The organism is Flavobacterium branchiarum (assembly GCF_030409845.1).
GTDB lineage: Bacteria > Bacteroidota > Bacteroidia > Flavobacteriales > Flavobacteriaceae > Flavobacterium > Flavobacterium branchiarum.
Genome location: NZ_JAUFQQ010000003.1, coordinates 862,967 through 920,637 on the forward strand (window position 1 = coordinate 862,967; position 57,671 = coordinate 920,637).

The window sequence follows — 57,671 nt, forward strand, 5'->3', positions numbered from 1 at the left end:
AAGTGTTTTTATTCTTTTTACATACTCTGTATAGACTTTGTTCTGTATGTCTTGCGGACTTATCCCAGATGTTTTTCGGAGTAAATTGATTACTGAACCAATAACTGGAAGTGGGATTTTTTGCTCTAAAGGGAATAATTGTTTTTCTAAAGAAAATTGACCTCCATGTGTTCCATTACTCATTAAAGGATGGTGAATTGCCATCAGTACAGTTTTCTCTCTGTTTTTATTTAAAATGCTTTCCAATTCTTCAAAGAAACCTTCACGTGTTTTAATATCACAATTGTCATTCATAGTAGGATTTTCGTCCCAATCTTCCAGAAACCACTGGCTATCAATAGCGATTAATATGGTTTGTTTGTTGATTTTTAATTGTTCGATAGCGCAACTCTTTTGTGGTAAGAATGCTTTTTTATCTTTTAGGTATGTTGTAACAAATTTTGATTGACGTTCTATTCCTTCAATTCCGCTATACCAATCGTGATTACCTGGAATAAAAATGGTTTTTCCGTTAAATCCTTTAGTCAATTCTAACTGATTCGTTAGTTTTTTTTCTGCAAGTGCTGTAGCATCTTTATCTTTCGGGTTTGGAAAACCGTAAGGATAGATGTTGTCTCCTAAAAATAAAAGGGTAGCATTTTTATCCGAGTTTTGTAGTCTTTTGTGCAACAGTTCAAGGGTTTGTTGTGCTTGTTCTTCATCGGCATTTCCTGCATCCCCAAGTAAATACAAAGTGTGTGCAATTTTTGTTGTGTCTAATGCGTTTTGAGAAATAGGATTTTGAACTTCTTTTCCAAATTGAGCATGGTGTGTTGCACAAGATTGAATTAAAAAGAAACCTAAAAATCCAATAAAAAAAGTATTAATCTTATTTGTAAAATGATTTTCCGAAAACATTTTCATAATTTAGTCGTATAAAAAGAAGTTTATGAACCTATTAGAGCAGTCCGAAGATTTTGTTTATAACTTACTCAAAGATAAACTTTCTATTCTATATTCTTACCATAATTTTTTCCATACAACCAGTGTTGTTAATGCAGTTAAAGTATTATGTGATAATGAAAATATAGAAGGGGAAGATAGAGAGAAACTTTTGATAGCTGCATGGTTTCATGATACAGGGTATATTGAAGGTTTTGAAAATCATGAGAATGAGAGTATAAAAATTGTAACTGAATTTTTAAGGGATAAGAATAAGTCTGCAGAGTTTATTGAAATAATCTCTAGTTTAATTGCTGCGACAGTAAAAAGCTATGAGCCTCAGAATCATTTAGAAGAAATTATTAAAGATGCTGACTTTATACACATTGCTACTAGTGAGTATGTTGTAAGTTGCGAACGCTTAAGAATCGAGTTGAAACATACATTGAAGATGGAGTTTTCTGATGAGGAATGGGCTACAGAAAATTTAAATTTTTTAGAAAATTCACATCGTTTTTACACTAATTATGCTAAGGAAAATTGGCAGCCTTTAAAAGAAAAAAACATAAAAAAGATTCATAAAAAAATGGAAAAGATAGAGTCAAAAAGCACTAATGAATTTACTGAAGTAGGTAAAAAAAAGAAGGATAAGACTGAGAAGCCTGATCGTGGTATTGATACTTTATTTAGAGTGACATTAGGGAATCATACTCGATTAAGTGGTATTGCGGATAGTAAAGCTAATATTCTTTTGTCTGTAAATGCTATTATCATTTCGATTGCTCTTTCTACAATTATTCCAAAATTAGATAGTCCAAAGAATGCTCATTTAGTTATTCCAACATTTATAATGTTGATATCGAGTGTTATTACTATAATTTTTGCGATTCTTTCGACGAGACCAAAAGTTACTACAGGTATATTTACAAGAGAAGACATCGAAGCAAAGAAAATAAACTTATTGTTCTTTGGAAATTTTTATAAGATGCCTTTGCATGAGTATGAATGGGCTATGAACGAGATGATGAAAGACAAGGACTATTTATACGGTACCATGATTAAAGATTTATACTTTCTTGGTGTTGTTCTCGAAAGAAAATATAGATTATTGAGGGTTGCTTATAATCTTTTTATGGTTGGTATTATTGTAACAGTACTTGCTTTTATAATTGCATTTACAAACCTTTAGGACTAGTTTAATTCATCTAATAAATCCTGATATGTAATTTTTTTAGCTGCTTTAGTGTTGTTTATAACTTTTACACGGATAGCTTTTAATCCCGATACGCCTTGTAAATCTTCTACTTCAAATTGTTCCGTTTGAGGTTCTAGTATTTTCTTAAATTGTAAATATTTTATATATTTTAAATATTCGGCTTCTTCACTTACATGTGAATATACGATTGTAATTTTTTCTTTTTCTGTAATGCGTTCTGTAGTATTTTTGATATGTGCCTTATCGATACGTTTCTTTATTACTTCGTATCGTGCATTGTAAGTTCCGTCTACATCAAAGCGTTTTTCATCCATTCGGAAACGGATAGAAATAGGGGAGCTAAATACTAAAATTAGTGATGTTACATCAAGTTCGTATGGTAATGAGGCTTTTAGATGATGGTGTTCTAGTTCCATTTCGCATAATGTCTGTAACTGCCACAATCTTAAATTATGGAGGTACATTACGTCAAATGGTTTTGTTGGAGCAATAGAGGCCCCGATGTATAAATTATGTTCTATACCATCCGTTTTGAATCGTTCGTAATAATGAGGGTATATTTGTTGCGCTTCTATTTGTTTTTTATCAAGAATAATAGCAAGTTTTTTATTTATAATTGACATTGCATTGTCAAACTTCTTTCTTTCGTGATAAAATAAACCTGTTTTTTGGTCTAGACCTTCAAAGTATTTTTGTTCTAGATTTTCTGCTTCAGAATTGCTTTTTGTATTTTTTAAAATTGGATGAATTTCATTTTCAATATAGCGCTGTATTTGTTGTTCTGAATCTGCCTTTAGTGGAAAATCAAGTTCTTCAAGAAGCGATTGTAATTCAAATTTGCGTTGCTCAATCAGTATTAAGTTTGAATTTTCTTTTTGGCTTGTAAAAATTTGTAATAAGAGCTCTAACTGATTTTTTAAATCTTTTTTTACAGTTTCATTTCGATGTTCAGATGAGCCTTTAACATCAATTTGTCCATATAATGGAAAAACCTCTTTAAAGACAATTTCTTTAAAGATGAAGTCTTTTGCTTGATTGCTATTCTGAAAGTATTTTTCTGATTCTTCTCTAAATTTCCAATATACACTCGGATGAATTGTAGTATATTCTCTTTGAATTACTGCTTCTATCTGGTGTTGCATATCGGTATTGTATCTCTCTAATGTATCAACGAGATAGGGCAGAACGAGATCTAATTTTTGTGCATTTATGGTGTTCAGAGCTCTTGGTGTAGCCGAAACTAATTCGACAACCCCTAGCAGTTTGTCGTCTTTTATTACTGGAGCAAAAACGCAACTATAAATGTTTTGATTGCGCAAAAGTTCACCGAGTTTTATATTTTCATTATGTTGTATGAATTTTTCAACATTCGAAATTATAACTTGCTCTTTGTGTTCTAATAGCTTTTCAAAGGAACAACCAAAAAGGGCATTTTTACAATCCATTTCATGATTGTAAGGTAATAAAAAGCTAGAAATTTCACTGTTTTTATCTAGCTGAGGCGGTTTTATAAATTTCCCCTGTTCTGAGTTGTAAATTAAAAAACCGACTCTAAGATTTGGGATTTTAAAAATTGATCTAAATATGTCTTCAATGTTTTTGCTTGAAGTTATTTTTTTGGTATCTGATTTTAATAAATTGGTTTTTAAATTTGAAATAGCATTTTCTGTAGTAGCATCAAACAAAACTACAATACCAAATCCCTTTAGCGTCCAACTTCCAACAGGGAATTTCTCTTTCCATAGATCAATATCATCATAATTATCAATCAATAAGTCTATATCTTCTTGTGTTAGTTTTGGTGAATTGTTTGAAGGCAGTATTTCTAAAAAATCTGCATTATATAAAATACGGTAATGATTGATGATTCCATTTGAATCTGGAATGTCATAAAAAAAGGGTCTGTTAAAATCTATATTTTGTTTGTAGTAAGCGCTAAGTATTAAGCAACAATTGGCAATATAGAATTGTTCATCATTAAAATCGCGAATGGTTACATCAAAGTCAGTACCTGCATCGGTGAGTATTTTTTTGAATCTTTCGGTATAATTGAATGTGAAATTTTGAAACGGAACTGTAACTGCCTTAATTTCGTTATTTGTAAGTGCAGTAGGGAATAAATCTGCTAATAAATGATTGATTACAATTTCATGTTTTTTAATTAAAGAAAAATCTTCAATACCTTCATGAAATTCTGGAATGTTCTTTACCTCTTTTAATAGTGCTTTGGCATAATTAGATCTATAATCAACATCAGATTGTGCAATTTTCTCTAAAGCTTCAATGAGTTTATGAAAGGAAATTAGAGTTTTAAAAGGACTTTCTTGGAATAATTGATATTTCATGGCACCATAATTTATAGGGATACAAAATTACTAATATTCAATAATTTAAGTTCTATTTCTTGGTTTTATTTTACAAAAAAAAGCCTCAACTGCAATAGTTGAGGCCTTAATTTTAAGTAAAAGTGAAATTGAAAAGAATATAAACTAGCTTTTCTCTTCTTTGTTGAAGTAAACTAAATAATAATACATTTGTTTTTCTTCATCCCAACCTTTTTCTACAAATTTTTCAGCACTTTCAGGATTGATAAAATCCATTTTAATTTGTATATGTGTATCTAGGTTGATAACGTTTTTGATTGATTTTCTTGCGTCAGAAACTGCAGCGTTGGCAATAGGGAAGGTTGTAATATCTTCGATACTATATTTTTCACCTTTATCAACTTTGTAGTTTTTAAATTCTGGAATTAAATCAGGATTGTCTAATACTTCGTTTAGAAAGTTAGTTTCTTCGAATTGATCGTTCTTTGCAAAATAGTTTACAGAACGGTTCATAAACATTACTTCTTCTTTTTTGTCTTCAGCAGGTAATACCACATCTTTGGCGAAATTCTGACAGAATTTTAAGTATTTTTTGGTGATAAAGTTTTCATCTTCAAAAGCATCAACTGATAGGAAATGCTCTAACCAGTAACGTGCATCATAGCGGTTACTATCTACAGTTAAGATTTTGTATCCTTCTTCTTTTTTATAATTAAAGATTAAACATCCTTTGTCTAGTTTGTTAAGGTTGATACCTTGTTGCAAGATCATTTCAAGGTTGCTGTCTTTCTCTTCAAATTGTAAAAAGTCTGCTTGTAATTCGCTTTTAAAAATTCCAATTGCATCAACAACATTGTTGTCGATACTTAAGTTGGTTAAATACGTTACATAAACCTCTCCGTTTTTAATGTGTGGGTGGTTAGATTGCTCGTATAAATGTGTAGTAATTCTTTTTGAAACTTCCTGTAAATTTCCTGGATTGTCAAAAATCTCAGTAGCATATTTAAACATGTCGTTATAATCCAAATCGACTTCGTGTGCAAACTGATAATAGTTTTCCTCTTTCTCTCTAAAAGGCTTAAAAAAGTATTCTTTTATCAAAGGAACAATCTCATCATTTAAGTTAAAAGGTTGATCTGATAAAAAAATTGCTTCGTTTCTGCTCTTGTTTCCTACGCGGTGAATCGCAAGCGTGTCGATGTGGGTGTTGAAAAGGTTTATCATATAAATATTAAGGTGCTAAGTAACTAAGGTATTTTTAGATAGGAAGGAACAAAGGGACAAAGCTTTAGTTTCTTTGCTTTATTTTTCGAATAAATGAACTTAACATTCGTTCGATTTCCTTACTATCTTCATTTATTTTATTAAATTGAATTTCGTTTATGTATTTTAGATTGAATGAAATTTCAAGTTGAGTTTGCATTTCGAATAATGACGAAATCGAGATATTTAAAAAACGTAAATAATCATTATTCCCGTTTCTACCATATCCTTCAGCTATGTTGCTAGGTATTGATATTGAACTTCGTCTTATTTGTGAAGTTAATCCATAAACCTCTTCTTTGGGAAATGAATTTGTAACTTGATATATTTCGGTAACTAAGTTCATTGATTTTTGCCAAATCAAAAGCTGTCTAAAAGTATTCATATTTTATATTTAAAAACCATAAATATAAAGAAAGAATTTTCTTGTTTATTTAAAATCGTAAGATTTTAAATAAAATCCTCTGAACCTTTTTTTGCTATGTAGCTTTGAACCTATAAAATAACTAATTCCAATTCTCTTCAAATCCATAATCTTCGAAACTATCGTCTCCTTCGAACATGTCTAAATCGTCTTCGTCTAGATCATCTTCAAATTCGCCATAGATATCGTCATGCATATCTGCTTCGAAATTTTTCTCACCTGAATCGTCTGGCATTTCTCCATGAGAGAAAAGAGTTTCTGGATAAGTATTTCCAATAGCTTGATCTTCTATTGCAGCTAATTCAACTAAAAAGGTCCACATATGTATGAAATCGTAGACGTAAATAATTTTAGTATTCTCTTTATCTAGTATATCAGATAAAGTATAACTGCTCATTGTTTTTTGTTCACCAAGAACATCCCCAGTATCAAAAAGAGGAATTTCTTCTTCTTGATTCCAAGTTTCATCGCAGGTATAAAACGAAGCTACTTCCATCCCGTCAAAACCAAAAGAATTGAAGATGGCATTGTGTAAATCTTCTAAAGTGTCTTCTTCAAGAATTGCTATATCTCTAAAAATATCTTCTTCTGCATCTAGAATTACTCTAAATTTATAAACCATAACTTAACTATTTTTTTGTTTTTTATTGCTGTTGAAAAGCAAGTGCAAATATACTCGATAAATATTATTTCACAATGAAATAAATTTTTATTGTGTTTCAGATTACCGCTAAATTTTTATTATGGGAGTCGGATATTATTTTGTTTTTGTTCAATAATAACAGCATTTTTTTATTCGAAAACTGGTTTGTATAAATAAAAAACCATTGTGAAAGTTTCTTTCACAATGGTTTAAAATATAGGTTTAATCTGTTTATTAGATGGTTGCTATATTAGTGCATCGCATCTGCAGGATTAATTTTGTTTTTTCCTTTTTTGATTAAGAATATTATCGGAATACAGACTAAAAACATAATACCTAGATATAAAAAGATATCCATATATGCTAAAACTGTACTTTGTTTCATTATCGTAAAATCGAGTACTTGATGTGCTTTGGCTAATGCTTCATTGCTACTAAAACCTTTGGACATAAAACCTTTTTGAAGTAATTCAACTCTTTGTTGTACTTCTACTTTAGTGACATCTAGATGCGCTACTAAATCAACACGATGTTTCTGGCTGAATCTTGTAATGAAGGTAGTAATGATTGCAATACCAAATGAACCTCCTAATTGTCTCATCATTCCAGTAAAAGCAGCTCCTTCACCAATATTCTTACCTTGTAAGGTAGAAAGAGATAATGTTGTAATTGGTACAAATAGTAATCCTAAACCAATACCTCTTAAAATTAATGGCCAGAATAAATGTTCAACGCCAGTATCGGGCGTCATATTATTATACATCATTAAGGTAAAGAAAAAGAAGATCAAAAATCCAACTCCTACCATATACCCTTGTGGAACTCCTCGCTGAATTAATTTACCAATAATCGGCATCATAAAAGCGGTTGTTATAGATCCCGGAATAAGTAATAAACCTGCATCGGTAGCTGTCCATCCTAAGATAGATTGGGTGTAAATCGGAATGATTAATGTTGATCCATAAAGTCCGAAACCAAGAATGAAACACATTATAGTTCCGATACGTAAGTTACCATCTTTAAGAACACTTAGGTTTACAATCGGATGTTTATAGGTGAGTTCTCGCCATATAAATAGTACCAATCCCAAGACTGTTACGACACTTAATGTTACAATTAATGAATCATTAAACCAATCGTCTTGTTGTCCGTGTTCTAATACAAATTGTAATGAACCAATAAACGATGCTAGGAAAAAAATACCCCACCAATCAACTTGTTTGGCTTTTAGTTTCTCACCATATTTTGGACTTCTAACAAATGAGATAGCCAAAATTGTAGCGATAATACCAAGTGGAATATTGATATAAAAAATGTAAGGCCAAGAGTAATTATCTACTAAATATCCTCCTAAAGGCGGACCTAAAGTTGGACCTACAATAACCCCCATTCCGTAAATAGCTTGAGCCATTCCTCGTTTTGCAACGGGATAACTCTCTGTTATGATGGTTTGAGCTGTAACTAATAAGGCACCACCACCGAGTCCCTGAATAAATCTAAATGCGATAAGTTCCCATATGTTTGTGGCATTACCACATAAAAAAGAAGATATGGTGAAAATTATTATTGATGTTACAAAATAATTTCGTCTTCCAAATTGTTGTGACAACCAGCTTGTCATTGGTATTACTATAACATTTGCAATAGCATAAGCAGTAATTACCCATGCAACATCTGTTAATGTGGCACCAAGGCTTCCTCTCATGTCTGTCAATGCTACGTTTACGATAGTTGTATCTACAATTTCTAGCAAAGCACAAAGCACTGCTGTTATTGTAATTAAAACTCGTCTGTAGCCATATTCTACTAAATCATCTTGTGCTTGTACCATTTTGTTCTATTAGAATGCTTTTCAAAAATGAATGTGTAATTCTAGTTTTAGAGAAATAATCCCTAATTAGTGAGATTTTATTTTAAATGTACATCTACATCTACATTCATTCCTGGTCTTAATAATTTTATTTTTTCAACATCATTGCTTTCGTCCAAGTTAATTTTTACCGGTAATCTTTGAATTGTTTTTACAAAGTTTCCAGTTGCATTGTCAGGTGGAAGTAATGAAAAACGTGCTCCAGTTGCAGGTGAGAATGAGGTGATAGTTCCTTGAAAGTCATAGTTAGGATAAGCATCTACTTTAAGAGTTACCTTTTGACCAATAACCATTTTGTCAAGTTGCGTTTCTTTAAAATTTGCAACAACCCAAGCTTCTGAGTTATTGATGATGTAAAATAAAGATTGTCCTGGTTGTACCAATTGTCCTGGTTGAATATCAACTTTAGAAACCTGACCATCGATTGCAGCAGTAACTACTGTGTATGACAAGTTTAAATTTGCTACATCTAATAATGTTTTTGCTTTTTTGATGTTTGCTGCAGCTACTTCTGTTTGTTTGTCTGTAGCTTTAGATTTTGCCTGAATAACCGATTTTTGGTAAGAACTTGCTCTTTCTTGTTGTTGCAAAACGCGTACTTGACTTTCTGCTTCTTCTTTTGCAGTTAATGCTTTCTCGTATTGTTGTTTTGTAATTGTATGGCTTTTATACAAATTGTTGTAACGATTGTAATCATTCGTTATTTGTACTAATCTAATTTTTGCACTTTCTATGTTTCCACTTGCAGATCTTACATTTGCATCCGAAACCGAGATATTTGCAATCGCACTTCCAATATCAGCTTTAGCAGCTTCGTATGAACTTTCTGCGCCTAATAAAGCAGCATTGGCTTCATCAATTTTTAATTGATAATCTCTTTTATCTATTGTAAATAAAGTATCTCCTTTTTTTACAAAGTCATTATCTTTTACATAAACCTTACTAATATATCCTGAAACTCTTGGAATAATTGGGTTCATTTTTTTCTCTATTTGTGCATCATCCGTTTGTTCATGAGCAAGAGAATGTAAGTATTTGTAGATTCCGTAAGATCCACCAACCAGAACCAAAATAACTAGTATAATTGTAAATTTGGTATTTGTTTTTTTATTTTCCATGTGGGCTATCGATTATATTTTTGTAAGATTGAATGATTGTGATAATTGTCCTGTTGCCGAAAGCATTTCGTAATAGCTCTGTATTATATCGGCTTTAGATGTAGCAGTGTTTACTTTAGCACTAAGTTGTTCTACATCTGCCTCAAGTAAATCATTAGTGTCAGCAAGGCCATTGTCGAATTTATCTTTTAAGATTCTGTAATTTTCTGATGCTTGTTCTAATGCTAAATCATAAACTGAACTTTGTTTTAAAGCTAAATTATAATTTTCTATTGCTTGTTGCACTTCAATTTTAATGTAGTTTGTTAGAATTTCTTCTGAACTTTTTACCTCATCAGCTTTACTTTGAGCATGTTTTATATCAGCTCCTTTTTTTAATATTCCGCTAAGGTCGTATGAAACGCCAACTCCAAAATTCATTGCATTTTGTACCGTTAGTATGTTTCTAACATCAACAGCAGCATAACCACCTAATAAAGAAACAGTAGGGTAGTAAGCGCTTTTAGCCATTTTTATGCTAGATTCACTCGCTTTTTCTTGATAGCGTAATGCTTCTAAATCTTTACGATTCTGTAAAGCAGGTTGCTCATTCGATGGAATATTATCCGTTTTATAATTAATAAAATCATTCTCTCCAACAGTTATTTTAGCAGAAGAATCTAATTTTAGTAATGTTGTTAACTGGTAATTCAGAATGTTTAAATTTTTATTAGCCTGATCGATTGAGAGCTGTATTTTAGAAACTAACAATTGCGATTTCAATAAATCATTTCTCGGAATGATTCCGTTTTTCTCTAATTCGATAAAATCGGCTACACGCTGTTTTGCTTGTTTTTGATTTTCATTTAAAAGTTCAATTGTTTTTTGAGTTTTGTATAAATCAGAATAATTTTTCACAACTCTTAATGCAATGTCTTCTTTGGTTTTCAATGAATTTGCAACTTCAGCTTGGTATAAATTTTCAGACAATTTAATGCTGTTCTGAATTTTAAAACCTGCAAATACTGGTAAGCTTGCACTAAGCTGTCCTAGCATTAATTGATCGACATTTGGTGCTGACCCAGAACCATTATCTTGATTCATTTTTAAATTTACATCTGCACCAGCCAGTCTTTGAAATTGTCCTGAGGCTTTTAAATCAGGGTACTGGTTGTTTTTTGTAGATCTAAGTTCGTACTTTTTAGTGTTGACTTTTGTGTTTGCCAACGTGACTTCGTCACTCTTCTCCCAAGCCATTTTTACGGCATCATCTAGGGTAAGACTCGTTTTTTCTTGAGCTTCTAATGAGGATATTCCGATTAGGAAAACCCCAAAGAGCATAATTGGATTAATTTTCATAAACAAGTAAGGCTTTTATAGTTTGTTGAATGTGTTTTGTTAAATGTGTTTTTATGTAATCTGTATATAAAGCTTCAGTATTTAAGTCCAAGATATTCTCGAAGAAAACTTTGTTCATATGGAAATGAAAAAATGTTCCTAGAATGGTAGGAGTTATTAATGGGATGATCACATCTTTTCGGAAGACTCCTTTTTCTTGACCTTCTTTAATAATTGTTTCTAATGATTTAAGATTGCCTTTTTTTAATTCGGTAAAGTGAATTAATGTCTTTTCCCTTTTTTTAGATGTTAATTCAAAATGCATAATTCTGAAAATACCTCCATTACAATTGATCTTATTAATATAAAGCTCGATCAATTTATTTACTTTCTCAATAGGCTCTAAATTTTCTTGTAATAAGTTCTCTAATTGTAATTTTAGATCTGATGTTCTGTATATAATTAACGATTCGAGTAATCGTTCTTTAGAACCAAAATAATACGACACCATGGCAATGTTAATTTTTGCTTCTTTGGCTATGTTTCGTATCGAGGTTCCCTCAAATCCTTTATCAGAAAAAAGTTTTTCTGCTACCTTGAGAATTTGAATTTTTTTCTCGTTTAATTCAATGTTTGACATGACTGAGTTTCTAATCGGGTACAAAATTAAACAAGTGTTTAATTTAAACAGCTGTTTAGTTTTTATTTAACACAATATTAACTAAAATTTCGCTTTGTAAGTGAATGTTCGTTTTGTTATAGTTTGTTGATTTTTAGTTTTTTGTGTTGGTTATAACGATATAGTTTGTTTTGGTTTTAAGGTATTATTTGGTATTGAAATAAAATATTTTTTCACAAATTGTTCTTTTTGAAACCAATCATAATACATTAATTCGATGTTCTTTATTTCAAATTCTCCAAAGTTATAGCCACGGTATTTGTGCAGTTTTTTTAAGAATAAATCCGTGTTTTTTATTGGTTTTTAAACCGTACAATTGTTAAATGTGTAGTCGATAACGGATAGTGTTTGTCGATACTTTGTTCGAGTGTAGTTTGTTTAAATAATCTACGAAGAGTATCTCGTAAATTGTTTATGATTGCATCGCTTGGAAATCTTTGAATCATAACTGCCGAAGGAGAAGCAGTAATTCCTTGTAGATTAATTACTGATTTATTAAACCAGTAATGCATTTATCTATTACAGCAACATAATCTTGTAGTGAAATGTTGTTTATGTTGAAACCATCATAACAAGATATAATGAACATTACTGTAATGTGGATATCAGAGTTTGGGTAATAATATTAAGAAGCATCAACTTCTTTTAACTCATTTAAAAAAAGTTGATGCTATTTTTTGAATAGACCTAACTATATAATTATTTTATTGCTTTTACAAAATCGGCAATATGTTGTGTTCCTTTTTCAGATAAGTGTTTTATAAAAGCACTTCCAATAATGGCTCCTTTTGCAAATTTAGTAGCTTGATTGAATGTTTCTTTATTCGAAATTCCGAAACCAATAACCTGCGGACTTTTAAGATTCATTTTTGCAATTCTTTCAAAATAACTTTCCTCTGTATTACCAAAACCAGATTGAGAACCAGTTACGCTCGCAGAACTTACCATATAAATGAATCCGTTTGAAACACTATCAATAAACTGGATACGTTCATCAGATGTTTGTGGCGTAATCAAGAATACATTTATGATTCCGTATTTCTCAAAAATAGCTTTGTATTGTTCTGCGTAGACATCTACGGGAAGATCTGGAATAATTAACCCATCAATACCAATTGAAGCACATTTTTTGCAAAACTCTTCGACACCGTATTGTAATATAGGATTAAAGTAACCCATTATAATCAACGGAATTTTTACGCTTTCGCGGATATTCTCCAGTTGGTCAAATAAAACTTTAGTTGTCATTCCGTTATGCAACGCCTGAGTTGAACTAGCTTGAATAGTTGGTCCATCAGCCAAAGGATCACTAAATGGCAATCCAATTTCAATCATATCGATTCCATTTTTTTCTAAATCCTGAATGATTTGTACTGTGTCATTAAGATTTGGATATCCTGCAGAAAAATAGATAGAGAGTATCTTTTTGTCTTCCTGTAATTTTTGATTTATTCTGTTCATTGCTTTTTGTATTTTATTCCTATAAGTTTTAAAACTTTCTAGGTGTTTTTATTTAAGTTGTGTCTAATCAATTATAAGCTGGCTTGTCCAAGACTCATTTTCGTTTTTAACCAATAACAAACCAGAATCAGAGTCATTCATTTGAGCGATTAATTCCCCTTGCTTATTCCAAAATGCACTTTTTCCACCAGAAGGATATCCCCATGATTCTCCGCTAAAGTTAGCCATAAGTACATTCATGTTATGAATGCTAGCATATTTTTGTAATGCCTTATGAGCAACAGGTATCCCGTTTGGTGAAAAGAAAATACTTGCGATATAAATTGCAGTTTTGTTTTTGCTTGCATTTTCAGGATGCAAAGGGTTATCGATGTCAGCACAAATGGCAAACGAAATCTTTTTGTTTTCTATTTCAATAGTTGGGTTATAATCAAATGAAGATTGATAGTAAACATCTTCACCTTCATGAAGAAATTGTTTGGTGTAAATTGAAACGGAATTATCGGGTGCTATAATAAATTCACCAATGAATAATTGGTCTTTAATTTTTATTGGTGCTCCTGCAACGATGACAATTTTATTTTCTACAGCCAATTTCTTTAAAGAATCTAAACGAGAATCATTTTCTATGAAAACGAGGTTGTGAGCTTCTTCTCTTTCGTAACCCGTAATTGATAGCTCTGGAAACACAATTAGGTCAGCTCCGTTAGTTACTGCTAATTTTATAAGACGATAATGATCCAATAAATTTGAATTTATATCTCCTCGTTTTGGTTTTGTCTGTGCTGCTGCTAGAATCATTCTTGTTTTGTTGTCTTTCTTATTATAATTTGAAATAATCGATATAAGTATTTAGATCTTTATCTCCACGGCCTGATAAATTGATAACCACAATCTCGTCAGGACCAAATTTCTTTTGCTCTAGAACTGCAAATGCATGCGCACTTTCGATTGCTGGAATTATTCCTTCCGTTTTAGATAATTGTAAACCAAATTGCATTGCTTCATCGTCGGTAATCGAAATAAATTCGGCTCTACCAGAAGCAAATAAATGGGCGTGCATTGGACCAACTCCTGGGTAATCTAATCCTGCAGATATTGAATAAGGCTCGGTAATTTGACCGTCGGGAGTTTGCATTAATAATGTTTTACTACCGTGAATGATTCCTATTTTTCCTAATGCAGATGTTGCTGCACTTTCGCCAGAATTAACACCTAAACCAGCTGCTTCAACTGCAATGATGTTTACGTCTTTTTCGTCAAGGAAATGATAAAATGCTCCAGCAGCATTACTTCCTCCACCTACGCAAGCAATAACGTGATCTGGGTTTTCTCGACCTTCTTTTTCTAATAATTGTGCTTTTATTTCGGCAGAAATTACACTTTGAAAACGAGCTACCATATCAGGATAAGGATGTGGGCCAACTACTGAACCAATGATGTAATAGGTGTCAACAGGATTATTAATCCAATCACGAATGGCTTCGTTTGTAGCATCTTTTAAGGTTTTTGAACCAGAAAGTGCTGGACGAACTTCGGCTCCTAGCATTTTCATACGTGCCACATTTGGAGCCTGACGCTTAATGTCGATTTCTCCCATATACACGATACATTGCATTCCCATTAAAGCACAAACGGTAGCTGTTGCAACACCGTGCTGTCCTGCTCCAGTTTCGGCAATAATTCGGTTTTTACCCAAACGTTTTGCGAGTAAAATTTGTCCAATGGTATTGTTTACTTTATGCGCTCCTGTGTGGCATAAGTCTTCTCTTTTTAAATATATTTTGGTATTGTATTTTTCTGAAAGTCTTTTTGCAAAATACAATGGAGTAGGGCGACCTACGTAATCTTTTAGCAAAGCATCAAACTCAGCTTTAAAGCTTGGTTCTTCGGTTATTTTTAAATAATTCTGACGTAGTTCTTCTACATTAGGATATAGCATTTCGGGAATGTAAGCTCCACCAAATTCGCCGTAATAACCTTTTTCATTAACGTTGTATGACATGATTTATTTTTTTATGATGTTATGTGTTGAAACGCATCGCAATGCATCTACATTTTTTAATCCGGGTTCGATTTCAAACTTACTATTTACATCGATGGCATAAATGGGTAAATTGGTTTTCGAGATTTCTTTTATAGCTTCTAATTCTTCAATTCCAATACCGCCGCTAAGGAAGAATGGTTTTGTTGAATTGTATTTGTTTAATATTCTCCAATCGAAAGTGGTTCCGTTACCGCCGGGTAATTTTCCTTTAGTATCAAAAAGGAAATAATCACAAACCGATTCGTATGATTTTAATACTCCAAAATCAAAATTATCATCGGCAGAAAAGACTTTGATAAGTTCGATTTTAGGATCTATTTTATTTCTTAGCCCTTGGCAAAATTCAACCGATTCATGACCATGTAATTGTATGGCTTGCAAATCGTATTTCAAAATTTTACTGCTAATCTCTTCCTGACTTTGATTTACAAAAACCCCAACTTTTTTTATTGATTTTGGTAAATCAGGAAGGATTCCGTTAAAATACCGAGCTGATTTTTCCCAGAAGATAAATCCCATATAATCGGGTAGGAGCGAGCCTACTTCGATTATGTTTTCGGGATATTTCATACCGCAGATTTTTATCCCCACCCCAGCCCTCCCCAAAGGGAAGGGAGTTGATTCGTTAGTTGTATCTTCTTTTTTCATTTTATCCGATAGTTTATAATTCCCCCTTTGGTGGTTAGGACATTATAGTTGCTTTATAAATTCTTTTGCTGCTTGTCCAGCATTATCAGTTTTCATGAAATTCTCACCAATCAAGAATCCTTTGTAACCGTAAGGTTTTAATTCGGTAATGGCTTCGATAGATGAAATTCCGCTTTCTGAAACTTTTACAAATTCATCAGGAATCTGTGCAGCAAGTTGTTTACTGAAATCCAAGCTTACTTCAAATGTTTTTAGGTTTCTGTTATTAACCCCAATCATGTCTAATGTTGGCATGATTGATTTTTCTAGCTCTTCTTGATTGTGAACTTCTAGTAAAACTTCTAATCCTAATTGTTTAGCAAATGAAGATAGTGATTTGATTTCTTCTCTTGTTAAAACTGCAGCGATAAGCAAAATTAAATCGGCTCCAAATGCTTTGGCTTCTAATATCTGGTATTCATCTACAATGAATTCTTTTCGCAATAGCGGAATATTCACGGATGCTCTCGCTAAAAGTAAATCGTCAATCGAACCACCAAAATATTTCCCATCGGTTAAAACAGAAATTCCACAAGCGCCAGCATTTTCATATCCTTTTACGACTTCTTCTACCGTAAAATTTTGATTTATTATCGATTTTGATGGCGAACGACGTTTGTGCTCTGCTATGATTCCAGTACTGCTTTTGCTCAATCTCTGACGTAATGAAATTGTTTTTCTTTCAAAGAAAACCGAAGCCTCAAGTTGTGAAACAGGAATGATTGATTTCTTGAGTACAACTTCTCTTTGCTTGTCGAATATTATTTTATCGAGTATGTTCATGTTTTGTTGTTTAATATTTAAAAATTAAAAGATTGAAAAATTTAAAAATTCTGTATGTCAATAAATTAATTTTTAATTTTAGTACTTAAGTATTTTATGAAATTGGATAGGTCTTGAAATTTTTATTTGATGACTCAAAACTATCTGTGCTCTAATCATTAAATTACTAAATCTTTCAATTTTTCAATCAAATTTCTATTTGCTTAATTCTTGTAATGTTTGTAATGCTTTATATCCTTTTCCAGAAAATAAACTTTCTTTTGCCAATTCAAAACCTTCTTGAGGTGAGCATTTTGTGACTGTTGCAATTGCCATTGCGGCGTTAGCACAAACGACATTATTCTGTGCTTCAGTTCCTTTTCCAGAAATGATAGTTGAGAACATTTCAGCTGATTCTTCGATTGTTTTTCCTCCTTCAATTTCGCTTTGCGCTAAAAGACGAACGCCAAAATCACTTGGGTTTAGCATTCCTTCCATTGTGCTAGTAATAATCTTTGTTGGGCCAGTTAATGAAACTTCATCATAACCGTCAAGCGAATGTAGAATAGTAAAATTCACATTTGTATTTTGATATAAATAAGCATACATTCTAGCCAATTCTAGATTAAATACCCCTACCAATTGATTGTTTGGAAATGATGGATTTACCATTGGTCCCAACATATTAAAGAAAGTTTTAACAGCTAGTTCTTTTCTTATCGGACCTACGTTTTTCATTGCTGGGTGAAACAATGGAGCGTGGAGTACACAAATTCCAGCTTTATCGATACATTTTTCAATGAAATCGGCATCATTTGTAAATTTGATTCCCATTTTTTCCATCACGTTGCTAGATCCAGAAATAGAAGAAACTCCGTAATTACCATGTTTGGCTACTTTTATTCCAGCTCCAGCAGCAACAAAAGAGGCTAAAGTTGAGATATTGAAAGTGTCTTTTCCGTCACCACCAGTTCCGCATAAGTCGATAGTATTGTAAGCAGATAAATCTACACGGATACATAAGTCCAATAAGGCTTCACGAAAACCTGCCAATTCATCGATGCTAATGCTTCGCATCATAAATATGGTTAGGAAAGCCGATATCTGGCTCGGATTATAAGCTCCATTTGATATGTTAATCAATACATTTTTAGCCTCTTCTTTCGTAAGGACTTCATGATTGATTAATTTATTTAATATATTTTTCATTTTTTATTTTTAAGTTTCTTAGCGACTCAGACTCTAAGTTTCTAAGTTTTTTACTGTAAACTGCGACTGAATACTTTCTTAATGTTCATAACCTTGATAAATCCACATAGGTTCTGTATTCCCTGCGCGTTCAAATCCATTTTTTTTGTAAAAATCAATTGACTTTCCATCAGCAGTAAGCATTTGCATATGGAAATGACTATATTTTTCCTGCATTTTATCACAGATCATTTTACCGATTCCTTTTCCTTGATATTCTGGAAGAATTAATAAATGTGGATAATAAACAGTTAAATAACCGTCTGAAATTGCATTTCCTAGTCCAATTAATTTTTTTCCTTCCCAAGCTGTAATTAAAGTTTCAGAATTTAAAAGGCCTTTGTATAATAAGTCTGGTTTTTCAGCCGAACTCCATTCGTTTGCTATATACAACGGTAATATATCTTCAATATTAATTTCTTTTGTTTCTAAAATTGATACTTCCATTTTTTTTGAATTACTAAGGTTCTTATAATTTTAGTATTCAGTCTCAGTTTACAGTCTTAACTGTGACTGAAAGCTGCGACTGAAAATTGATTACTGTGACTAAAAGTAAAACTAGCTCTTAATCCAATTCTCTAGCATTTTCTTTCCGTTTGGTGTTAGTACACTTTCTGGATGAAATTGAACGCCGCGAACATCATAGGTTCTGTGTCTTAATGACATTACTTGACCGTTTTCATCGTAAGAAGTTGCTTCAAGAACATCAGGTAAACTTGCGTCGACAACCCATGAATGATAACGACCAACTTCAAATTCTTTTTCTAAGCCTTCAAATAAAAGCTCGTCGTCTACGACAGTTTTTACATTTGTAGCAACGCCATGATAAACTTTGTCAAGGTTTGAAAGTGTTCCGCCAAAAACTTCACCAATTGCTTGTTGTCCTAAGCAAACGCCAAGAATACTTTTTGTAGGTGCGTATTTTTGAATAACAGCTTTTAATAAACCAGCTTCGTCTGGAACTCCTGGGCCAGGTGAAAGTAATATTTTATCGAAAATTGCAATTTCATCAATATCAAACTCATCATTTCTATATACGGTTACTTCACAATCTAAATCTTCTAGATAATGTACAAGATTGTAAGTGAAGCTATCGTAGTTGTCTATTACTAATATTTTTTTCATTTTTTTAAGGTTCTAAGTTGCTAAGATTCTGAGTTACTAAGTTTTTAAACTGTGTCTGAATACTGAAACTGGCAGCTGATTTATTTTATTTTTCTCGAACGTATTTTTCGACTATTATTCTATTTATTCCTAGTTTTTCAATTTTTTCAACTCCTTTTTGAATTAAAGTATCATTTTTAATTTTTACTGTAAATTCAAATTTGCTGTTTTCCCAATCTCTATTATTGAAATATTCTAAATTCTCTGTGTATGTACTATCTTTTAAAGTATATTTTCCTCCACCTCCGAAGAAAAGGGCATCTTCTTTTTTACCATTATTTAGGTCATGATTAAAGAATGCAAAGTGAGAGTCATTTATAATTTTAATCATTTTGGTTTTTGGGTCGAATGTTGAAAAAGTGGAATCCTTTTCGGTTGTCTCTGCCGAAATAAGTCGCCAGGTTCCTTCGATATCTTTTTTAGCTGTTGCAGATTCTTGCTTGTTTTTATCATTACAAGAGCTTAAAAAAGTCATAACCAATAATAATGCGATAGCGTTTTTCATTTTTTTAGGTTTTTTTGGTTTAGTTTTTAGGTTGTTTAATTTTTCGTTTCAAGTTTTATTTTGTTTCAAGTTTGCAAACCGAGACTGGATACTTTTTCAGCATCTCGTTTCGAACTGATGACTGCAAACCGAGACTGAATACTTTTTTTCAGCATCACGTTTCAAACTGATGACTATAAACTGCGACTGAATATTTTTTTTTAGCATTTCGTTCGTAACTGATAACTGAAAACTGTGACTGAATACTAGATTTTCTCTGCCATTTCTAAAGCAGTATTTAATGCTCTTAATTTGTTATATACTTCTTGCATTTCGCTTTCTTCGTCAGAGCTTGCAACAATTCCAGCTCCTGCTTGACAGTGCAATTGATGGTTTTTACTTAAGAAAGTTCGAATCATAATAGCGTGATTAAAATTACCTTCAAAGTCCATTACACCAATAGCGCCACCATAAAAATTACGATTGGTTTTTTCGTACTCTTCTATAAGTTGCATCGCTCTGTGTTTTGGTGCTCCGCTTAATGTTCCAGCAGGAAAAGTATCGGCAACAACTTGCATTGTAGTGGCTTTTTCATGTAGTTGTCCAGTAACTTTAGATACTAAGTGAATGACATGAGAGAAAAACTGAACTTCACGATATTTCTCTACGTTTACATCATGTCCGTTACGACTTAAATCATTTCTAGCTAAATCAACTAACATAACGTGTTCGCTATTTTCTTTTTTATCTTCTGATAATTGTTTTGCCAAGACAGCATCTTGTTCGTCGTTACCAGTTCTTTTGAAAGTTCCAGCAATAGGATGGATTTCTGCTTTTCTATCTTTTACAATAATTTGTGCTTCGGGCGAAGACCCAAATATTTTAAAATCTCCGTAATCAAAGAAGAATAAATAAGGAGAAGGGTTGATACTTCTTAAGGCTCTATACACATTAAATTCATCTCCTTTAAATCCTTGTGTAAATCTGCGAGACAAAACCAATTGGAATACATCACCACGGAAACAATGTTTTTTTGCTAATGCTACATTGTGCTTAAATTCTTCATCGGTTAAGTTAGAGAATCCTTCTCCTTCTTTTGTAAATTGGTAAGAAGCAATGTTTCTAGACTGTAATAATTGTTCAATTTCCGAGATGTTATTTCTTCCATCTACACTATGACAAAAAATGTATGCCTCGTTTTTAAAGTGATTTATTGCTATTATGTTTTGGTATACAGCATAATATACATCTGGAATAGAAATACTATTGTCTTTTTTTGCAATGGATACTTTTTCAAAATAACGAACGGCATCGTATGAAATATAGCCGAATAATCCGTTGTTGATGAATTTAAAATCATTTTTCTCCGACTTGAATTGTCCTGAAAATTCCTGAATAACCTCTGGAATGTTAGTAGAACTATCAACAGCTATTTTTTCTGAAGTTCCATCGGGATAGATTTTAGAAATAGTTTCGTTCTCGATTTTAATGCTTGCAATAGGGTTACAGCAGATATACGAGAAACTATTATCGTTTCCGTGATAATCGCTACTTTCCAAAAGCAAGCTATTAGGAAATTTGTCTCTAATTTTGAAATAAATGCTCACCGGTGTTACTGTGTCAGCAAGGATTTGTTTGTAGTGTGTGTTGAGTATAAAAGGTTTCAATGTGTTGTTTTTTTAAGTTTAGTATATTGTTTTTTAAAAAAGTTTAGCCCAAAAAAAAAGGCCTGTCGTGATGACAAGCCTTTCATATTTATAGTTCGAATAATACTATAGGAAGCTTAGTTCACGACGTCTGACGTAAATTGTTCCACCACCAAGTATTATTTGTAATTGTTTTCATAACTGTTTTTGTTGGTACAAATATATAAATGTAATTTGAGTATTCGTGTACATTGTTTTAAAAAAAATATATATTTTTTTCAGTTTTTTGTTAAATTTATTTACGAGTCCCTTTTTAACAGTCTAATTTCCACTTACTAAAGTGTTGTTTGTATTTGTTCTAAAATCTGGATTTCCTTTAATATTTATGTCTGTAAATAGTTCAATATTTTTTTTGTTAGTGTATTCTAAACTAAAAGAGGGATTTTGGTACCAGTTTTTAATACCTGAATCAAAGTTTGTATTCTCACTTAAAATTCCACCTTGACAGCTATTAATTATTAATCCGTTTAAATTTATTTTTTCAAGATTTACTGTTCCGTCTCCAATTTTATTTTGAAGAATAACAAAAGGACTAAAGCCAGAGATTACACTATTACTTAATGTAAAATAACTATTTTCTCCGATATGTGCAGCTTCGCGAACGAGCCCTTGATTGTTTTCTTCTAGATTTACTAAGGTGATATTATTTGCTATTACCTTAGTTAGTTTTTTGGTTGAATCACTATTTTCGATTTTATCGTAAGAGTCAATTTCAAAGCATCTAGAACCTGAAATGTCCGAAGAGTAGGGGTGACGTATGGCAATGCTATTATTAATTGTGCATTGTACTCCTTGAGTAAAATCAAAATCATCATCGGTAGCTCGATATGAAATTAGGTTATTCATAATGACATCGCCACCGTAAGCTTCAAATGAGTCATCGTTTGAATAGCTTATTTGTATGTATTCAAGTTTTGTTTTTCGGCCAACTCCAGCCAAAGACAATCCGTTAATTTCTTTGAGGGCATTTAATTTTCTACCAGAATATTCTATTCTAACATATTTTAAAATACCTGAATTATCCTCAGCATCTTGTCCTCCGTAAAGGTTTACACCAGGATCTAGATTAAAATCTAAGAAATTAACTCCTCCCATTTTATTAATAGGCGCTTTACCAAGAAGGATTATCCCGCCCCAATCGCCTGGTTTTCTTTCGGCAATGTTTTTATTAGATGTAAAGATGATTGGATCAGTTTCTAAACCTTCGGCTATTATTTTAGCACCATTTGTTATTACTAAAGTGCCACAAGTTTTATCATCTCCTCTTATAACAGTTCCGGGTTCTATTGTTAAAACGGCATTTTTTGTCACATAAACTACACCAATTAATTGATATGTATTTCGCTTATATAATTTGGTATCTATATCTATAGTCCCAGTAATAATATTTGTAGCTTCATTATAATCTGTAGTAGCAGGCTTAAAATTGGTCCATTTATTCATCCAGTTTGAAGCGCCAACAATACCTTTTTGTTGTTGAGCATTGGTGGTTATGATGTTACTTATTAAACAAATGATTACAAGGTGTAATTTTTTTTTCATAGTGTTGTCTTTTTCAAAAAGTGATTTTTTGGATAAAAGCTTTTAGTTTTTAACTAGTCCAAAAATAAAATCAGTTTGTTAATTGATGAATGACAAGAGATTATGAAAGTGTTATCATAAGTTTATGAACGTTATTTTATTTGTTCATGATGTGTTTTTTAAAGCAAAAAATTGGTGTAAAAAAAAATCCCAACAATTAAATTGTTGGGATTTCTGAATTAGTAAGTCTAAGATATTAGAACTTTAAAGATACAGATAATTCAAAATCATCATTGATAGTTTTGTCTCCTAAGTTTTCAAAGAAGTTACCAGAGTTGTATTTGATATCGTATTTAGTTCTGTCAACTTTTAAATCAGCTGTAGCAGTGTTACCTTTTACAGTTATATCAAAAGTTACTGGTTTAGTAATTCCTTTGATAGTTAAATCTGCAGTTACAGTATATACGTCAGTTGCTTTTGCTCCGATAGTTTTGAAAACTAATTTAGCAGTTGGGAATTTTTCAGTTCCAAAGAAATCATCAGCTTTTAAGTGACCGTTTAATTTTCCTTGGTATTCACCAGAAAGGTCAGTAGCGTTGATAGATGTCATATCTACAGTGAAAGTTCCACCAGCTAATTTTTTTCCTTTAAATACTAAAGCACCATCTTTTAGGTTAACAGTTCCAGAGTGCTCTCCAGTTACTTTTTTACCTACCCATTTAACTGTACTTGATTTAACGTCAACTTTTTTAGTTTGAGCGTTCATTGAAACTGAAGATAAAGCTACCACTAGGGCTAAAGCAATTGTTTTTAAATTTTTCATTTTGTTTGATTTTAATAAATTTGGATTAATAATTATAGTGTGATAAATAATTCTTCTTGAGATTTTCTAACTTTTTTATGATGTTGAGTTGCATCATCATCATGTCTGTATCCTACAGTAGCAATTACTGAAGCATTTAAATGTAAAGCATCTAGGCCTAGTATTTCGTTAAATGCAATTGGATCAAATCCTTCCATTGGTGTAACGTCAATTTTTAATTCGGCAGCAGCATTTAATAAATTACCTAAAGCCAAATAGGTTTGTTTTGATGCCCAAACGTTTTTTACATCATTAGGAAGAGTAGATATTTTAGATTTCATAAAATCACTATATCCTGTTAATGATTCATTTGGAATTTGTCTTGTTTCGCTAATGTTTTTGACAAAATTATCAATTTCAACATCGCCGATATTTGTGTCATTTGCAAAAACAATTAAATGTGAAGCTTCAACAATTTGTGATTGTCCCCAAGCAACTGGTTGCAATTTAGCTCTTAGCTCTGGAGATTCAACAATAATCACTTTGTAAGGCTGTAATCCATATGAAGATGAACTTAAACGGATTGCTTCTTTTAATGTGTTTATATCTTCTGCTGTTATTTTTTTGGTCGCATCAAATTTTTTGGTTGCGTATCTCCAATTTTGATTTTCTAGGAAAGTATTCATTCTATTTATTTGTATTAATTTTTTTGATTTCTAAATTTTTCTAATAACCCATTTAATAATTCTAGTTCTTCTGTAGTCAAGTTGTCCGAAAAAACATTTTCATGCTCCACTACTTTTGGATCTAATTCTGTTAAAACACCTAATCCCTTTTCGGTAATAGATACTTCTATTTTACGTCTATTATTTGGACACACATTTCTGGTAACAAAATCCTTCAGTAATAACTTATCAACTAGACGAGTTGTATTACTTGTTTTTGCGAGCATGCGGTCTTGTATAACACACATGTTAGCAGGATTTCCTTTTTGCCCTCTTAATATGCGTAACACATTATATTGCTCTCCTGATAAGTCATAAGGTTTTAAGACCTCATTAAATTTATCTTGAAGCACATTTTGTGTGTACATGATATTCAGAATAACTTTTTTTGGATTATCCATCTTAACGGTACTTTTTATTACATCTTCAATTGTCATAGTCGTCAGTGTATAATTTGTATATACAAATGTAATATGTTTTATAGTTGTATATACAAATGTACCGTTAAAATTTCGTTAATATTATTTAATGTAAGTTTTCGTGGTTAGAAATCGAGTTTAAAATTAATGAATTTTGTTTTATAATTCGCTGATTTTTATGTGTTTGTGGTTGTTTTGTTTGAATAAAAAAACCTCATATGCTATTTCATATGAGGCTCTATATAATATTAGGTAGGCTGAATATTAATGAGGTAAGTTATCTTTAAAGTAACCATAAACCCAAGTTCCTAGTATTGCACTTACCAATGTTACTGCAACTACAGTAACTCCAGTTCCTATTTGTGCAAAAAGAGGACCAGGGCAGGCTCCAGTTATTGCCCAACCAAAACCAAATAATAGACCACCGTAAATTTGTCCTTTGTTAAAGGTTTTAGGTTCAATTTTGATTTCTTCTCCTTGAATAGTTTTTACTTTGAATTTTTTTATCAAAAAAACAGATAACATTCCTACAGCAACTGCGCTTCCGATTACACCATACATAAAGAAGGATTGTAAGCGAAACATTTCTTGAATACGGTACCAGCTAATGATTTCGGCTTTTACGAATACTATGCCGAATACAATTCCGACAAGCATATATTTTAAGTTTGAAATTTTCATTTTTAAAGATTTAAAGTGAAAGTATATAAGGAAGAATCAGGTTTGCCATAACAAAACCACCAACCATGAAGCAAATAGTTGCCACAAGTGAAGGCCATTGTAAATTAGAAATCCCCATAATTGAATGTCCGCTTGTGCATCCGCCAGCATAACGCGTTCCGAAGCCTACAAGAAAACCTCCAATTACAATCATTATAAATCCACGTAGCGTTAATAAACTTTCCCATGAAAAAAGTTGCGCAGGCATTAATCCCGAATTATCGGTAATACCGTAAGTCGCTAATTCAGTAGCTAGGTTTGGGTTTATTTCGATAGGATTTGGATTTGATAAGAAAGCAGTTGCTATAACACCACCTAAGAATATACCGAAGACAAAAAATAAATTCCAACTTTCCTTTTTCCAATCGTATTTAAAGAATGAAATGTTTGCAGGAATGCACATTGCACAGATATGGCGCAAAGACGAACTGATTCCGAATGCTTTGTTTCCAAAAATTAATAATATAGGAACGGTTAAACCGATTAGTGGACCTGAAACATACCATGGCCACGGTTCTCTTATCATTTCAATTAAATTCATTTCTTTTAGGGTTTTAGAGATTTAGGACTAGAGACTCAAAAGGATAAAAACCTTTGTTACTTTGTGCCTCTTTTTCTTTTTTACTTTATTTTAAAACTTTACTTTGACATACAAAATCAGATTTCGGAATTGTAGTTTTTGCAATAGCATTAAAACCACCTTCAACTTCGGTGAAATTTCTAAATCCGCGTGCTTGTAATATTGATGCAGCAATCATACTTCTGTATCCAGCAGCACAATGTAAATAAAAATGTTCTTTTGGGTCAATATCTTTTACCCATTCATTAATAAAAGCCAATGGTTTATTGTAAGCCTCTTCAATATGTTCAGCACTGTATTCCGTTTCTTTACGAATGTCGATTACTTTGCTTTCTTCAAGTTTAAATTCATTTGCAAATTGAGCTGCAGTAATTCTATTTACGGTATCAATTTCATAAGCTGCATTTTTCCATGCATCAAATCCACCTTCTAGATGTCCGATAATCGAATCGAAACCTACACGACTCAATCGAGTTACAGTTTCTTCTTCTAATCCATTTTCGGTTACTAATATAATAGGTTGTTTTACATCGGCAATTAAAGTACCCACCCAAGGAGCAAAATCACCATTGATACCGATATTCACAGATTGCGGAATAAATCCTTTGCTAAAAACACTATTATCTCTAGTATCCAAAATTAAAGCACCAGTTTCTTCGACTACAGCTTCAAATTCATCAACTTTTATAGCTTTCATTCCATTATGTAAAACAGTTTCAAAGCTTTCATAGCCACTTTTGTTCATAGCTACATTCATGCTAAAATAAGCAGGAGGAGGCAATAAACCATCGGTTACTTCAGTAATAAATTCGGCTTCAGTCATATCAGCACGCAAAGCATAATTGGTTGCTTTTTGATTTCCAATCGTTGATACCGTTTCTTTACTCATGTTTTTCCCACAAGCACTTCCTGCTCCATGTGCCGGATATACGATAACATCATCAGCCAAAGTCATTATTTTTGTTCGTAGCGAATTAAATAATATTGCAGCCAATTGATCTTGTGTCATTCCTGCTGCTTTTTGAGCTAAGTCAGGACGTCCTACATCTCCAATGAATAAAGTATCTCCAGAGAAAACAGCATAGTCTTTTCCGTTTTCATCTATTAATAAATAAGAGGTGCTTTCCATTGTATGACCAGGAGTATGCAACGCTTTTATCGTTATGTTTCCCAGTTTAAACTCTTGCTCGTCGGTTGCCGAAACGCAATCATAGCCACATTCAGCATTTGGACCATATATAATAGGTGCGCCAGTTTCTTTACTTAAATCAACATGACCCGAAACGAAATCGGCATGAAAATGAGTTTCAAAAATGTATTTTAGTTTTACCTGATCACGATCTAAACGGTCCAAATAGGGTTGTATTTCTCTCAGTGGATCTATAATAGCAGCTTCTCCATTTGAGGTAATGTAGTAAGCGCCTTGTGCTAAACATCCAGTATAAATTTGTTCAATTTTCATTGTTGTGTAATCTTAAATAATGTTTGGCAAAGATAAGTTAGTTTTTTTGTTTACAACGTGACTAATGTTACACAAATTTGGTATAGTTTAAATGAATTGAATAGCAGTGGTATAGGTTGTGTACAGTGATGTCTGTTAGTGTTTAATTTGTGTATGCCTTAAATAATTTAATATAACTCAAATGGTTTAAATAAGAATTGAAGGTTTTGCGGTAGCTAGAGTTTTTTATAATTGTAGAGTGATAAAGTTTTTTTTATGACATAATATGTTAGTTTTAATAGGTAAATTTGTGAGACTTCATAATTGAAAAATATACGCTAGTATGGAAGAAATGCTTTTTTATGATCGAATGCAATTTGCATTTACAATTACCTTTCACTACCTATTTCCTCAACTTACAATGGGACTTTCCTTAATCATTGTATATTTTAAATGGAAATATCTACGAACGAATATCGAAGAATACAATCATGCCACTAAGTTTTGGATGAAAGTTTTTGCTTTAAATTTTGCAATGGGGGTTGTTACAGGAATTCCGATGGAGTTTCAGTTTGGAACCAATTGGGCTAAGTTCTCTGAATTAACAGGTGGTATTATAGGACAAACGCTCGCCATGGAAGGAATGTTCTCTTTCTTTTTAGAATCCTCATTTTTAGGCTTGTTTTTATTTGGTGAAAAACTTCTCGGACATAAATGGCACTTTGTCACGGGATTACTCATATGTATTGGCTCGTGGGCAAGTGGATATCTAATTATTGCAACACATTCGTGGATGCAAAACCCTGTAGGATATGAAATTCTTGAAAACGGAAGATTTGTATTAACCAATTTTAAAGCGTTGTTTCTTAATCCTTGGTTATGGCCTTCTTATTTGCATAATCAGGCAGCATCTATGGTAACAAGTTCATTTGTTGTTGCAGGAATTGGGGCTTTTTACCTTTTAAGTAAGAAGAATGTTGCTTATGGGAAGCTATTCGTGAAAACGGGAGTTATTTTTGGATTGATTTCTTGTGTAATTGTAGCTGTTCCAACAGGTGATTTGCTTGCTAAAAATGTTGTAAAATACCAACCTGTAACTTTTGCTGCTATGGAAGGAATTTTTCATACAGAGAAAAAAGGAGCCGAAATTGTTCTTATAGGACAACCAGATGTAAAAGATAAAAAACTTGATAATAAAATTGCTGTTCCTAATATATTGAGTTTCTTGACTTACGGAAGTTGGCATGAAGAAATAAAAGGATTGGATCAGTTTGATGAAAGTGTTCATCCTACTAATATTTCTGGACTCTATTATGCTTACCATGTTATGGTAGGATTGGGAACTATATTTATAGGATTAATGGCTTTTGCAGTTTTTCAACTTTGCAGAAAAAAATTATTCGAAACCAAATGGATTTTATGGTCGCTACTTTTTATGCTTCCGTTTCCATATATAGCCAATACTGCCGGATGGTATACTGCCGAATTAGGACGTCAGCCGTGGTTGGTTTATAATTTATTACGCACTGCCGATGGAGCTTCGCCAACAGTTTCCTCTGGGAATACACTGTTTACATTATTAGGATTTATAGGATTGTACCTTTTATTGGGTATGTTGTTTTTGCTATTGATTGGTAAAATCATCAATAAAGGACCTCACACAGATAATATAGAAAATATATAATTATGGAATTTTTTTGGTACGTAGTTTTAATGGGAATCCTAGCCGTATACATTGTATTAGACGGTTATGATTTTGGTGCAGGAATTATTCATTTATTCTTTGCTAAAACAGAAAAAGATAAAAAAGCAATAACCAGTGCAATTGGTCCTTTTTGGGATGCTAATGAAGTATGGATTATTGCTGCGGGTGGTGTTTTGTTTTTTGCCTTTCCAATTTTATATGCTTCTTCATTCAGTGGATTTTATTTGCCTTTAATCATGATTCTTTGGTTACTTATTTTTAGAGCTATCGGATTAGAAATGCGTGGGCAAATTCATCACCCAATGTGGGAGGTAATTTGGGATAAAGCATTTGGAATTGCAAGTTTGCTTTTGGCTTTATTCTTCGGAATTGCTTTGGGGAATATAGTTCGTGGAGTAAATTTAGGTATGGTTGTAAATGGAGTTTCTACTCAAGAAGCACATTTTTTCTTTCTGCCTTTATGGAATTCTACTTTTAGTCCGCAAGCCAATGAATTAGGAATTATTGATTGGTTTACTTTATTTCTCGGAATTGTGAGCGTTGTAGCTTTGACGATTCATGGTGCCAACTGGATTATCTTCAAAACTAATTCGTCATTAAACGAAAAACTTAAAAATGTAGTTTTTAAACTCAATATTGTATTATTGATTTTGGTATTTATATCCTTGCAGATTTGGCATTTTATTGAACCAAAGCCATTTCATAATTTTATTGAAACACCAATATTATGGATATTTCCTATCATTGCATTTATTGGAATAATCGGATTATTTAAAGTACGTACGTATAAGAAAGACGGTACTGGATTCATCTTTTCTACCTTTTTTCTTGTTGGAGGATTTGCCTCAACGGCAGTTTCGATTTTTCCAAATGTATTACCATCAACCAACAAAGTAAATCCTTCATTGACAATTTATAATACTGCCGCACACGAATACGGGTTGTCTGTTGGGATGAGTTGGTTTTTTATTGCTTTGGCTTTAGTAATTGTATATTTTGTTATCCAATATAAAGTCTTTAGTGGTAAAATGGATGATATTGGGTATGGAGAACATTAATTTGTAAATTGCCACCAGCTTTGGTTGAAGGGAAAATACAAAGATTTTAATTTAAGGCTTTAGCAAAATGATAATTTTGGCTAAAGCCTTTTTTTAGCTCCAGCTAAAGTTGGAAGCAATTAAGAAATGAGAAATTCAAATTGATGATAATGGAGTTTATTTATCAGGTAATTATGTATTTTGTTATTCAATAAAAATGTTTAGTTGTAAAATAGATATAAGGAGTGTTAATTTGTACATTGCTTTCTGCTTTAGTTAGAGGGAATGTAAAGTTTATAAATGGATATAATTTTATTTATTAAAGAGAAACTATTATTTAAAATATGAAAACTGATAATTCTATAAAGAATATTACGATAGCAGCTATTAATAGAAAAGTAATGAATCCAGAGGAATGGATTTATTCTAGAATTTGTGTGGAGGATAAATCGGTTGAGTTTATTTTTGAAGAGAATGAATTATCCATTTTTGAGATAAGTAGCTTTGAGATAAAAACAATTGTTACAACTTGTCGTATAATTGAAAAAAATGAAAGTAATGTCAAGTCTTTAAAATTTGAAAATATTAGAAAAGTTTTCTACGGAAATTTTAAGGGAACTAATATAAAAAAAATAGAGTTATCGACATTTAGAATAATAGATGTTTTTGGAGAAGTACACGATTTTCAAATTGAAACAGGAAAAGCATCAATAGGATTGATTAATGCGGTAAATACTGTATTAAAACTAAAGTCTCAAAAATGAAAATCTCTTATTGCTTGGGATTGCGTTAATCTCCCGTTAAAGCTGTAGGCAATTGAGAAATTAGGATAATCAAATTTCACCCCGCTGGGGTTTCTTTTTTTTAATAATAAAAAATCTAGAAATATAGTATCCCGCTGGGATATTGTTTTGATGCAAAAAATTATTGTGTAGATTTATAAAACAACAATATTGAATAATAAGGTATGTTGCTCCAGCGGAGCAGAATATTTATAGCTTTTTTGTAGATTTATAAAACAACAATATTGGATAAATAAGTTATGTTGCTCCAGCGGAGCAGAATATTTATAGCTATTGTGTAGATTTATAAAACAACAATATTGAATAAATAAGTTATGTTGCTCCAGCGGAGCAAAATATTTATAGCTATTGTGTAGATTTATAAAACAACAATATTGGATAAATAAGTTATGTTGCTCCAGTGGAGCAAAATATTTATAGTCTCCAGCGGAGCAAAATATTTATGAATCCATTGGAACGTTTTATCTATATTATTTGAAATTTTCCCATGAATTTTTAGATTTTAAAAGAAAACCTCTTTTGTAATGATATAAAATCCCATAATAAGTACAAACCAGCCGAAGAGTGGTTTTAGTTTAGCACCATCAATTTTCTTAGAAAGTTGAGTTCCTATCAGCATTCCTAAAAGGGCGATACCTGAGATTTCTAATAAGAAAATATAATCTACAGGAGTTCCTATATATAAATCACCACCGAATCCAATAGAAGAATTGATAAAAATAATAAGCAATGAGGTTCCAACAGCTTGCTTCATTGGTAGATTAGCAAAGAATATCAAGGCTGGAATAATTAAAAAACCACCACCTGCACCTAGAAATCCGGTTACGATTCCAACTATAAATCCAATTATACTTAGTTGCGTGTAATTAGTTGCGGTTGTTTTTAGCTCTGGTTTGTTTCTTCGAATCATTGAGATAGCTGCAGTTATCATCAATACCGAAAAAATTAGCATAATCAGAAAATCTTTGGAAACGGTGTATGAAGCTACAGAGAATAGCGTTGAAGCAATTTGTGGAAAGATTACTTCTCGTATGATTAAAATGGAAATAACTGATGGAATGGCAAAATAAAGCGCCGATTTTAGTTTGAGATTTCCCATTTTATAATGGCTATAACTGCCGAATAAAGCCGTGAGACCAACAATAAATAAAGAATAGGTGGTTGCTTGCCCTGGATTTATATTAAATAAATAAACTAAAATCGGAATAGTTAGTATAGATCCCCCGCCGCCAATTAAACCTAATGAGATTCCTATGATGATTGAAGCAAAATAACCGAAATATTCCATTGATGTTTGTTTTGATACAAAGGTTGTTCCTTATATTGTAAGGCACAGTAACATTTATCACATAAGGTTTTTATTCTCTTTGCTACAGATTTCTTTTTGATTTAGAAAGTGTTTGTGTCATGAAGTTAAGTGGTGAAATTATCTGCGACAAATAATTTTATTGCAACAACTCGATTTGGTTTCGGTTTAACTTTACTAATCCGCGTTGTTCCATTTTTTTTAGCAATCGCGAAATCACTTCTCTAGATGTGTTGAGTTCCGTTGCTATTTCCTGATGTGATGCTTTTAATTCGTTACAGCCACAAGCATCTTTATGACGTTTAAGATAAAATTCCAAGCGTTCGTCCATAGAGTGAAGCGGTAGGGAGATGTGAAAGTACTGAAGGAACTAGAGGTATAACTATCTATACAATTAATATTTCTGCATTATGGTTAATATTTCAATTAAAGGTTTTTTTGATTTATCACTTTTTAAAAAATTAAGAAAGATCTCCTTATGATCTTTTGGTTTTGTAGTTATATTACAGAAATTATATATTTTTTGATAATAAAAAGAAAGAATAATTTTACTATTTTAAAATTTTTTTATTATTTTTACAAAAACAAGATGCCATTAAATGACATGAATCTACTCTTATATAGTTGCATTTATGCTGTTTTATTGTGGATAAGGAATTTAGTAGACATCTTAAACAAAAATTATGGTAATAATAAAGAAGTGAAAATATTGTAACAAACGTAAAAGGACAATGTACAATGATTGCAGGAACTTTTACCTAAGTTACTGATAAAATACTATTACGACAAACAAAGGAAACTTGACCTTGGCTTAAATAAAAAAGTAATTATAAAAGGTCTTATGGTGGCGTTAAATTTTGAGAATATACATTACCGCAATTAGCAGAAAAAATAATCACAGAAATTATTTGGATAAATTCTATAATGGAAAAAAAAGATAAATAATGCTCGTGTTAGAGAATCACCAAGTATAAAAGTTAAAACAGAAAATTATAAAATAGGAGAAATTATCGATCTTTCCATAAAGAACAAGAAGAGCTGGATATTCAAGATAATAAAATGAAATCCAATTGACAGGATTTGTAGATGATAAAGCATATGTTATTTTAAAATAAACCATATATGTACATGAAAATCATATTAAAAAAACAACAATAACTTAACTTAATAAAACACAAGAATGGCAAGAACTTTAATTGTAACAGAAGTTGATGGAATGGATGTCCGACATTTAAATGCAACATTAGACATTTTAGACGAACCAATTTGTATGAATATCGGTGTAGCACTTATGCCATTTATGGAAAATGGATTTTATTTTCTTAAAGAAGACAATATAAATTCTGAGGAAATAGTAGAAGGAATAAATGATGTAGAAACAGATTTTGTTGAATATCTATATAAAATAAGACAAGCAAATAGAAACAAAACCAAGTTAGAATACACGCGTGTATCTGGTCCAAATAGGTTAATAAGAAGAGAAAGGGTTTTTATTGCAGGAAAAATATTTCCTGTAATGAGTATATCATACAGTGGAAAAGATATTGATTGTTCGTCATCAAAAATACAAACCAAATCAGTTTCTACTTATGAACTAAGACTTTTATTTGGAGAAACATTTAGTGAATACAAAGAATTTGAAATAAATTACATCAGTATAGATAATGATAATATACGGATTTATTTACCAAAATATTCAAGTATAGGGATTCATTACTGTGATTTATTAATAGATTTTCTAACCAATGGAGAAAAGACTAAAATTGTAGCAGCAAATGGAGAATTTCCTAATATGGAGTTTTATAAAATGGCAACAGGTAAGGTAAATTTACAAAAAGCTTGTTGGCTTAAAAAAGATCGAAAAAATAAAAATGACACTTGGAAAGATGCTTGTATGTACATCGTAGAACATAAATACCAAGGTCTTCTTGGTCCATTTGGACAAATCGCCGATTTTTATCAATTTTTAGAACAAGAACTAATCATTAATAAAACTAGACACAAAACGAGATGGTTGAAAGGAGCATATACATTAGTTGATAAACTGAAAATTATGGATGGTGGATTTGCTTTTGTAGATAATGATGTTGAAGTAATTTTAAGTGAACTAAATATTGGCATTTGTGATTATGCGATTACTCAATTTTATGAATTGTTTTATGGGGAATATAAAAATATACCTTTAGATACGATGGAGAAAGCATATCAATGGGATTTAGCATTTGTAAAACACGAACAAGGAGTTGTTGCTGTGCCAATTTATACAAAAACATCAAAGAAAACTATTGAAACATTTCAAGTTATGGCAGACAAAGATCTTCAAAATAATATAAGACATGGCTTTGGTGGCTTTTTAGGTGTTACACCTGAATTTGATGACCCATGGATGGGAAATGTAACCGATGCAGGGTTTAGAATTGATTTACCTATGTTAATGCTTTGGCTTGATAGACACAAACCGACTTCTTTACCTTTTAAAGATAAAGTAGATAGTAAAGGGTTTTTAAAAGAAGAATACAAAAAAATAATACGTCCTTATGTGGTTAAATAAAACTTACACCATATTGTTAATTTGGGTATTACATTTTTACATTTTTTATGGACTAACAACTGCATGTTCGCAATATCAGTTAAATACATTGGAAGCTACATTTTATGATTTTAAAAGCATTACGGGATTTGTCTTATTTATTCCTATTGTTTCAATATTATTAGGTGTATATTATCCTGTTTTTTTTGCAATTACATTGATGATTATACTTATTGAATATAAAAAAATCAAAATATTTAAGTCATACTTAATTTCAATAATATTTTTTTTTATTGGGTATTTAATATTATTCGTCCAAGTAAATTCAATTAAATATGATTTAGAGTGGATAATATGTTTAATATCATTAATTATTGCAGGTCTAATTATTTTTATTGTTTTCAAAAAAACATTTACTCGATTGGATAAAAAATATAACTTGAGATAAAAAAACGTCTGCTAAAAGTAAGATCTTGGAAAGATTGAGGGTTTAGGGTATTTAGCATTTGTAAAATACGAACAAGGCGTAGTTACCTTGCCAATTTATACAAAAACATCAAAGAAAACTATTGAAACATTTAGAGCTATGGCTGACAAAGAGTCTCAAAATAATATAAGACATGGTTTTGGTGGTTTTTTAGGTGTTACGCCTGAATTTGATGACCCATGGATGGGAAACGTAACTGATGCTGGTTTTAGAATAGATTTAGCAATGCTTATGCTTTGGTTACATAGGCACAAACCTACTTCTGTACCTTTTAAAGGCAAAGTAGATAGTAAAGGGGTTTTAAAAGAAGACTAAAAATAAATAATGCGTCCATATGTGGTTAAATAAAACTTACACTATACTGTTAATTTGGGTATTACATTTTTACATTTTTTATGGATTAATAGTTTCTTACATGAACTATCAATCAGGTACATTAGATGCTACTTTTTATGATTTTAAAAATAGCTTACTGTTTTTAGTGGGGATTCCAATTTTTTCTGCATTATTGGGGTTGTATTGTCCAATTTTTTTTGCTATTATATTGATGATTGTACTTATTGAATATAAAAAAATCAAAATATTTAAGTCATATATAATTTCAATAATATTTTTTTTTATTGGGTATTTAATATTATTCGTTCAAGTAAATTCAATTAAATATGATTTAGAGTGGGTAATATGTTTAATATCATTAATTATTGCAAGTTTAATTGTTTTTATTGTTTTCAAAAAAACGTTTACTAGATTGGATAAGAAATATAACTTGAGATAAAAAACGCCAACGGCTAGGGTTCGTTGGGTTTGAAAATCCAGCAACGAAACTCCTGTAGAACGGAGTCGCTGAGATTCCACAACTGTGGGATTGTTGTAAAAGATTTAGGAGGATTTCAAGAGCATTTGGAACCCTCTTTTTTTGAGTACAATTGCGTTTGTTTGATGATTTGTAAAAGTATTTTAGTGTTTCTTCAAAAATATAATATGCTGTTAAATTGTGCTAATCTATCTTTATCTGGTCGTTTATGTGATAGATGTAAGGGATTTAGTAATAACAGTTTTATTGCAACAACTCGATTTGGTTTCGGTTTAATTTTACTAATCCGCGTTGTTCCATTTTTTTTAGCAATCTAGAAATCACTTCTCTAGATGTGTTAAGTTCCGTTGCAATTTCCTGATGAGATGCTTTTAATTCGTTACAGCCGCAGGCATCCTTATGGCGTTTAAGATAAAATTCCAATCGTTCGTCCATAGAGCGGAAAGCAATACTATCAACCACTTCTAGGACTTCTTCAAAGCGGTTTCTATATGTTTCTATAACAAATTCATACCAACTACGGTGTTCCATCATCCATTTATCCATTAAGTTTAATGGAATCATAACTACCGAAACATCTTCGACAACTTTTGCCATAATTTGGCTTTTCTCACTTTTGGTGGCACAAATCATTGATATGGCACATGCTTGTCCGGGCTGTAGGTAGTACATGAAAAACTCGCCACCATCTTCGCCTTCGCGATATATTTTAATCTTACCTTTAGTTATCAGTACAGTATTTTTTATGTATTGTCCTGTACGCATTAAGATTGTTCCAGTTTCGTAATCCTGAAAAGTAGCATTACTTTCTATAGCAGAAATTAATTCGTTGGAGAAATTAGGAAAAATATTTTTTAAAGGAGTTTGCATGAGCTATTTTTTAAACACTAAGAGAAATAATAATTGCACCATTTCGAAATTAAGAATATCTGAAATTTGAGATATAATTTCTTAAATAGACCCGATTTTAAAATCATGTAATTTTATCAAATTGATTTTTAAAATTATAATTTATTACAAATATAGCCGATTATTGTTGTATTAATTAGTTAGGCTTTATGTTTAACAGCTAAATTTTGCAAATAACAATATCCTATTTTCTATGGGTTTTGTAGACTATATTTTTGAAAATAATTTGTAGAAGCTAGAATTCATTGATTATTATATGTTTGCTAAAACGTTTTCTCTAAATTATAATACAATTTGCAAATACAGGGTTTATTGTTTGCTAAAAACGTTGTAATTTTACCTAAAAATACGATATCATGAATTTATCACAAGAAGATTGGATAGCTAAATTTGGAGCTGACGAAAATGCAGTTATACTTGATGTAAGAACTGAAGACGAATATAATGATGGCTATATAGAGAATGCTCTTAATATTGATATCAATAAAGGACAGGCTTTTATATATGAGCTAGAAGAATTAGATAAAAATAAAAACTATTATGTGTATTGTCGTTCTGGAGCCAGAAGTGCTAAAGCATGCCAAATAATGAATGAAATGGGGTTTGATAACGCCTTTAATTTATTAGGAGGGATATTGGCCTGGGAAGGAGATACTGTTACACCATAAACAAAAAAGAGGCGCGTGCCTCTTTTTTGTTTTATACCAACTAACAACCAAAAACTAAAATAACCAAATAATGAATTTTATACCAGAGGAATACCAAATAAATACTCCATTGGTACAGGATACCTATCTTGTAAATGGAGAGTTAAAAAAATGGACAGGACAAACCACACCTGTATTTTCCGCAATCTCTTCTACAGAAAAATATACACCGACTCTATTGGGTTCTATTCCTTTTATGGGAGAACATGAGGCCATGGAAGTTGTTGAATCTGCAACTGCGGCTTATAATAAAGGACAAGGTTTATGGCCTACAATGAAAGTTGTAGATCGTATAAAATGTATGGAGAATTTTGTCTCTCAAATGAAGACTACCCGTGCCGAAGTTGTAAAACTATTGATGTGGGAAATAGGAAAATCATTAGGAGATTCAGAGAAGGAATTTGATAGAACTGTGGAGTATATTTACGATACAATCGAAAGTTATAAGGAGTTAAATACGCGTGGAGCAAGTTTCTCTAAAGTGCAAGGAATAAATGCCATGGTTCGAAGAGGGCCACTTGGAGTTGTATTGTGTCTTGGGCCTTATAATTATCCATTAAACGAAACGTTCTCTTTACTTATTCCAGCATTGATTATGGGAAATCCTGTAATCTTTAAACCAGCAAAACATGGTGTTTTATTAATATCACCTTTGTTAGAAGCTTTTAGAAATAGTTTTCCAAAAGGAGTCATCAATATTGTTTATGGTAGAGGTAGAGAAGTAGCTTCGCCTATAATGAAATCTGGAAAAGTTGATATTCTAGCCTTAATAGGGAATAGTAAATCGGCTATTGCTTTACAAGATCAGCATCCGAATAAAAATAGATTGCGTTTAGTGTTAGGATTGGAAGCAAAAAATCCTGCAATAATTTTACCAGATGCCGATTTAGATTTGGCAATTCAGGAATGCATAACAGGAACATTGTCATTTAATGGTCAACGTTGCACAGCATTGAAGATTTTATATGTGCACGAATCTATAGCCGAAGAATTTAATAAACGCTTTGCAGCAAAAGTCGATGCTTTGGTATTTGGAAATCCGTGGGATAAATCGGTTTCGCTAACACCGCTTCCAGAGCCAGAAAAGCCACATTATATACAAGAATTAATTCATGATGCAACGCATAAGGGAGCAAAAGTAATTAATGAAAAAGGAGGATTACATACAGAGAATTTTATATTCCCTGCCGTTTTATTTCCTATAAATAAAAAAATGCGTGTTTATCACGAAGAACAATTTGGACCAGTTGTACCAATCTTAACTTTTAAGGATATTCAAGAACCTTTAAACGATATGGCTGAGTCTAATTACGGACAACAAGTAAGTTTGTTTGGTAAAGACATCAAAACTATTGCACCGCTTATCGATACATTGGTAAATTTAGTGTGCAGAGTAAACTTGAATAGTTCTTGTCAAAGAGGGCCAGATGTTTTTCCGTTTACAGGTCGTAAAGATTCGGCTGTAGGAACCTTAAGTATTCACGATGCCTTGCGTTCGTTCTCTATTAGAACCTTCGTAGCATCAAAAGATAATGATTACAATAATGCCATTTTGCAAGAATTATTAAATAGTAAAGAATCGAATTTTATAAATACCGATTATATCTTGTAGTAGCTATTTTTTAATGTTTAAAGCCGCCTTGATCCTTTTGGAATAAGGCGGTTTTTTTTGTTTGATTTAGAAAATGATTCTGTTTGTGTAATCAAGTTGTTTCTTTTGATGAAAATATAAGATAATAGGATAAATTTGAAGAATAGTTGTAACAATCTAATCACATTCAGAACTAATATAAGAATGCGATTTATAATTATCAAAACCAAATAACCAATTATGAAAAGAAAAATACCTCAATTGCTATTGTTTGCATTTATATGCATGGCACAATATAGTTTTGCACAAGAATTATATATGCCAAGAAATGTAAAAGAAGCCTACACAAAAGGGACTCGTTCTATGGATGGAAAACCGGGTAAAAACTATTGGCAAAATCATGGGAAATACACAATAGATCTAACGGTTAATCCAGATACTAAAATTGTAAGCGGAACAGAAACTATCATTTATGAAAACAATAGTAGCGATACGTTACGGTATTTACCCATTCGATTTGTAAATAATCTTCATAAGCCCTCTTCGCCAAGAGGAGGAAATGTTAGTGATGATTTCTTAAGTGATGGGTTAACAATTACATCTTTAAAAATTGAAGGCGAAACGTATAAAGAAGATGGTAGAAGTTGGGAAACAATAGGGCGAGTGAAAATGAATAAGCCAATGCTTCCTCACTCTAAAATCACAATTAATATTGATTGGTATTATCCATTATCTAAAGAAAGTGGCAGAGAAGGACAAATAGATAACTCAACATTTTTTGTAGCGTATAGCTATCCTCGTGTTACGGTTTTTGATGATTATTATGGTTGGGATATGTTACCACATACAGACCGTCAAGAATTTTATAATGATTTTAATGATTATGTGTATTCTGTAAAAGCACCTAAAAATTATGTGGTTTATGGAACAGGAGATTTATTGAATCCAGATGAGGTTTTACAACCAGAATTTGCAGCACGATTAAAAGAATCATATACTACAGATGCCATTTTGCATATAGCAAATGAGCAAGAAATGAAAAGCGGTATTGTTACGAAGCAAGCCGATTGGAATACTTGGAAATTTGAGGCCAAAAATATTTCGGATGTTTGTTTTGGTTTAAGTGATCATTATCTATGGGATGCAAGCAGTGTTGTTGTAGATAATAAAACGAATCGTCGTGCGAGTGTTCAAGCTGCTTATGATGTAAAAGGAACTGATTTTGTTGTTTCTGTAAAAAATAACAGATATGCATTAGATTGGTTTTCTAATAATTGGCCTGGAATTCCTTATCCGTTTTCTAAAATGACAGCTTTCCAAGGGTTTGCAGATATGGAATATCCAATGATGTGTAATGATTCTCAGATGGGAGATCCTGTTTTTGCACAATTAGTTCAAGATCATGAAGTAGCACATTCTTATTTTCCTTTTTATATGGGAACAAACGAAACGCGTTATGCGTTTATGGATGAAGGTTGGGCTACTACATTTGAATATTTAATTGGTATATCGCAGCGAGGGAAGGAAGCCGCAGATGAATTTTATAAAAAGTTCCGAGTAAATAGGTACATTAATGATCCGTCAGCAGAACAAGATCAGCCAATAATAGCAATGTCAACGCAAGTTTCGGGTGCAGGATATAGCAATAACGCGTATGGTAAATCATCATTGTCTTATTTAGCTTTAAAAGATTTGCTTGGTGATGATCTTTTTAAAAAAACATTACATGCTTATATGGATAACTGGAATGGTAAGCACCCGATTCCTTGGGATTTTTTCAACTCATTCAATAGTGCTTCTGGAAAAAATCTGAATTGGTTTTTTAACAATTGGTTCTTCACTAATAATTATATTGATGTTGTTTTAGATAAAGTAGATACGAAAGCTAAAAAAACGGTTGTATCTATTAAGAATAAAGGAGGTTTTGCAATTCCTTTTGATGTAACTATTATTTATGCAGATAATACAAAAGAAACAATTCATCAAACGCCTGCTATATGGGAAGCTGATCAGAAAAATGCTAGAGTTACTCTTAATGCTACCAAAAAAATTAAATCGATAACAGTTGATGGTGGGATTTTTGTAGATGCGACACCTCAGGATAATACTTGGATGGCTAAATAATAATTTTAACCCTTGAGTGTAATTACTTCGTCAATTCGCATCGCTCGGATCGTAAAAATGGTATTTAACACATAGAGACATAGTTCCGATAGCTATCGGAATAGAAGTGATAACCAAAGATGGTTTAAGAAAAATATTTTTTTCGCATAGTCTTATGTGTTTTATTTTAAGTGAAACGCCTTTTCTAGACTATGTTAAGCTATGTTCCGATAACTATCGGAACTATGCGTGAAAAATAATTACGCCCAACGAATTAATCTTAGATTAAAAACAACAAAACCCGACAGTTTTCAAGGACTTGTCGGGTTTTGTTGTTATAGTAAGTTTTCTTTTATCGTGTAAAAACTAAGTGATTTCCTTTAGAAAGATTACTATCAAATTGGTAGCCTTCATAATTAAAGCCTTTTAAGTCATCAACAGTTTCTGCATTGGTATCTATAATATAGCGCACCATCATTCCTCTTGCTTTCTTGGCAAAGAAGCTAATTATCTTAAGTTTACCATCTTTATAATCTTTAAAATCCGGAGTGATTACAGGAACTTTTAACGCTTTAACATCAACAGCCGAGAAATATTCAGTACTAGCAAGATTTACAAAAAGTTCATCTTTTTTAAGCTCTTTGTTTAATGTTTTTGTAACCGTTTCTTTCCAGTATTCATATAGGTTTTTTGCTTCACCAATAGGTAATTTAGTTCCCATTTCTAATCGGTAGGCTTGAATTAAATCCAATGGTTTTAAGATTCCGTATAAACCAGATAATATGCGTAGTTTATCTTGTAAAATATCAAGTTTTTCTACAGGAATCGTATAAGCATCTAAACCTGTATAGACATCACCATCAAAAGTGAATATTGCAGGGCGAGCGTTATCGGGAGTAAATGGAGTTTTCCATTCCTGATTACGTTCCCAATTTAGTTGTGCCAATTTATCAGAAATGTGCATTAGTTCAGATAATTCGGCAGGATTTTTTTGTTTTAAAACTTTATGAACTTGTCTAGCTTCTTTTAGTAAACTAGGTTCAGTATAATGAGAAGTTGGTAACTCTTTTTCGAAATTTAAAGATTTTGCAGGCGATATAACAATTTTCATTTTCTACTTTTTTGTATGGTCTCAAAAGTACAAATAGAAATCAAAAAAATAACAGATTATAGATTGATTTGTTTGATAGTATTATAGAATCATTAAATGCATTGAATATGAAAAGGGTTGAATAAATGAGAAAAATAGTTTTATGAAGGTCTTGTTTTTTAGAAATGTTTCTTTTTTGAAGGAATTATGTAGTTTGAAATGCTAAAAAACAAAAAAAGTATGCTTTAGATTATAAAAGGCGTATAGTATGTTGTAAATTTGCGCGTGGTAAAATTATCTATATATTATTTTACTGTTATTTTATAAAAATTAGAGAATTCGTGGCTAAAAAAATAAATTATAAAGATGCTCTGCAGAATAAAATTTTCGAAATTATCTCGCAAGCTTCTCAAGAACTTAATGTAGAGAGTTATGTAATCGGAGGGTTTGTAAGAGACTTGCTTTTAAATCGAGATTCCAAAAAAGACATTGATATAGTTGCAGTAGGAAGTGGAATTGAATTGGCATTAAAAGTTTCAGAATTACTACCAAAGAAACCAAAAGTTCAGGTTTTTAAAACATACGGAACAGCAATGTTGCGTTTTGAAGATACCGAAATTGAATTTGTTGGAGCACGAAAAGAATCCTACCATTTTGATAGTCGAAATCCTGTTGTAGAGAACGGGACACTTCAAGACGACCAAAATCGCCGTGATTTGACTATAAATGCATTAGCATTATCATTAAACGCAGCTACTTTCGGAGATTTATCAGATCCTTTTGATGGATTAACCGATTTAGAAAATAAAGTTGTCAAAACTCCTCTTGATCCAGATATTACTTTCTCTGATGATCCATTACGTATGTTACGTGCCATTCGATTTGCAAATCAACTAGGATTTGAAATTGAAGAAAACTCATTAAATTCAATTACTAAAAACGCAGAACGAATCAATATCATTTCGGGAGAGCGAATTGTCGATGAATTAAATAAAATCCTTTCTACAGATAAACCTTCAATTGGTTTTTTATTGTTGTTTCAAACAGGACTTCTAGATATTATTTTGCCTGAATTGACAGCTTTGAATCAGGTTGAAGAAATAGAAGGACATACACATAAAAATAACTTTTACCATTCACTTGAGGTTGTTGATAATATTTGTCCAAATACCGATGATGTTTGGTTGCGTTGGTCTGCTTTATTGCACGATATTGGAAAAGCACCAACGAAACGTTTTAACAAAAAACAAGGATGGACCTTTCACGGACATGAGTTTTTAGGTGGTAAAATGGTCAAAAAAATATTTGAGCGTTTGCATATGCCATTGAATAACAAAATGAAGTTTGTGCAAAAGATGGTAATCATGAGTTCACGACCAATTGTATTATCACAAGACATTGTAACAGATAGTGCTGTGCGTCGTTTGGTTTTTGATGCTGGTGAAGATGTAGAGAGTTTAATGATTCTATGCGAAGCTGATATTACAACCAAGAATCCAAATAAGTTTAAGAAATACCATAAAAACTTTGAAATTGTACGAAGAAAAATCGTTGAGGTAGAAGAGCGCGATCATGTTCGTAATTTTCAACCACCAATTTCGGGAGAAGAGATTATGGAGATCTATAATCTAAAGCCTTCTAAAGAAATCGGAATGTTAAAAGAAGCTATTAAGGAAGCTATCCTTGAAGGTGAAATTCCAAATGAATACGAAGCAGCATATGAATTTATGCTGAAAAAAGGAGAGAAGTTGGGATTGAAAAAAGTTTAAAGTAACCGAGGTTCTAAGTTGTAAAGACTAAAGACTGATGTGTGAAAATATAGGTAGCGGACTTTTAAAGTTCATTTATTAACCCAAAATGGAGATGTACTAATGCTACATCTCAAGTGAAAAAAATGAAAAGAGAAAATAAATCAGTAATCATTTGGCTTTTGTCAGGATGTTTTTTATTGTTTTTAATGGTTGTTGTAGGAGGGATTACCCGATTAACAAACTCAGGTTTATCAATGACCGATTGGCATTTGGTAACAGATACTTTTCCGCCTATGAGTGAGGAAAAATGGCATGAGGCTTTTGAACAATATAAAAAGTTTCCAGAATATCAAAAAATTAATATTCATAACGATTTCCAGCTTTCAGATTATAAAATGATTTATTTCTGGGAATGGTTTCACCGTTTCATAGGGCGTATTATTGGTTTGGTTTTCTTTATTCCATTTGTTTATTTCTTAATTAAGAAAAAATTAGATAGGGCTACAATAAAAAAATCGATTGTTCTTTTGGCAATGGGAGCTTTTCAAGGTTTCTTAGGATGGTTCATGGTGAGAAGTGGTTTAATAGACAATCCAGATGTAAGTCATTTTAGACTTTCATTGCACTTAACTTTTGCTTTTGTAACCTTTGCTTACACATTATGGGTGGCATTGGATTTAATTTATCCAGAGAGAAATAAAATCACCGTTAATGTGACACTTCGTAATATTGCTAGAATAGCATTAGTTTTTCTTTTAATACAAATTATTTATGGAGGATTTGTAGCGGGTTTAAATGCGGGATTAATTCATAATCATTGGCCATTAATGAGTGATGGAGAGTTTATTCATGAATCAGTTTTTATAGAGCAACCCACACTTATCAAGAATTTAATAGAAGGTAAAAGTGGTGTGCAGTTTGTACACAGAACATTTGCTTATGTTGTTGTGGCTATTATACTTTTCTTATATTTTAAAAGTACCCAGTTTGCGCTCAACAAAACTCAAGCTATTGGGATTAAAGTATTAGTTATTTGTGTGTTCTTACAGTTTATTTTAGGCGTTTTTACACTTTTATATCATGTACCACTTGCATTAGGATTAATTCACCAAATAATGGCGTTTTTCCTTTTGAGTGCAATGACATACACATTACACAGATTAAGCAAATAGAACCTGTTGGTGCAATTACTTCGGTAATTAGATTCGCTCGGGTCGCAAAATAGCATTTAATACATAAACACATAGTTCCGATAGCTATAGGAACTATGTGCGAAAATAATTACGCAAAACGAGTTAAATAAATATTAATTTTATTCGTAAATTACAACTGACTATATTGTCGCAACTCTTTTGTTTATAAGAACATAGATGTCAAAACTTGCTGCACAAGATAAATTTTATGATTTATCAGATTACGGAAGACCTTTAGGAAGGTTTTTTGCAAAAAAGTTACAAAATACACGGTTTACACCAATTGATGTAACATTGCTTTTTGGAATCTCTGGACTAGTTGCGATTTATTGTATTCTGGAAAATTACTTTTATTTAGCTGGTTGCTTTATAATATTAAAATCAATTATAGATGCAGCCGATGGAGAATTGGCACGTATAAAAAATACTCCATCCTATACAGGAAGATATCTTGATAGTATATTTGATATCATCTTGAACTTCTTGTTTTTGATAAGTATATGTCATGTTTCTAAAACAAGTTTACCGATTACATTACTTGCCTTTTTCTGCATTCAGTTACAAGGTACTTTGTATAATTACTATTATGTGATTTTACGAAATAAATCAGTGGGAGGAGATACAACGAGTAAGATTTTTGAAAATAAAATTCCAAGGGCCTTACCTGGTGAAGATCAAAAAATAGTGACTTTTTTACATCAAGTTTATATGATTGTTTATGGTCTTTTTGATAAAATAATTCACGCACTCGATAGCGACGCTTATAAAGCAAAAACGTTTCCACATTGGTTTATGACCTTTGTTTCTTTATACGGTTTAGGCTTTCAGTTGTTACTTATTGCACTTATGTTGGCAATGGATGGTATCGAATATATTGCTCCTTTTTTTATTGGTTACTCCGTTTTAATATTTGTGATGATAGGAATTAGAAAATATTTCTATCCTATTCAAAAGTAATATTATCCAATCCAGTTTTTAAAATCAGAAACTTTCTCACGACTTACAATTACTTCATCTTCCTTATAAGTAGGTAAGATTATTTTTAAACGAGAATTACTGTATAGTACAATCTCTTTAATGGCAGGAAGCGGAACAATAAACTTTCGACTCACACGATAAAAATCTTTTGGATCAAGCTCTTGCTCCAAAATTTCTAAGGTTGTATCTATTAAGTAATTTCGATTATCAAAAGTGTGTAAATAAGTTCCTTTGTTTTCACTAAAAAAACATTCTATTTCATCCGTTCCAATAACTTTTAGATGTTGTCCAATTTTAACAGTAAATCTTTTTTTGTAAACTTTCTCAAAAGGATTTGAAAGCATTTTTTTGATCTGTTCAAAATCAATTCCAATATTTTGACTAGGCGCTTCTGTTTTTGGCAAACGAGATTTGAATTTAGTAACTGCTACATCTAAATCATCCTCATCTATAGGTTTTAAAAGATAATCGATGCTGTTGAGTTTAAAAGCTTTTAAAGCATATTCATCATAAGCAGTTGTAAAAATGATAGCGCTTTTAATATCGATTTTTTCAAAAATTTCAAATGACAATCCATCAGATAATTGAATGTCAAGAAAAATTAAATCTGGATGTTCATTTTTAGAAAACCAATCAATCGCTTCTACAACAGAATGAAGCATTACAGTTACTGGAACGTCTATTTTATCAAGTTTGCGTTGTAATAACCGAGCAGCTGGTTTTTCGTCTTCTATAATTATTGTTTTCATTTTGGTTTGGCAATAGGTTTGGTTGGCTAAAAGTAGTAGTTAAAATTTAATTGGAAATGAATTTCAATCTTTTTATTTAGTTCTAAATGCGATAAATTATTCCCATTTAGTATTGGCTTCTTTTTCCATGTATTCTTTTATTTTTCTTTCTTCCCAATTCATGCTAAAAAATAAATCTTTTCCAAAAACGGATATTGCATGTATAACTAGACCAATTCCCCAAAACAAAGTTGTTGAGAAATTTTCCCATCTCCAGAATTCTTCATTCCCAAATATTCCATGGTTTGTGTCTGGAATCAGAATGAATATGTTTACCAGGATATATACAGCTAAGTGTGTATAGAAACCTTTTATTCTCTTTACTCTTTTATAAGCCAAGTTATAACGTTCATCATTTGTAGTGTTGTCGTTATAATTATCAAATAGCTGTCTTCTAAATCGTCCCATTTTGTTTTATTTAATTTTAAAAAATTATTGCCATTTTTCCCCTTTGGATTTTTCTTTATCCATTAATTCTTTTATCTTTTTTTCCTGCCAGTCTTTTGCAAAAACAGGAAAGGCATTAAAAACTTTTAAACCATGAATTACAACTCCCAATCCCCACCACAATAAAGGCCAGTAAAACCACAGATGTTCGGGAGAGTAAACCAAATTAATAAAAAGTAAAAATAGATTAACTATTATATAAGAGATGAGGTTGCCGTAAAAGCCTTTAATGTTTTCTATAGTCTTTTTTGCTTCAAGATAGCGATCATCATATTTACTATAATAGGTCTCCTCTGAACGGGGACTTTTTATAGATTGTTTTTTTTCTAGAATAGAATTCAATTTCTGTTCTTCCCATTTTATTCCAAACATTTTATAAGAAAGAAATAAATCAACCGCCAATGATAGAAATACAATTGTCCATATTGTCATTACAAAACCATTGATAAATTTAAAAGGGAAAAAATCAAATCGTATTCCAGCATATACTTTTAAAAAGTAGATTATAATACCAAGGGCATAAAAAAAGAGATGCACATAAAATCCTTTGATTTTTTTTACTTTTTTACGAGCCAGTTCACGTAGCTCATTTTTGTCAAGTTCATTTCGATATGTTTCCATGACTATTTCCAATTTTGTTTGTTCTCTTCTTTTCTTAGGATTTCCTGAATTTTTCTTTCTTCCCAATTTGAGCTATATCCAAATACTTTAAAAGCATGCATCGCTAATCCAAAACCCCATCCTAAAGCAGAAAACCAAAACCATTGAAATCCAGGTGAGAATTTTAAATTGATGAAAACTAAAAATGGTACTACACAGCAATATGAAATCAAATTTCCATAAAAACCTTTAAGCTCTTCTACTCGTTTTTTTGCTCTATAATAAGCAGTATTTTCATTATAATCAGTTGTTGTTTCCATGACACTAATTTGTTTAGTTAAAATAGGTATTTTGACAGTAAATGTTGATGCATTTTGCTCAATCAACACCTTTCTATTGGTGATAATACCGTAGCGACTTACTATATTTTGTAGTCCTACACCTTGACGATCTTGCAATACTTCTTTTTTCTGAAAATCATTTTGAACTGCTAAATAATCTCCTTTGATAAATATTCGAATATGAAGTGGTTTTTGTTCACTGACCACATTGTGCTTTACCGTGTTTTCAAGTAAAAGCTGCAATGATAGCGGTACTACTTTTGCTTCTGGATTGATGCCTTCAGTTGGTAATTCGTAGAATAAACTATTTTCGAAACGCATTTTTAATAAATTCATATACGTTTTAGCAAAAGCTAATTCATCTTCAACCGATACAAGTTCTTTGTCTTTTTGTTCTAAGACATAGCGATAAATTTTAGACAATGAAGTTGTGAATCGTTGTGCATTTTCAGGATTCTCTTCGATCAATGAACTTAGTACATTCAAGCTATTAAATAGGAAATGTGGATCAATCTGATTTTTTAAAGTTTCAAATTTAGCCGAAGCAGTTCCAGCAATTATTTTTTGTTCCTTAACTCGGTTCTCGTTATATACTTTATAAAAGTGTAAAGCATGAAATACGGCTAATACAATAAAAGTAATAATAGCAGATTCTATGTAATTCGCAGCATCTTCCTTAGCTAAAAACTCCGTTATTGGTTCTTTGTCTATAACAACTTTTAAAAAAACACGAAGTATAAATATGGCTATTATCGAACAGAAAAAAGAACTGATAAAGCCAATGATTATGCGCTTTAATGAATAAGGATTGGCTTTAAATACGTTGTCTAAAAAAGCAAATAATGAAGCATTAACAATATATAATGTCGTGCTGTATAACATGCAGTATAAAAAAGCAGTAAATAAATTGGGAGTAAACACTTCAGTTCCAAATGATATAAATTTAATCAAGAAGGATACAAGAAAGATTATTACACCAATAAATAAGGCTTTAACTATATGTGGTTTTAAATGCATTATTTGATTTTTAGAGATTATTAGTTTTAAACGATTATTTACAAGTCTTTTGGACTTCAAGAGCCCTTTCTAGTCCCCATTTTGGAGAAAAAGGAGTTTCAGGTTTAAAAGTAGCAAAAAGACCAATAGCTTTATCAACTTCTGCACACAAAGGTTTAGTATCGATTCCTGTCCATTTAGCACCACCCAATTGAAAATCAGCTTTACCAAAAACAGCCCTAGGATTGTCAGGAGCTAAAGCCTCGGCCTTATCATACATTTCCATTGTTTTTGCAGAATATTTCATTCCGTTAGTCATAGGGTCAGCTACAACCCAGGCAGTATAAATTAAAGCTTGTAGCACATAAAGTTCAGCATTATTAGAATCTTTCGCCATTTCAACATTCAATGCATTTTGAGCTTTATTGAGTAGTAAATCTATTTGTGTTTTGTCTTGCGTTTTAAAAGCTGATGTTGTATTTACCAAAGCAACATAATAATTAGGTAACCAGCTAGTTTTTTCAGCAGCGGCAATTCTTTCAAATAAATCAGATGCTTCCGTATTTTTTCCTTCTTTCCAAAGCCCAAAAGCTTTTCCCATTCCTTGTTCAAATTGTGTCTGTGCAGATAAAAGGCTGCAAATAAATAACGTGATTGCTGTAATTAATCGTATCATGATTTCTTGTTTAAGGTTTAGTTATTTTTTGATGATTGAAACGCTAGTTAATTTATACTTCAAAAGTATTATAGATTTTATTCTCTTTAAATTTAATGTTACTGAGTTGTTGAATTTTAGGGATGAATTGGTTTTTTTTTGAGGTTCAGAGTTACAGAGGTTCAAAGGTTTCCTTCTTGAGGTTCAAAGGTTCAAAGGTTCAAAGACTCTGAGGTTCTAAGTTTTTTTTTGAAGTTCAGAGTTGCAGAGGTTCAAAGGTTTCTTTTTTTTGGAAGTTCAGAGTTGCAGAGGCTCAAAGGTTCAAAGATTTTTTCAAAGGTTCCAAGACTCTAAGATTCTGAGGTTCTAAGTTTTTTTCTTAGTACCTTTTTTAGGTTATCTAGGCAAAACCTCTGTACCTTTGTACCTCTGTACCTCTGCAACTCTGAACCTTTGTGCCTTAGCAAGCACCTCTCCTCTAAAGATTCTTCAACTGATTTTCATTTTTATTTTGGCTAATAGTCCAGAAGAAACCAACAAAGAAAAAGCGATCGGCAGTAGGAGTAACCGCTTGTCTGTTGTATGTTCCAGTTGCATCAGGATTTCTAGCATAATCATAGCCAAATATATTTTGAGTTCCTAAAACATTCGAAACAGAGAAGTATAAAATCTTTTGAGTCGTTAATAAATAAGCCCAGCTAAGACTCAAGCTATTATATGATTTTGTTTTTCCATTCATGAATTTTGTTTCATTTGGGTTGTTGTAAGGTCTTCCGGTGCTAAAACTGTTTGTTAAGCTAATTTGAGATTTCCAATCAGTAAGAAAATATTTGGTCACCACAGATAAAGTTTGGTCAGCAACAAAATCGGGAGTTGCGCTAGTTGGGAAATTTTTATAATCCCTTTCCGTGTCAATATAAGAATATGAAATCCAGTATTCTAGATTTTTGTATAATTTGCTGTCTCTCCAAAAAAGATCTAATCCCTTAGCATATCCAGAACCATTGTTACTGAAAACAGAATTATATTGAATAGTTTGAGTGTCATATTTTACGAGATTGCTGTAATCTTTGTAATACGCTTCAGCTCTAAAAGTGCGTCCCGTTTTATTGTATTGAAAGTTTAAAATGTAATGAGCTGCTTTTTCACTTTCAAACTGATGGTATTTTGAATATTTAATGTAATCCACAACAGGAGTTTGTGTAAAGTCTCCGTAAGCAAGTGAAAACTGGCTATTTTTTGCCACTTTGTATGCCAATGAAACTCTTGGTGCTAAAGTAGATTCATCTAACAAATTGTTATAAGAACCTCTAAGTCCAACTTTCGCAGCTAGTTTACTAGAAAACAAAAATTCAGTTTCGGCATAAACGGCACCAATATTCGAATCGTAACCATTATTGATAGTTGAAGTTAAATTGTCCTGAAAATCTTCGCTATACTTTGTAACGAAATAATCGGCTCCAAAAGATAATTTTATTTTGTTCGAAAGACTTTTTCTTAGTTTTAATTTAAGATGAGCTGCGTTTTCATCATCATTGATATTAGCCACATCAATATCCTTTTTATTGTTGCTATATCCATAACTCAATCCTGAGGTAATTTGCCAGTTACTACCAAAAGTTCCATTATAAACCGTGTTTAGGTAGAAATTATTATTAACTAAATTCACTCGAATTGGATTTTCGAAATTTATATTTTTCTGATTAAGATCTATTTTAGACGTATCAAAAGCAGCATATAATTTTAAAATACCATTATTAAAATGATAGCGATATACACTTTCACCAGATAGGGATTGATAAGGTCTGTTCCAATCAACATCTTGTTTTATTACAGCCTGATAAGGAGCTAGATTGATATAACTAACATTTACACTCAACGAACTTTTTTTCCATTTTTGAGTATTTCCAACTCCCAATCCTACCGTCATCATAGCAATATCAGTTTTATTTTGGTCTGGTTCGTCTTGGGTATTTAATAATAGTACACTAGACAAAGCCTCTCCGTATTCAGCCGAATAACCTCCTGTAGAAAAAGCGATTCCACTAAATAAGAAAGGAGAAAAACGACCGCGAGTAGGTAAATTTTGCACAGATGCACCATAAGGTTGGGAAACACGAATACCATCTACAAATGTTTGGGTTTCGCTTGCTTCGCCACCACGAACGAACAAACGCCCATCTTCTCCGACATTTTGAGTTCCGGGTAAAGTTTGTAATGCAGCAATGATATTCCCAGCAGATCCAGCAGTAGTAACAATGTCCAAAGGTTTTAAAACAGAAACCCTAGCCTTATCTCCAGATTCCATAGTTCCTGCAGTGATAACAACAGCGTCTAATGAGTTTACATTTTCTTTAAGTTTGATCGTTTGATTTTTATAATTGGCAACATCTATTGATGTGGTTGACGTTTCATAAATTAAAAAACTCACGATTAAGATCTGATTTCCTTTAGTTTCAGTAGTAAAAGAAAATTCCCCATTTTCTGCACTTGTAGCCCCATCATAAGTGCCATCTATATAAATGTTAGCACCAGCAATTGGCTTTCCTTTTGTATCTACTACTTTTCCCGAAAGAGTATTTTGAGCAAATAGTATCGAGCTCAGTAGTAAAAAAGCTATTATGAAAAACGATTGTTTTTTTAATGGAAACTCGTTTTTACTTAATTCTTGAAACTTGGTTTTCATGTTTTTTGATTTTGATAGAACAAAAGTATTTTAACAGTTTTAGTTAAAAAATATTAAATAACCCAATTGTGGAATTTCAAGGACGAGTTGTAAAATACTTATTTGTATCTTAGCTTCTGTGTTTTAAAAATGATTTATTATGTCAGAAAATAGAAGAATTTCGAATCTATATCAATCCATTTACAATGGAAATCCGTGGCTAGAAGTTACGTTAATAAATACGTTAAAAGATGTAAGTGCAGGGCAAGCGTATAAGAAGGTAAATCCTAATTTAAATACGATTTGGGAAATTACCAATCATCTTATACAATGGAGAAGAAATATTTTGAAACGCGTAGAGGGAGAAACCATCACGACGCCTGATCATAATTATTTTGTGCCTGTCCTAGATTCATCTGAAGCAGCTTGGGAGCAATCACTTCAAAATTTGGCAAAATCACAAGAAGCATGGAATTCTTTTTTTGAAAATTTCGATGATGCCGATTTAGATAAAATATATGTTAATAACGGACATACCTATTATGAACATATCCACGGAATTATCCAACACGATATTTATCATTTAGGACAAATTGTTATTCTTAAAAAGTTACTTTAAAATTTATAAAACACGTCAAGAAAAAGATATAATTACATTTATGAAAACTGAAAAAGAAAAAATGATTGCAGGAGATAACTACATAGCAGGTAGTTCAGATTTAGCAAAAGAACGTAGAAAAGCTAAAAATCTATTGCATCGTTTAAATGTTACAGAATACTGTATAACTAAAAAAGCCAAGCTAATTTTAGAAGAATTAATCCCAAATGTAGGTAAGGGATTTTATATAGAGCCACCATTTCATTGTGATTACGGATATAATATTCATTGTGGTGACAATGTGTATTTTAACGTAAACTGTGTAGTTTTAGATTGTGGCCCAGTTACAATTGGATCGAATGTGATGTTTGCACCCAATGTTCAGATTTATACAGCTACGCATCCGCTTGAGGCAGAATTAAGAAAAACAGTTCAAAGTACATTACCAGTTTCAATAGGAGATGATTGTTGGATAGGAGGAAACTCAGTAATATGTCCGGGAGTAACTATAGGAAATGGTTGTGTAATAGGAGCGGGATCGGTTGTAACAAAAGATATTCCAGACAATTCACTAGCAGTTGGAAATCCAGCTAAAGTAATCCGAAAATTAAATCAAGAACCAGAAAATAATAAATAATGCTTTCATTAAATAAAGTGCATCATATTGCCATTATTTGTAGTGATTATGATAGGTCTAAAATGTTTTATACAGCCGTTTTAGGCCTAACTATAATTAGAGAAGTTTATCGTGAAGAACGCCAATCGTATAAGTTAGATTTGGCCTTAAACGGAAACTATATTATCGAATTATTTTCGTTTCCAAGTCCACCCGAAAGAACTTCTAGACCTGAGGCAACAGGTTTGCGACATTTGGCTTTTGAGGTATCTGATTTAGATCAAACAGTCTCATTTTTAGAGTCTAAGAATGTTGTTTGCGAAGCCATTCGGGTTGACGAATTTACAGATAAACGTTTTACTTTTATTGCAGATCCAGACGATTTACCAATAGAGTTTTACGAGGGTTAATTTCTTACTTTGCTGTTAAATAAATGTAATATTCGGGTATTTGAGAATAAATACGGCTATGTTTCTTTAAATTTGCAGACCACTTATGAAAAGTGAGTTTTAAAACTTCAAACTTCTGATGAACAAAACAGCGAAAATTAAAAAAAACCACCAATTTATTAAATTTCAAAAATTAGTTATTGTATCTGTTTTAATTGGTTTTCTCTCGGCATTTTTAGGGATTTCTCTCAAGAAAATAACAGAGTATTACGAAGAAATATTCTTTCACCAAGCCACAATTAATCCAATTTATTATGTTGTTTTTCCAGTTTTTGGACTTTCAATAATTTATTTTTTACGTCAATATCTATTCAAGAAAAAAGAAAATAAAGGAATCAAAGAAGTTTTCGAAAGCACACAATCAAAATCTAAAAATTTACCGATTTACAAAATACCATCACATTTCATTAATGGTTTGTTGACAGTTATTTTTGGAGGATCAACAGGAATTGAAGTTTCTACAGTTGTGGCAACGGCAACAATTGGTTCGGTGGCACATCAAAAAGAAAATATTTTTCGCCAGTATAAAACCGAATTAATCTGTGCGGGAGTTGCAGCAGGAGTTACAGCATTATTTAGTAGCCCAATTGCAGGGATTTTATTTGCAATCGAAGTAATTTCGAGAAAAGTTACACGAGCATTTATAATTTCGAATTTAATTGCAGTTTCTATAGCCTTTGGATTAATTACAATTTTAAATGAGGGTCCTTTATTTGCTATTACAATTACAACTTGGCATTTAAAAGCCATTCCGTATTTTATTCTTTTAGGTATTTTGGCAGGAATCAACTCTGTATATCTAACTCGTTGTGTCTTATTCTTTAAAGGACAGTTTTCGAAGATAGAAACACATTATTATAAAATCATTTTAGGTTCCATTGTATTGAGTGTTTCATTGTTTGTGTTTCCTCAACTTTATGGAGAAGGATATCATGCAATAAAAGAAATTTTTAGTAATTCGGCTGTTCCGTTAACGCTTACCCTAGCGATTAGTTTTATTGGTATTTTAATCTTAAAACCTATAGTTACTTCTATAACCTTAGCTTCGGGTGGTGATGGAGGTGTTTTTGCACCGAGTCTTTTTATAGGAGCTTTTTTGGGATTGTTGCTTGCATCAGTATTAAATACTTTTTTTAACGCACAGGTCATCCCGTTGAATTTTATGGTAATCGGAATGGCAGCTGTTTTAAGTGCTAGTATTCATGCTCCATTTACAGCGATTTTTTTAGTTTGTGGACTAACAAATGATTACACTTTATTTTTGCCAATATTAGTTGTTTGCTTGATTTCTAAATATACCGCAAAAATGATTTATCCACATACCGTTTATACATTCTTACCAAGCATAGCAAAATAAATAATTTATGGGAGAAAACAAGATAAAGAGAAGCTATCGTAAAACGAGATACATTCTTTACAAAGAAACTTTAATCAACTCTAAAGAAATATTCTGGTCGTTTATAGGTTCTTTTGTTGGAATAGGATTAATTGCCTTTATACAAACACAACAATTTTCAGGTTCAGATTTAGTATATTTAATTGGATCATTTGGAGCTTCGAGTGTTTTAGTTTATGGAGAAGTTAGAAGTCCGTTTTCGCAACCTCGTAATCTTGTTGGAGGACATGTTGTTTCTGCGATTATAGGAGTTACAGTGCAACAACTAGCGCCAGATATTATCTGGATTACAGCACCTTTGGCAGTGTCGCTTTCTATTATTTGCATGCAAATAACCAAAACATTGCATCCACCAGGAGGAGCAACCGCACTTATAGCAGTAACAGGCTCTACCCAGATGAAAGAAATGGGATATTGGTATGTTATCTCACCAGTATTAACAGGAGTTATAATATTACTTGTCGTCGCCCTAATTTTTAATAATCTTACTTCATATCGTAAATATCCGAGTCATAACAAATACCATAATACCTACCATAAATTCAGAAAAAGGTTAAGTAAAAAAACAACTTTAGATACTTAATTCGGCATCGTTAATAACTATTTATTGTTAAATAATAACAGCGAAAATATAACTTCCGTAATTTTGCAGAACTATGAAATTACGAAGTTTAAATAACGACGGTACGACCTTAGAATTTTACATTCCAGATTATTCCTCAAAATTAGAAATTCCTTTTTTTGATGTGGGAATTAGTGCTGGATTTCCATCACCTGCCGATGATTTTATTGAGTTAACAATAGATCTTAATAAAGAATTTGTTAAAAATAGAGATAGCACTTTTTTTGCAAAAGTAAAAGGGCATTCTATGAAAGATGTTGGAATAAATGATGGCGATTTGTTGATTATAGATAAAAGCCTAGAACCTCAAAACAATAAAATTGCAGTCTGCCAAGTTGATGGAAAATTTACAGTAAAACGTATCAAAATAGAAAAAGATACAGTTTGGCTTATTGCCGAGAATGATGATTATGCCCCCATAAGAGTAACCTCTGAAAATGAACTTCTAATCTGGGGAATTGTAATTCATTCGATAAAATCTTTTTAGATATATCCGTGTTTTACGGAGTAAATCCATGTAAGCTGCTTACAATTTAGTGATATAGTTTTAATTTCAAATGCGATACAATGTTTGCTTTAGTAGATTGTAATAATTTTTATGCTTCTTGCCAAAGGGTATTTGAACCTCACTTGATAGGAAAACCAGTTGTTGTTCTATCTAATAATGATGGTTGTGTTATTGCGCGTTCTGATGAAGCTAAATTGGCAGGAGTCCCAATGGGAGCACCCGCATTTAAATTTGAAGCACTGTTTAAAGAGAAAAATATTTTTGTGTATTCTTCCAATTATGCATTGTATGGAGATATGAGTAATCGAGTAATGAATTTGCTTAGAACGTATACTCCCGATATCGAATTATATAGCATCGATGAAGCTTTCTTAAAATTTACTGGTTTTGAGTTATTCGATTTCAATGCAATGGGAATTGATATTCGAAAAAAAGTTACAAAAG

At 31.8% G+C, this 57,671-nt stretch carries 56 protein-coding genes and 1 pseudogene (2 of these 57 running past the window's edge); 20 read left to right on the forward strand and 37 right to left on the reverse strand.

Annotation, left to right across the window (positions count from 1 at the left end):
* Positions 1-903: the beginning of a metallophosphoesterase gene (locus QWY99_RS04425; RefSeq protein WP_290261978.1), read on the reverse strand. Its footprint begins 2,832 nt before the window's first position; only the first 903 of its 3,735 coding nucleotides appear in the window; it begins with the start codon at positions 901-903; its stop codon lies off the left edge, out of view.
* 25 nt (positions 904-928) lie between these two features.
* Here QWY99_RS04425 and QWY99_RS04430 point away from each other — a divergent pair, with 25 nt between their 5' ends.
* Positions 929-2,110: a Pycsar system effector family protein gene (locus QWY99_RS04430; RefSeq protein WP_290261979.1), complete on the forward strand. Its 1,182-nt coding sequence runs from the start codon at positions 929-931 to the stop codon at positions 2,108-2,110.
* Positions 2,111-2,112: 2 nt separating this feature from the next.
* On the opposite strand, the gene QWY99_RS04435 is transcribed toward QWY99_RS04430, so the two are convergent.
* The 26 genes from QWY99_RS04435 to QWY99_RS04560 form a co-directional block, all read right to left on the reverse strand.
* Positions 2,113-4,482 (reverse strand): GAF domain-containing protein, encoded by a 2,370-nt coding sequence (locus QWY99_RS04435; RefSeq protein WP_290261981.1) that lies wholly within the window; start codon positions 4,480-4,482, stop codon positions 2,113-2,115.
* Between the two features lie 144 nt (positions 4,483-4,626).
* The gene (locus QWY99_RS04440; protein ID WP_290261983.1) at positions 4,627-5,685 is read right to left on the reverse strand and encodes a nucleoid-associated protein; all 1,059 of its coding nucleotides are present in this window, start codon (positions 5,683-5,685) and stop codon (positions 4,627-4,629) included.
* A gap of 64 nt (positions 5,686-5,749) precedes the next feature.
* A complete protein-coding gene (locus QWY99_RS04445; protein WP_290261985.1) occupies positions 5,750-6,109 on the reverse strand; it encodes a four helix bundle protein in 360 nt (119 codons plus the stop codon).
* Between the two features lie 121 nt (positions 6,110-6,230).
* Positions 6,231-6,770, reverse strand: coding sequence for an IS1096 element passenger TnpR family protein (locus QWY99_RS04450; protein WP_290261986.1), 540 nt, complete (start codon positions 6,768-6,770; stop codon positions 6,231-6,233).
* 271 nt (positions 6,771-7,041) lie between these two features.
* Positions 7,042-8,622: an MDR family MFS transporter gene (locus QWY99_RS04455; RefSeq protein ID WP_290261988.1), complete on the reverse strand. Its 1,581-nt coding sequence runs from the start codon at positions 8,620-8,622 to the stop codon at positions 7,042-7,044.
* 77 nt (positions 8,623-8,699) lie between these two features.
* Positions 8,700-9,779 carry an HlyD family secretion protein gene (locus QWY99_RS04460; RefSeq protein WP_290261991.1) on the reverse strand — a complete coding sequence of 360 codons (1,080 nt, stop codon included), beginning with the start codon at positions 9,777-9,779 and terminating at the stop codon, positions 8,700-8,702.
* Positions 9,780-9,791: 12 nt separating this feature from the next.
* The gene (locus QWY99_RS04465; protein ID WP_290261993.1) at positions 9,792-11,117 is read right to left on the reverse strand and encodes a TolC family protein; all 1,326 of its coding nucleotides are present in this window, start codon (positions 11,115-11,117) and stop codon (positions 9,792-9,794) included.
* The gene (locus QWY99_RS04470) at positions 11,107-11,736 is read right to left on the reverse strand and encodes a TetR/AcrR family transcriptional regulator (RefSeq protein WP_290261996.1); all 630 of its coding nucleotides are present in this window, start codon (positions 11,734-11,736) and stop codon (positions 11,107-11,109) included. The genes QWY99_RS04465 and QWY99_RS04470 overlap by 11 nt, the downstream gene beginning before the upstream one ends.
* 332 nt (positions 11,737-12,068) lie before the next feature.
* A complete protein-coding gene (locus QWY99_RS04475) occupies positions 12,069-12,287 on the reverse strand; it encodes a hypothetical protein (protein WP_290261999.1) in 219 nt (72 codons plus the stop codon).
* Positions 12,288-12,474: 187 nt separating this feature from the next.
* Complete coding sequence (trpA, locus tag QWY99_RS04480; RefSeq protein ID WP_290262001.1) at positions 12,475-13,236, reverse strand: tryptophan synthase subunit alpha; 762 nt, start codon at positions 13,234-13,236, stop codon at positions 12,475-12,477.
* 63 nt (positions 13,237-13,299) lie between these two features.
* Complete coding sequence (locus tag QWY99_RS04485; protein WP_290262004.1) at positions 13,300-14,037, reverse strand: carbon-nitrogen hydrolase family protein; 738 nt, start codon at positions 14,035-14,037, stop codon at positions 13,300-13,302.
* A gap of 22 nt (positions 14,038-14,059) precedes the next feature.
* Complete coding sequence (gene trpB / locus QWY99_RS04490; RefSeq protein WP_290262006.1) at positions 14,060-15,241, reverse strand: tryptophan synthase subunit beta; 1,182 nt, start codon at positions 15,239-15,241, stop codon at positions 14,060-14,062.
* 3 nt (positions 15,242-15,244) lie between these two features.
* Entirely contained in the window at positions 15,245-15,874 is a 630-nt protein-coding gene (locus QWY99_RS04495; RefSeq protein ID WP_446681934.1) for a phosphoribosylanthranilate isomerase, read from the reverse strand.
* Between the two features lie 99 nt (positions 15,875-15,973).
* Positions 15,974-16,753, reverse strand: coding sequence for an indole-3-glycerol phosphate synthase TrpC (gene trpC / locus QWY99_RS04500; protein WP_290262008.1), 780 nt, complete (start codon positions 16,751-16,753; stop codon positions 15,974-15,976).
* Between the two features lie 195 nt (positions 16,754-16,948).
* A complete protein-coding gene (gene trpD / locus QWY99_RS04505; protein WP_290262010.1) occupies positions 16,949-17,941 on the reverse strand; it encodes an anthranilate phosphoribosyltransferase in 993 nt (330 codons plus the stop codon).
* Positions 17,942-18,019: 78 nt separating this feature from the next.
* A complete protein-coding gene (locus QWY99_RS04510) occupies positions 18,020-18,427 on the reverse strand; it encodes a GNAT family N-acetyltransferase (RefSeq protein ID WP_290262013.1) in 408 nt (135 codons plus the stop codon).
* Between the two features lie 111 nt (positions 18,428-18,538).
* On the reverse strand, positions 18,539-19,105 hold the full coding sequence (locus tag QWY99_RS04515; protein WP_290262016.1) for an anthranilate synthase component II: 567 nt from the start codon (positions 19,103-19,105) through the stop codon (positions 18,539-18,541).
* An 85-nt stretch (positions 19,106-19,190) separates the two neighbouring features.
* Positions 19,191-19,649, reverse strand: coding sequence for a hypothetical protein (locus tag QWY99_RS04520; protein ID WP_290262018.1), 459 nt, complete (start codon positions 19,647-19,649; stop codon positions 19,191-19,193).
* A 245-nt stretch (positions 19,650-19,894) separates the two neighbouring features.
* Positions 19,895-21,295, reverse strand: coding sequence for an anthranilate synthase component I family protein (locus QWY99_RS04525; RefSeq protein WP_290262020.1), 1,401 nt, complete (start codon positions 21,293-21,295; stop codon positions 19,895-19,897).
* Positions 21,296-21,595: 300 nt separating this feature from the next.
* Complete coding sequence (locus QWY99_RS04530) at positions 21,596-22,876, reverse strand: beta-helix domain-containing protein (protein WP_290262022.1); 1,281 nt, start codon at positions 22,874-22,876, stop codon at positions 21,596-21,598.
* 235 nt (positions 22,877-23,111) lie between these two features.
* Positions 23,112-23,678 (reverse strand): YceI family protein, encoded by a 567-nt coding sequence (locus QWY99_RS04535; RefSeq protein ID WP_290262024.1) that lies wholly within the window; start codon positions 23,676-23,678, stop codon positions 23,112-23,114.
* 32 nt (positions 23,679-23,710) lie between these two features.
* The gene (locus QWY99_RS04540) at positions 23,711-24,343 is read right to left on the reverse strand and encodes an NAD(P)H-dependent oxidoreductase (RefSeq protein ID WP_290262026.1); all 633 of its coding nucleotides are present in this window, start codon (positions 24,341-24,343) and stop codon (positions 23,711-23,713) included.
* Between the two features lie 14 nt (positions 24,344-24,357).
* A complete protein-coding gene (locus QWY99_RS04545) occupies positions 24,358-24,819 on the reverse strand; it encodes a MarR family winged helix-turn-helix transcriptional regulator (RefSeq protein WP_290262028.1) in 462 nt (153 codons plus the stop codon).
* Positions 24,820-25,065: 246 nt separating this feature from the next.
* Entirely contained in the window at positions 25,066-25,482 is a 417-nt protein-coding gene (locus tag QWY99_RS04550) for a DUF6691 family protein (RefSeq protein WP_290262032.1), read from the reverse strand.
* 10 nt (positions 25,483-25,492) lie between these two features.
* Positions 25,493-26,062, reverse strand: a complete 570-nt coding sequence (locus QWY99_RS04555) for a YeeE/YedE family protein (RefSeq protein ID WP_290262035.1) — start codon at positions 26,060-26,062, stop codon at positions 25,493-25,495.
* Positions 26,063-26,147: 85 nt separating this feature from the next.
* Positions 26,148-27,563, reverse strand: a complete 1,416-nt coding sequence (locus QWY99_RS04560) for an MBL fold metallo-hydrolase (RefSeq protein WP_290262038.1) — start codon at positions 27,561-27,563, stop codon at positions 26,148-26,150.
* Positions 27,564-27,885: 322 nt separating this feature from the next.
* On the opposite strand from QWY99_RS04560, the gene QWY99_RS04565 reads away from it, so the two are divergent.
* The 3 genes from QWY99_RS04565 to QWY99_RS04575 all read left to right on the forward strand — a co-directional run bounded on the left by QWY99_RS04565 (position 27,886) and on the right by QWY99_RS04575 (position 31,048).
* Positions 27,886-29,226, forward strand: coding sequence for a cytochrome ubiquinol oxidase subunit I (locus QWY99_RS04565; RefSeq protein ID WP_290262040.1), 1,341 nt, complete (start codon positions 27,886-27,888; stop codon positions 29,224-29,226).
* 2 nt (positions 29,227-29,228) lie between these two features.
* Positions 29,229-30,305 carry a cytochrome d ubiquinol oxidase subunit II gene (gene cydB, locus QWY99_RS04570; protein WP_290262043.1) on the forward strand — a complete coding sequence of 359 codons (1,077 nt, stop codon included), beginning with the start codon at positions 29,229-29,231 and terminating at the stop codon, positions 30,303-30,305.
* Positions 30,306-30,628: 323 nt separating this feature from the next.
* On the forward strand, positions 30,629-31,048 hold the full coding sequence (locus tag QWY99_RS04575; protein WP_290262044.1) for a hypothetical protein: 420 nt from the start codon (positions 30,629-30,631) through the stop codon (positions 31,046-31,048).
* A gap of 541 nt (positions 31,049-31,589) precedes the next feature.
* Here QWY99_RS04575 and QWY99_RS04580 read toward each other — a convergent pair.
* Together QWY99_RS04580 and QWY99_RS04585 are read right to left on the reverse strand one after the other, a co-directional pair.
* Positions 31,590-32,375: a sulfite exporter TauE/SafE family protein gene (locus tag QWY99_RS04580; RefSeq protein ID WP_290262047.1), complete on the reverse strand. Its 786-nt coding sequence runs from the start codon at positions 32,373-32,375 to the stop codon at positions 31,590-31,592.
* 157 nt (positions 32,376-32,532) lie between these two features.
* Positions 32,533-32,730, reverse strand: a pseudogene (locus QWY99_RS04585) (Crp/Fnr family transcriptional regulator); the annotation flags it as partial.
* 843 nt (positions 32,731-33,573) lie between these two features.
* Here QWY99_RS04585 and QWY99_RS04590 point away from each other — a divergent pair.
* From QWY99_RS04590 to QWY99_RS04600, 3 genes are all read left to right on the forward strand, one after another.
* Positions 33,574-34,944, forward strand: coding sequence for a hypothetical protein (locus QWY99_RS04590; protein WP_290262049.1), 1,371 nt, complete (start codon positions 33,574-33,576; stop codon positions 34,942-34,944).
* Between the two features lie 565 nt (positions 34,945-35,509).
* Positions 35,510-35,725 (forward strand): hypothetical protein, encoded by a 216-nt coding sequence (locus QWY99_RS04595; protein ID WP_290262052.1) that lies wholly within the window; start codon positions 35,510-35,512, stop codon positions 35,723-35,725.
* 100 nt (positions 35,726-35,825) lie between these two features.
* A complete protein-coding gene (locus tag QWY99_RS04600) occupies positions 35,826-36,185 on the forward strand; it encodes a hypothetical protein (protein WP_290262055.1) in 360 nt (119 codons plus the stop codon).
* A gap of 282 nt (positions 36,186-36,467) precedes the next feature.
* Here QWY99_RS04600 and QWY99_RS04605 read toward each other — a convergent pair whose 3' ends face one another.
* Positions 36,468-37,094, reverse strand: a complete 627-nt coding sequence (locus QWY99_RS04605) for a Crp/Fnr family transcriptional regulator (RefSeq protein ID WP_290262057.1) — start codon at positions 37,092-37,094, stop codon at positions 36,468-36,470.
* A 395-nt stretch (positions 37,095-37,489) separates the two neighbouring features.
* Between QWY99_RS04605 and QWY99_RS04610 the strand changes: the two genes are divergently transcribed.
* The 3 genes from QWY99_RS04610 (at position 37,490) to QWY99_RS04620 (ending at position 41,555) form a co-directional block, all read left to right on the forward strand.
* Complete coding sequence (locus QWY99_RS04610) at positions 37,490-37,801, forward strand: rhodanese-like domain-containing protein (protein ID WP_290262061.1); 312 nt, start codon at positions 37,490-37,492, stop codon at positions 37,799-37,801.
* A gap of 70 nt (positions 37,802-37,871) precedes the next feature.
* Complete coding sequence (locus QWY99_RS04615; protein WP_290262064.1) at positions 37,872-39,452, forward strand: NADP-dependent glyceraldehyde-3-phosphate dehydrogenase; 1,581 nt, start codon at positions 37,872-37,874, stop codon at positions 39,450-39,452.
* A 219-nt stretch (positions 39,453-39,671) separates the two neighbouring features.
* Positions 39,672-41,555 (forward strand): M1 family metallopeptidase, encoded by a 1,884-nt coding sequence (locus tag QWY99_RS04620; protein WP_290262066.1) that lies wholly within the window; start codon positions 39,672-39,674, stop codon positions 41,553-41,555.
* Positions 41,556-41,886: 331 nt separating this feature from the next.
* On the opposite strand, the gene yaaA is transcribed toward QWY99_RS04620, so the two are convergent.
* Complete coding sequence (gene yaaA / locus QWY99_RS04625) at positions 41,887-42,645, reverse strand: peroxide stress protein YaaA (RefSeq protein ID WP_290262067.1); 759 nt, start codon at positions 42,643-42,645, stop codon at positions 41,887-41,889.
* 332 nt (positions 42,646-42,977) lie between these two features.
* On the opposite strand from yaaA, the gene QWY99_RS04630 reads away from it, so the two are divergent.
* The 3 genes from QWY99_RS04630 to QWY99_RS04640 all read left to right on the forward strand — a co-directional run bounded on the left by QWY99_RS04630 (position 42,978) and on the right by QWY99_RS04640 (position 46,525).
* A complete protein-coding gene (locus QWY99_RS04630) occupies positions 42,978-44,393 on the forward strand; it encodes a CCA tRNA nucleotidyltransferase (protein ID WP_290265332.1) in 1,416 nt (471 codons plus the stop codon).
* Positions 44,394-44,518: 125 nt separating this feature from the next.
* A complete protein-coding gene (locus QWY99_RS04635; RefSeq protein ID WP_290262069.1) occupies positions 44,519-45,547 on the forward strand; it encodes a COX15/CtaA family protein in 1,029 nt (342 codons plus the stop codon).
* Positions 45,548-45,745: 198 nt separating this feature from the next.
* A complete protein-coding gene (locus QWY99_RS04640) occupies positions 45,746-46,525 on the forward strand; it encodes a CDP-alcohol phosphatidyltransferase family protein (RefSeq protein ID WP_290262074.1) in 780 nt (259 codons plus the stop codon).
* Positions 46,526-46,527: 2 nt separating this feature from the next.
* On the opposite strand, the gene QWY99_RS04645 is transcribed toward QWY99_RS04640, so the two are convergent.
* From QWY99_RS04645 to QWY99_RS04675, 6 genes are all read right to left on the reverse strand, one after another.
* A complete protein-coding gene (locus QWY99_RS04645) occupies positions 46,528-47,295 on the reverse strand; it encodes a LytR/AlgR family response regulator transcription factor (RefSeq protein WP_290262077.1) in 768 nt (255 codons plus the stop codon).
* 96 nt (positions 47,296-47,391) lie between these two features.
* Entirely contained in the window at positions 47,392-47,742 is a 351-nt protein-coding gene (locus QWY99_RS04650) for a 2TM domain-containing protein (RefSeq protein ID WP_290262079.1), read from the reverse strand.
* A gap of 24 nt (positions 47,743-47,766) precedes the next feature.
* A complete protein-coding gene (locus QWY99_RS22220; protein WP_353960565.1) occupies positions 47,767-48,402 on the reverse strand; it encodes a 2TM domain-containing protein in 636 nt (211 codons plus the stop codon).
* Between the two features lie 2 nt (positions 48,403-48,404).
* Positions 48,405-49,739: a 2TM domain-containing protein gene (locus QWY99_RS04665; RefSeq protein ID WP_290262083.1), complete on the reverse strand. Its 1,335-nt coding sequence runs from the start codon at positions 49,737-49,739 to the stop codon at positions 48,405-48,407.
* Between the two features lie 34 nt (positions 49,740-49,773).
* Positions 49,774-50,394, reverse strand: a complete 621-nt coding sequence (locus QWY99_RS04670; RefSeq protein WP_290262085.1) for a hypothetical protein — start codon at positions 50,392-50,394, stop codon at positions 49,774-49,776.
* A gap of 457 nt (positions 50,395-50,851) precedes the next feature.
* A complete protein-coding gene (locus QWY99_RS04675) occupies positions 50,852-53,059 on the reverse strand; it encodes a TonB-dependent receptor (RefSeq protein WP_290262087.1) in 2,208 nt (735 codons plus the stop codon).
* 139 nt (positions 53,060-53,198) lie between these two features.
* Here QWY99_RS04675 and QWY99_RS04680 point away from each other — a divergent pair, with 139 nt between their 5' ends.
* The 7 genes from QWY99_RS04680 to QWY99_RS04710 form a co-directional block, all read left to right on the forward strand.
* Entirely contained in the window at positions 53,199-53,657 is a 459-nt protein-coding gene (locus QWY99_RS04680; protein ID WP_290262091.1) for a DinB family protein, read from the forward strand.
* A 40-nt stretch (positions 53,658-53,697) separates the two neighbouring features.
* The gene (locus QWY99_RS04685; protein WP_290262094.1) at positions 53,698-54,273 is read left to right on the forward strand and encodes a sugar O-acetyltransferase; all 576 of its coding nucleotides are present in this window, start codon (positions 53,698-53,700) and stop codon (positions 54,271-54,273) included.
* Positions 54,273-54,662: a VOC family protein gene (locus tag QWY99_RS04690; protein WP_290262096.1), complete on the forward strand. Its 390-nt coding sequence runs from the start codon at positions 54,273-54,275 to the stop codon at positions 54,660-54,662. Before QWY99_RS04685 ends, QWY99_RS04690 begins: the two co-directional genes overlap by 1 nt.
* A gap of 118 nt (positions 54,663-54,780) precedes the next feature.
* Positions 54,781-56,058 (forward strand): chloride channel protein, encoded by a 1,278-nt coding sequence (locus QWY99_RS04695; protein ID WP_290262098.1) that lies wholly within the window; start codon positions 54,781-54,783, stop codon positions 56,056-56,058.
* A gap of 7 nt (positions 56,059-56,065) precedes the next feature.
* Entirely contained in the window at positions 56,066-56,680 is a 615-nt protein-coding gene (locus QWY99_RS04700; RefSeq protein WP_290262101.1) for an HPP family protein, read from the forward strand.
* A 73-nt stretch (positions 56,681-56,753) separates the two neighbouring features.
* Positions 56,754-57,206: a LexA family protein gene (locus QWY99_RS04705; RefSeq protein WP_290262104.1), complete on the forward strand. Its 453-nt coding sequence runs from the start codon at positions 56,754-56,756 to the stop codon at positions 57,204-57,206.
* Between the two features lie 80 nt (positions 57,207-57,286).
* Positions 57,287-57,671, forward strand: partial view of a Y-family DNA polymerase gene (locus QWY99_RS04710; protein ID WP_290262106.1) — the 5' portion only. Its footprint extends 875 nt past the window's final position; the window shows 385 of its 1,260 coding nt (coding positions 1-385); it begins with the start codon at positions 57,287-57,289; its stop codon lies beyond the right edge, outside the window.

Coding starts and splice junctions, on each gene's coding strand:
- QWY99_RS04535 (WP_290262024.1), bottom strand. CDS start 23,678: ATGAAAAATTTAAAAACAATTGCTTTAGCCCTAGTGGTAGCTTTATCT.
- QWY99_RS22220 (WP_353960565.1), bottom strand. CDS start 48,402: ATGGAAACATATCGAAATGAACTTGACAAAAATGAGCTACGTGAACTG.
- QWY99_RS04565 (WP_290262040.1), top strand. CDS start 27,886: ATGGAAGAAATGCTTTTTTATGATCGAATGCAATTTGCATTTACAATT.
- cydB (WP_290262043.1), top strand. CDS start 29,229: ATGGAATTTTTTTGGTACGTAGTTTTAATGGGAATCCTAGCCGTATAC.
- trpB (WP_290262006.1), bottom strand. CDS start 15,241: ATGTCATACAACGTTAATGAAAAAGGTTATTACGGCGAATTTGGTGGA.
- QWY99_RS04475 (WP_290261999.1), bottom strand. CDS start 12,287: ATGCATTACTGGTTTAATAAATCAGTAATTAATCTACAAGGAATTACT.
- QWY99_RS04600 (WP_290262055.1), top strand. CDS start 35,826: ATGAACTATCAATCAGGTACATTAGATGCTACTTTTTATGATTTTAAA.
- QWY99_RS04520 (WP_290262018.1), bottom strand. CDS start 19,649: ATGAAAAACGCTATCGCATTATTATTGGTTATGACTTTTTTAAGCTCT.
- QWY99_RS04610 (WP_290262061.1), top strand. CDS start 37,490: ATGAATTTATCACAAGAAGATTGGATAGCTAAATTTGGAGCTGACGAA.
- QWY99_RS04675 (WP_290262087.1), bottom strand. CDS start 53,059: ATGAAAACCAAGTTTCAAGAATTAAGTAAAAACGAGTTTCCATTAAAA.
- QWY99_RS04700 (WP_290262101.1), top strand. CDS start 56,066: ATGGGAGAAAACAAGATAAAGAGAAGCTATCGTAAAACGAGATACATT.
- QWY99_RS04510 (WP_290262013.1), bottom strand. CDS start 18,427: ATGGAAGTATCAATTTTAGAAACAAAAGAAATTAATATTGAAGATATA.
- QWY99_RS04445 (WP_290261985.1), bottom strand. CDS start 6,109: ATGAATACTTTTAGACAGCTTTTGATTTGGCAAAAATCAATGAACTTA.
- trpD (WP_290262010.1), bottom strand. CDS start 17,941: ATGAAAAATATATTAAATAAATTAATCAATCATGAAGTCCTTACGAAA.
- QWY99_RS04685 (WP_290262094.1), top strand. CDS start 53,698: ATGAAAACTGAAAAAGAAAAAATGATTGCAGGAGATAACTACATAGCA.
- QWY99_RS04555 (WP_290262035.1), bottom strand. CDS start 26,062: ATGAATTTAATTGAAATGATAAGAGAACCGTGGCCATGGTATGTTTCA.
- QWY99_RS04455 (WP_290261988.1), bottom strand. CDS start 8,622: ATGGTACAAGCACAAGATGATTTAGTAGAATATGGCTACAGACGAGTT.
- QWY99_RS04515 (WP_290262016.1), bottom strand. CDS start 19,105: ATGAAAAAAATATTAGTAATAGACAACTACGATAGCTTCACTTACAAT.
- QWY99_RS04465 (WP_290261993.1), bottom strand. CDS start 11,117: ATGAAAATTAATCCAATTATGCTCTTTGGGGTTTTCCTAATCGGAATA.
- QWY99_RS04545 (WP_290262028.1), bottom strand. CDS start 24,819: ATGACAATTGAAGATGTAATAAAAAGTACCGTTAAGATGGATAATCCA.
- QWY99_RS04670 (WP_290262085.1), bottom strand. CDS start 50,394: ATGATACGATTAATTACAGCAATCACGTTATTTATTTGCAGCCTTTTA.
- QWY99_RS04560 (WP_290262038.1), bottom strand. CDS start 27,563: ATGAAAATTGAACAAATTTATACTGGATGTTTAGCACAAGGCGCTTAC.
- QWY99_RS04450 (WP_290261986.1), bottom strand. CDS start 6,770: ATGGTTTATAAATTTAGAGTAATTCTAGATGCAGAAGAAGATATTTTT.
- QWY99_RS04650 (WP_290262079.1), bottom strand. CDS start 47,742: ATGGGACGATTTAGAAGACAGCTATTTGATAATTATAACGACAACACT.
- QWY99_RS04640 (WP_290262074.1), top strand. CDS start 45,746: ATGTCAAAACTTGCTGCACAAGATAAATTTTATGATTTATCAGATTAC.
- QWY99_RS04680 (WP_290262091.1), top strand. CDS start 53,199: ATGTCAGAAAATAGAAGAATTTCGAATCTATATCAATCCATTTACAAT.
- QWY99_RS04690 (WP_290262096.1), top strand. CDS start 54,273: ATGCTTTCATTAAATAAAGTGCATCATATTGCCATTATTTGTAGTGAT.
- QWY99_RS04580 (WP_290262047.1), bottom strand. CDS start 32,375: ATGGAATATTTCGGTTATTTTGCTTCAATCATCATAGGAATCTCATTA.
- QWY99_RS04540 (WP_290262026.1), bottom strand. CDS start 24,343: ATGAATACTTTCCTAGAAAATCAAAATTGGAGATACGCAACCAAAAAA.
- yaaA (WP_290262067.1), bottom strand. CDS start 42,645: ATGAAAATTGTTATATCGCCTGCAAAATCTTTAAATTTCGAAAAAGAG.
- QWY99_RS04550 (WP_290262032.1), bottom strand. CDS start 25,482: ATGAAAATTTCAAACTTAAAATATATGCTTGTCGGAATTGTATTCGGC.
- QWY99_RS04645 (WP_290262077.1), bottom strand. CDS start 47,295: ATGAAAACAATAATTATAGAAGACGAAAAACCAGCTGCTCGGTTATTA.
- QWY99_RS04590 (WP_290262049.1), top strand. CDS start 33,574: ATGGCAAGAACTTTAATTGTAACAGAAGTTGATGGAATGGATGTCCGA.
- QWY99_RS04605 (WP_290262057.1), bottom strand. CDS start 37,094: ATGCAAACTCCTTTAAAAAATATTTTTCCTAATTTCTCCAACGAATTA.
- QWY99_RS04595 (WP_290262052.1), top strand. CDS start 35,510: ATGGCTGACAAAGAGTCTCAAAATAATATAAGACATGGTTTTGGTGGT.
- QWY99_RS04665 (WP_290262083.1), bottom strand. CDS start 49,739: ATGCATTTAAAACCACATATAGTTAAAGCCTTATTTATTGGTGTAATA.
- QWY99_RS04440 (WP_290261983.1), bottom strand. CDS start 5,685: ATGATAAACCTTTTCAACACCCACATCGACACGCTTGCGATTCACCGC.
- QWY99_RS04705 (WP_290262104.1), top strand. CDS start 56,754: ATGAAATTACGAAGTTTAAATAACGACGGTACGACCTTAGAATTTTAC.
- QWY99_RS04460 (WP_290261991.1), bottom strand. CDS start 9,779: ATGGAAAATAAAAAAACAAATACCAAATTTACAATTATACTAGTTATT.
- QWY99_RS04635 (WP_290262069.1), top strand. CDS start 44,519: ATGAAAAGAGAAAATAAATCAGTAATCATTTGGCTTTTGTCAGGATGT.
- QWY99_RS04530 (WP_290262022.1), bottom strand. CDS start 22,876: ATGAAAAAAAAATTACACCTTGTAATCATTTGTTTAATAAGTAACATC.
- QWY99_RS04695 (WP_290262098.1), top strand. CDS start 54,781: ATGAACAAAACAGCGAAAATTAAAAAAAACCACCAATTTATTAAATTT.
- QWY99_RS04620 (WP_290262066.1), top strand. CDS start 39,672: ATGAAAAGAAAAATACCTCAATTGCTATTGTTTGCATTTATATGCATG.
- QWY99_RS04615 (WP_290262064.1), top strand. CDS start 37,872: ATGAATTTTATACCAGAGGAATACCAAATAAATACTCCATTGGTACAG.
- QWY99_RS04430 (WP_290261979.1), top strand. CDS start 929: ATGAACCTATTAGAGCAGTCCGAAGATTTTGTTTATAACTTACTCAAA.
- QWY99_RS04470 (WP_290261996.1), bottom strand. CDS start 11,736: ATGTCAAACATTGAATTAAACGAGAAAAAAATTCAAATTCTCAAGGTA.
- trpC (WP_290262008.1), bottom strand. CDS start 16,753: ATGAACATACTCGATAAAATAATATTCGACAAGCAAAGAGAAGTTGTA.
- trpA (WP_290262001.1), bottom strand. CDS start 13,236: ATGAACAGAATAAATCAAAAATTACAGGAAGACAAAAAGATACTCTCT.
- QWY99_RS04435 (WP_290261981.1), bottom strand. CDS start 4,482: ATGAAATATCAATTATTCCAAGAAAGTCCTTTTAAAACTCTAATTTCC.
- QWY99_RS04485 (WP_290262004.1), bottom strand. CDS start 14,037: ATGATTCTAGCAGCAGCACAGACAAAACCAAAACGAGGAGATATAAAT.
- QWY99_RS04575 (WP_290262044.1), top strand. CDS start 30,629: ATGAAAACTGATAATTCTATAAAGAATATTACGATAGCAGCTATTAAT.